Source organism: Cetobacterium sp., assembly GCF_051658645.1.
In the GTDB taxonomy this organism is placed as follows: domain Bacteria; phylum Fusobacteriota; class Fusobacteriia; order Fusobacteriales; family Fusobacteriaceae; genus Cetobacterium_A.
Window position 1 is genome coordinate 1 of the sequence record NZ_JBOFMZ010000023.1, and the last position, 57671, is coordinate 57671.

Genomic DNA, 57671 nt, shown 5'->3' on the forward strand with positions numbered 1-57671 from the left:
TTGATTGGCAACGATAGCTATGGAGGTACACCCAGTAACATTTCGAACCTGGAAGTTAAGCCCATAAACGCTGAAAGTACTTGGGGGGCAGCCCCCTGGGAGGATAGGAAGTTGCCAATCTTTTTTTTATTTTTTGTAAAAAAATGATAAAAACAATAAAGTGAGGTTTTTTTATGAGAAAAGTTATATTTTTAGATAGAGATGGAACAATAAATATAGAAAAATCTTATTTACACAAGTGGGAAGATTTTGAATTTGAGAAAAATGCTATTGAAGGACTTATTGAATTAAAAAATTTAGGATATGAATTTATAGTAGTGACAAATCAATCTGGAATTGCAAGAGGTTATTATACTGAAAATGATTTGAGAATCTTAAATAAAAAAATGGTTATAGAACTTCAAAAACATGGAGTAACAATATTAGAATGTTATTATTGCCCACATCATCCAGATAATGGAATAGGACACTATAAAGCTGTCTGTGAATGTAGAAAACCAAATCCAGGAATGTTATTAGAAGGAATAGAAAAATACAATGTTGATATAGAGAATTCATTTATGGTAGGAGATAAAAAAAGTGATTTAGATGCAGGTGAAAAAGCTGGATTAAAATCAATTCTAGTTTTAAGTGGATACGGAGAGAAAACAAAAATTGAAGTTGAAGGAAAATATTTAATTGCAAAAGATTTATTAGATATTTCTAAACTATTAAAATGTATAAAATAAAAAAAAACTGGATTTTCCAGTTTTTTTTTATTTTATAAGAAGATTTTTATTAAAGCAATAGCTATAACAATTTGTCCAAGTCCAACTAATAATCCGTATAAAGATGCTTTGGGACCTTGTTTTATTAATTCAGCAATATTAATTCTCATACCAATTCCAGCTAATGCTATAATTTCAAGTTTAGATGATATTAATTTAAATGTTGTTGAAATACCTTGAGGAATAAGTCCAAAACTGAAAAGGAAACAAAGTATGAAGAATCCAATTATATACCAAGGAACACCAAGTGATTTTTTCTTTTTAGGTTTAGCATAAGCTTCACTTTCAAGAGCAAATTCAGCATCATTTTCCATTTCTTTTTCAGTATCATTATCTTTAAACTCTCTTGAACACCACATAACAACCACAACTAAGAATACAATTCTTACTATTTTAAATATAGTTGACATCTCAAGAACATCATGATTAACCATACTACCTGCAGCAATAACTTGCCCAACAGATTGTAAAATACCACCTATTAAAGCAGATGTTTGCAGTGTACTATTAGAGTATAAGTAACTAGCAACAGGGATAAGTGCAAACATAAGTAAAGTACCAGTTAAGTTTACAATAGTTATAGATATACCTTTATCGTTATCATTAGCTTTTATAACAGGAGAAGTAGCTCCAATTGCAGATGAACCACAAACAGCATTTCCACTTGCCATAAGAGCACTGAAATGTTTAGAGAAACCAAGTTTTTTTCCAATATACATTGATAAAATTATAGTTAAAGCCATTTGTAGAACAATGAATAATATTCCAGAAAAACCAAGTTCTAAAATTGTGCTAAAACTTAAAGTACCACCAAGTAAAACGATTGAATATGATAATAAGTCGCCTTCTGAAAATTTAGAACCAGCAGCGAACACTTTAGATTTAGCAAATGTATTACTGGCGATTAAACCAAAACCAATAGCTAATGGCGCTCCACCAATGCTAGGGATAAATTTACCGAAAAATAGTCCTAATTGTGCAATCAAAATACACATTATTAAACCAGGAATTATTTTCTTTATAAAGTTCATTATAAAAACCTCCTAAGATATATTTAATTTCATAATATAATATACCATACTTTTCAAAAAAATAATAGCTTTTTTTGAATCACGAGTCAAAAAAGTGGAATGGTCTATAAATTGACTAATAAATCTAATTATGGTAATATATTTATAAGAAATGATCATAAAAAAGCTAGGAAGGATGTAGGGATGTTTGGAGATTTGTTAAAGAAGATTTTTGGTACAAGAAATGACAGAGAGATTAACAGAATTAAAAAATTGGTAGCAGCAATAAACTCATTAGAACCTGAAATTGAGAAGCTTTCAGATGAAGATTTAAAAGGTAAAACTTATGAATTTAGAGAGAGGTTAGAAAAAGGCGAGATATTAGATAACCTTTTAGTTGAAGCTTTTGCAGTTGTGAGAGAAGCTTCGAAAAGAGTTCATGGAATGAGACATTATGATGTTCAATTAGTTGGTGGAATTGTACTTCATGAAGGAAAAATAACAGAGATGAAAACAGGAGAAGGTAAAACACTTGTTGCAACAGCTCCAGTTTATTTAAATGCTTTAACTAGAAAAGGAGTTCATGTTATTACTGTAAATGATTACTTAGCTCAAAGAGATAGAGAGTTAATGGCAAGAGTTTATGAATTTTTAGGATTAACATCAGATGTAATTGTAAATGGAATGGAAAATAAAGATAGAAAAGCTGCTTATGAGGCAGATATAACTTATGGTACAAATTCTGAATTTGGATTTGATTATTTAAGAGATAATATGGTTAATAAGTTTGAAGATAAAGTTCAAAGACCATTAAATTTCTGTATAGTAGATGAAGTAGATTCTATATTAATAGACGAAGCAAGAACTCCATTAATAATATCAGGAGCAGCATCTGAAACAACAAAATGGTATTCAATTTTTTGTCAGGTTGCATTTAGATTGGATAGAAGTATAGAAACAGAGAAAATTAAAGATGCTAAAACAAAAAAAGAGATGAATATTCCTGATGAACAATGGGGAGACTATGAAGTAGATGAAAAAGCTAGAAATATAGTTTTAACTGATAAAGGAATTAAAAAAGTAGAACAACTATTAAATATTGAAAATCTATATTCACCAGAACATGTTGAGTTAACACACTACTTAAACCAAGCTTTAAAAGCGAAGGAACTATTTATAAAGGATAGAGATTATCTTATTAGAGAGGGAGAAGTAGTTATAATAGATGAGTTTACAGGAAGAGCTATGGATGGAAGAAGATATTCAGATGGTCTTCACCAAGCAATTGAAGCAAAAGAGGGAGTAAATGTAGCAGGAGAGAATCAAACTTTAGCTTCAATTACGCTTCAAAATTACTTTAGAATGTATGAAAAATTAGCGGGAATGACTGGAACTGCTGAAACAGAAGCTTCAGAGTTTATGCATACTTATGGATTAGAAGTAATAGTAATACCAACTAACAAACCTATTAGAAGAGTAGATTTCCCTGATTTGGTTTATAAAACAAAAAAAGAAAAAACAAATGCTATAATAACTAGAATAGAGGAACTTTATGCAAAAGGACAGCCAGTTTTAGTTGGAACAGTATCAATAAAAAGTTCAGAAGAGCTCTCAGAGCTATTAAAAGAGAAGAACATACCTCATAATGTACTTAATGCTAAGTTACATGAGAAAGAAGCTGAAATCATAGCTCAAGCTGGTAGGTATGCAGGAGTAACAATAGCTACGAATATGGCTGGTAGAGGAACAGATATAATGTTAGGAGGAAATCCTGAATTTAGAGCTATAGCTGAAATTGGAAGCAGAGATGCTGGAAGTTATCCAGTTATATTTGATAAATATAAAGCTGAATGTGAAGCTGAAAAAAGAAAAGTGATTGAAGCTGGAGGATTATTTATACTTGGAACTGAAAGACATGAGTCTAGAAGAATAGATAACCAGTTAAGAGGAAGAGCAGGAAGACAAGGAGATCCTGGAGCATCTGAGTTCTACCTATGCTTAGAAGACGACTTGATGAGATTATTTGGATCTGAAAGAATTCAAAGTGTTATGGAAAAATTAGGTTTACCAGAAGGAGAATCTATTCAGCATAGAATGATAAATAAAGCTATTGAAAATGCTCAGAAAAAAGTAGAATCTAGAAACTTTGGAATCAGAAAAAATCTACTTGAATTTGATGATGTAATGAATAAGCAAAGAGAAGCAATATATTCTAGCAGAAATGAAGCCCTGGAAAAAGAAGACCTAAAAGAAACAATTTTAGGAATGCTAAAATCTAGTATTTCTGATATAGTAGTAGAAAGATTTATAGGAGAATTTAAAGAAGAATGGGATATATCTGGAGTTAAAGATTCTATATTAGAAAAATACGCCTATGAAATAACTGATTTAGAAGAGTATAAAGCTTTAACTGTAGAAGAGTATGCTGAAAAGTTATATTTAATAATTTCAAAAGAATATGAAGATAAAGAAGTTGACTTAACTTCAGAAGTTATGAGAAAAGTTGAAAAATACGTTCTGTTTGAAGTTGTAGATGCAAGATGGAGAGAACATTTAAAAGCATTAGATGCACTTAGAGAAGGAATATACTTAAGATCATATGGTCAAAAAGATCCACTAGTAGAGTATAAAATAATATCTGGAGATATGTATTCAAGAATGCTTTCAACAATAAAAGCAGAAGCTACATCTTATATGTTTAAAGTTGTTATTAAGAATCCAGAAGAAGAGATATTAGAACCTGGTGAAGGTGAAGAGTTAAATTTTGATTCAAACTGTATTTGTGGAAGTGGAAAAATATACGGAAAATGTTGTGGAAGAGTTTAGGGAGGGAAAATGAAAAAGATTTTAGTTTTAGTTGCAACAGTAGCTCTATTAACAGCTTGTAGTTCAACAAATAAAAATGGTATTAGCTTACAAGAAAAATATAAAGTAGATATAGTAGCTATGAAAAATTGGGAAGAAACATTTACTAATGTAATAACTGGAGAAGCTGAATTAGAAGATTGGTATGGTGCTGATCAACCTATAAGTTTCTTAGCTAGAAATCAAAAATTAGATCAAAAACAAGTTAAGTTCTTAGATTCTTTAAAAACAAAAGGAGATATTACCGAAGCTGATCAAGATGAGTTTAATGCTATTTTAGCAAAGACAGTTAAAAAACTTCCAAGAGAGTATTATTTAAAAGATGAAAATTTAAAAGATCCTACAGGATTAGCAAAACATATGGTAGCACAGTCATACATTAGAATGATGAATCCATCAAATCATATATCAAATGAAGTAGCTACAAAAGAGGAATGGCAAGAGATTGTAGGATTCTCTAAAAAAGATAATTTAACAGAAAAAGAGATTAAAAGATTTAGAAAGATATTAAATAAATTTATAAAAAGAGGAGAATTCTTTGATTCTAAAACTTGGTATTTTGTAGAAGTTTCACCTAGAGTTATAGAAGTAAATAATATCTATAAAAAAACTGATAAAACAAAGTTAGAGAAAAATAATGTAAATGCAAAATCTTTATATTTAGCATATTCTGAATATTTCTCAAAATTAGAAAAGTGGGATGACTAAAAAATTATGGCGCCTTTAGAAATAAAGGTGCCATATTCAATTGTAGGAGGATTTTATGAAAGAGAGATATGATCTTCACACTCACACAACATATTCAGACGGAACGTTTTCAGTAGAAGAACTTTTAAAAAGAGCTAAATATGTTGGATTAACAGGAATTGCAATAACAGATCACGATACTATGGAAGGAATTCGAGAGGCACGAGAAATAGCAAAAGATTTAGGCTTGGATTTTATATCAGGAATAGAGTTTTCATGTTTTTATAATGGATATGAAATTCATATTTTAGGTTATCTTTTAAATGAAAAGTCAGAAAAATTAGCAACTAAATTATTAGATTTAAAAAAATCTCGTAGAGAAAGAAATGAAAAAATTATAAAAAGACTAAATAATTTAGGCTTAAAAATAACAATAGAAGAGATAGAAAATGAAGCAACTGGAAGTATTGTAAGCCGAGCTCATATATGTAATGTAATGATGAAAAAAGGCTTTGTATATACAAAAGGAGAAGCCTTTAGACAATATTTAGGAAATAAGGGAGCAGCTTACATAGAAAAAGGTGGCTCAAGTCCAATAGAAATAATAGAGTTAATAAAAGAGTGTGGAGGTGTATCAGCACTAGCTCATCCACATTTAATTTCAGATTCAAAAGAAGTAGTAGAAAAAATATTAAATATACTCATAAAAGCAGGATTGGATGGACTCGAAGTTGAGTATAGTTCATATTCAGTTCAAGATACTAAATATTATAAAAAAATAGCATCAGACAAAAATCTTTTGGCTGTAGGAGGATCTGATTTTCATGGTGAAAATAGAGTTGGAGTTGATTTAGCTCATACTTCAATATCTAAAGAGGATATAAAAGATTTATTAAAAAGAAAAGAGACGGAGGTTTAAAAGTGATTATAGTAACAGGAGCAGCAGGATTTATAGGAAGTGCTTATATTTGGAAATTAAACGAGATGGGAATAAATGACATATTAGCTGTAGATAAACTTAGAATGGAAGAAAAATGGCTTAATTTAAGAAAAAGAGATTACGCTGACTGGTGTGATAGAGATGAGTTGTTCAATTGGTTAAAAGTTGAAGAGAATGCATCAAAGGTAAAGGCAATTTTACATATGGGAGCTATCTCTGCAACGACAGAAAAAGATGGAGATCTTTTAATGAAAAACAACTATGAGTATTCTAAAAATTTATGGAATTTCTGTGCTGAAAGAGATATCACATATGTTTATGCATCTTCAGCAGCTACTTATGGTGGGGGAGAGCAAGGCTATAGTGATGAAGCTTCAGTAGAAGAGCTAAAAGAATTAATGCCTTTAAATAAATATGGATATTCTAAAAAATTCTTTGATGACTGGGCTTTTAAACAAGAGTCAGCACCAAAACAATGGATAGGAGCTAAATTCTTTAATGTTTATGGACCACAAGAGTATCATAAAGGAAGAATGGCTTCAATGGTATTTCATACATTTAATCAATACAATGCTGATGGTGGAGTAAAGCTATTTAAATCTCATAAAGATGGATATAAAGATGGAGAGCAATTAAGAGATTTTATTTATATAAAAGATGTTGTTGATATGTTATATTTCTGTATGTTTGAGAAAGTAGAATCAGGAGTTTATAACATTGGAACAGGAAAAGCAAGAAGTTTCTGTGATTTATCAATGGCAACAATGAAAAATACAAGTGAAAATTTTGAGTTAAAAACAGAAGAAGTAATAGAGTTTGTTCCTATGCCAGAAGATTTAAGAGGAAGATACCAATACTTTACAGAAGCTTCTATGAATAAATTAAAATTAGCAGGTTATACAAAAAAATTCTATGATTTAGAAGATGGAGTAGCAGATTATGTTAAGTATTTAAAAAAAGAGGATAGTTATTTATAGGGGGAATCATGAATTCGTTTTTATTAGTTATAATACTGGGGATAGTTGAGGGAATGACAGAGTTTGTTCCAGTTAGTAGTACAGGTCATATGATACTAGTTGAAAGATTTATAAATTCACCATTAGTGTCTAAAAATTTTATGGATAGTTTTTTAGTAATAATTCAATTTGGAGCTATATTATCAGTAGTAGCATATTTCTGGAAAGATTTATCACCATTTGTAAAAACAAAAGATGAATTCAAAGAAAAAATGACACTTTGGAGTAAAATTATAGTTGGAGTATTACCAGCCGGTGTTATAGGACTTTTAGCGGATGATTATATTTCTGAATTTTTTATGGACAGTACAACAATAGTTGCAAGTATGCTCATACTTTATGGAATTATATTTATACTTGTTGAGAGAAAAAAATTTACTGGAAATGTTGATTCAATAAAAAAAATGTCATATAAGTTAGCAATTGCAATTGGATTTTTCCAATGTTTAGCAATGATTCCAGGAACATCACGTTCTGGTGCAACAATAGTTGGAGCATTACTTTTAGGTGTTTCAAGAGCAGCAGCAGCAGAGTATTCATTTTTCTTAGCTATTCCAACAATGGCAGGAGCAACATTATTAAAATTAATGAAAAATGGACTTAATTTTACAACTTTAGAATGGCAACTTTTAGCAGTTGGTTCAGTTGTTTCTTTTATAGTAGCTTATATAGTTATAAATTGGTTTATGGGATATATTAAAAAGAGAACATTTAAAGTTTTTGGAATATATAGAATCATAATTGGAATATTAGTTTTATTATTAATGAGATAGAAAGTGGTGTGTTTGAGTGTCTATAGTTACTAACTTTCCTTTAAACGAGAAAAGTGTAGAAGAGTTTGTAAGAATTCTGTTGCCAGAAGCAATAGGAAAAGATATAAAAGGTGAGGTAATTTATTCTGAAAATAAAATACTGATTAAAGTAGAAATCGATGGAAAAAATGCTACAATAGAAGAAGAAAATTTTGAGAGCTTAATTCATGATCAAAGTATAATAATGTTAAAAGGCGCAATTTTGAAGGCTTTTAATAAAAATTATTCTTGGGGAAGTTTAGTGGGAGTAAGACCTACTAAAATGACAAGAAGATTTTTTCAAATGGGATTTACGAAAGAGAGAGTTGTAAAACTATTAAACAATATGTATTTAACAAGTTTTGAAAAGATAGATCTTTTGATGAGAGTAATAGAAACAGAAGAGAGATTATTAAATAAAAAAGCTATGAATATGTATATAGGAATTCCATTTTGTCCATCAAAATGCAGATATTGTTCTTTTGCATCATATGAAATCAATAGTAGTTTAGGAAGATTTTATCCAAAGTTTGTAGAAACTCTTTTAGATGAAATAAAGTTAGTAGGTGAGTTGTCAAAAGAGAAGAAATTTAATTATGAATCAATATATATTGGTGGAGGAACTCCAAGTATTTTAACTGCAAATGATACTGAAAGAGTATTAAAAGCGATTCATGAACATATAGATTTGTCAAATGTAAAAGAGTTTACTTTTGAAGCTGGAAGAGAGGATGCAATAACAAGAGAAAAATTAGAAATTTTAAAAAAATACTGTGTAGATAGAGTTAGTTTAAATCCACAAACGTTTAAAGAAGAAACTTTAAAAGATTTAAATAGAACTTTTAACAGAGAACATTTTGATGAAGTTTATAGAGATATAAAAGAGCTTCAATTTATATTAAATATGGATATAATTTTAGGTTTACCTGGAGAGAATGTATATGATATTTTAAATACTTTAGAAGAGTTAAAAAAATACGATATAGAAAACTTAACAGTGCACTCTTTAGCTAAGAAAAAAGGTTCAATTCTTTATCATGAGAATTTTGAAGAGTCAGAAGTAGAAAGATTAATTGTAGAAGGTGCTATAAATAACCTAGTTAAAGAAAAAGGCATGCAACCTTACTATATGTATCGTCAAAAAAATAGTTTAGAGTGGGGAGAGAATGTAGGCTATTCAATTCTTGGAGCAGAGTCTAGATTTAATATAGAGATGATAGAGGAAAATCAACAAACTATGGGATTGGGTGGTGGAGCAATAAGTAAATCTATACATAAAGACACAGAGTATAATGATCAGATTGAAAGATTGGTAAATCCAAAAGATCCTGCACTTTATATAGCAGAGATGAGATTAAGACATAATAAAAAAATAAAATTTTTCTCATAGAATAGATAAATGGAGAAATTATGAAAAAATGGATGATTTTAATTTTAACACTCTTTTTAAATATAGTTTCTTACTCTATAATAGAAAGTGAGTTTAAAGTTATTGAAAGTAAAAATACTTTATCAGCTCAAAATCTATTGCTAGATATAAACGAAGCGAGTAAAGCAGAGATGCTAAAAAATAGTATTTCGAAAAGTTATGTAGATAAAATAGTAGAATATCGTGAGATAACAGGCGGCTTCCAAGAGATTAGCAACATGAAAAGAATCTCTGGTATAGGAGCTAAAACTTATGAAAAGTTAAAGATTAAATTTAAAGAACCCAAAAATGTAAAATTAAAAAAGTTTAAAATTAATGAAGTAGATGACAAAATTTTAATTTATTACGGATTTGGTAAAAAAGAGATAGTGGTTATTAAAAAGTATAGAGAAACTAGTATTTTTAGAAATAATTTAGATTTAAAAAAGGTTATTTCAAGTAAAAAATATGAAGAGTTAAAAAATTATATAGAATATTAGAGGTGAAAAAATGAGTAAAATAATTAGAGGATTAAGTAAAAATGCAAGATTCGTTTTAGTAGATACAAAAGATATAGTACAAGAAGCTTTAGATATTCATAAATGTAGTCCAACTGCAATTTCAGCTTTTGGAAGACTATTATCAGCTTCAGTAATGATGGGCGCGACTTTAAAAGGTGATGATATACTAACACTTAGAACATCAACAAATGGGTTATTATCAACTATGGTTGCAACAGTAGATAAAGATGGGGTAAAAGGTTATCTTTCAAATGGAGACGCTGATTTACCATCGAAAGAGAATGGGCAACCAGATGTTCAGAACTTAGTAGGAACAGGTATGCTTCATGTAATAAAAGATTTAGGATTAAAGGAACCTTATGTTGGAATATCTACAATAACAAGTGGAGAGATTGCTTATGACATAGCTTATTACTACGTAACTTCAGAACAAACACCAACCGTAATAGCGTTAGGTGTAGATTTAGAAAATGAAACGACAGTTAGATCTTCTGGTGGATACATGATCCAACTTTTACCAGATGCAACTGAAGAGTTTATTGTAGAACTAGAAAAGAAAATTTCTGCAGTAAAAAGTGTAACAGAGTTGTTTAAAGGTGGAATGAGTTTAGAAAATATGTTGCATCTTTTATATGATGATATGAACGATGAAAATCCTGAAAAATTAATTGAAAATTATGAAATTTTAGAAACAAAAGAGATAAAATATAATTGCAATTGCAATAGAGATAAGTTTTATAGAGGAGTAATTACTCTTGGTAAAACTCAGTTAGAAGAGATTTTAGAAGAAAAAGGTGAAGTAGAAGCAGAGTGTCATTTCTGTGGAAAAAGATATTCTTTTAAAAAAGATGATTTGTCAGAAGTGCTATAATAGAAAGCTCCCCATTTTTGAGATGGGGAGCTTTCTATTATTCTTCAACTATACCTAAAATTTCATCTAGTTCTAAGAGTATCTTTTCTTTTGATAAATGGTTGATTATAATTCCTGATTTTTTAGAAAAAATAACTTTAGTATTAATTGAAAATTTAGAAGTAATACTATACTCGTCGCTTGTAGCAATAATATTACCAACTCTATAATTTTTTTCATCGTTGTTTTGAATAAGTATAATACCATTTGAAGTTGTTGATTCTAAATTGATAATTTCAACTAAAACTCTGTTGCCAATCGGTTTAATTTTCATAAAATCCTCCTAAAAAATTAAGATACTAGATTGTAGCTAAAAAAAATAAGAAAAGCAATAAAAAAAAGAAGAGATGACGGGTTCATCTCTTCTAACGGGTATTTCTAACCATAAACTGGAGGGTCTCTGGTTATATATAATAAGTTTAGCACCTTATTATTGTTTTATGTTATAATTAATTGAAAATATCAAATATTTTCAACATAGTAAAAAAATAAAGCTTGTTTACAGTTAAATTCTTTTACAAGGTAAAATATACAACAAAAAAAATGGTTTGTCAATAAAAAGTTTAAAGGAGTGGGGATGGATTTTAAAACTCAAAATAAAAATATTACTAATTTATTAAAATTTATTGATGGATGTGGTGGTTCAAATAAATTAGAAATAGCAGAAAACATAATGGTTTCTCCAGCAGCGGTGACAAAAATTTCTAAAAAGTTATTAGGGGACAATATACTTTTAGAAAAAAAATATGTAGATATAAATGGAAGAAAGAAAAACCTTTTAATTATAAATTACAATAGATTTTATTCAGTGGGAGTGTTGATTGAAGAAAATAGTACAAAAGTAGTTTTAACAAATTTAAAAAATGATATTATTTCTGAATTAGAATTTATAAATAACTACAATGGAAATTTTGAAAACTATTTAAAAGCATTGCTAGAGTTTATAGATAAACTTCAAAAAAAGAGTGAAGTAGAAGCAGATAAAATTATTGGTGTAGGCGTTGTAATGAGTAATGAGTTTATAGTAAAAAAATCTTTAGACTTATTTAAAGAAGATAGATTTTTAACGTTAAAAAAATCTATAATGGAAAAATTTGAAGCTTATGTTTTTGTAGAAACAGAAATAAGAGCAGAATCTCTTTATCAATCTTTTTTAGAGCCTGAACATAAAAACTTTTTCTTTATTAAGTATGAAGAAAAGAGAGGCAGTTCAATAATAATAGATAATAAACTATTAAATCCAGCAATATCACACTATAGATCAATGGGAACAAGACATTTTATAGTAGAACCAAATTCAGAGGTTTATTGTGAGGTCTGTAAGAAAAAAGGCTGTTTTGAAACAATGGTTTCACCAAAAAATATCATTAATGATATAATAAAAGAAAATAACTATTCTTCTATAAAAAAAGAACTGTATAAAAATATGAGTTTAAAAGAGTTTGTAAAAAGAGCGGAAGATGGAGAGCTAGATGAATGTAAGTCATTGAGAAAAATTGCAAAATATATAGCAATTTTAATGATAAATCACAACAATTTACTTCCACTAGATACTTTTCTACTTTCAGGAGAAACATTTAAAAGTACATTATTCTTAAGTTATCTAAAAATGTATTTACAAGAGTTTCAACTTGGAGAAGTAAATGAAAAACTAATAGTAGTAAATACAGAAATGAAAAAAGAAGAGTTGATAGCATCTTTTTTACCAATAAATTATATGTTTTATAATTACCATTTTGCAGAGAATCTACATCGTTAACAAGGTAAAATAAATTATAAATACTATTTAACTATAAAATCAATGTATTCAAGGTTTTGAAGCTGTTTCTCTATAAAAATAAAATTTACCTAGAAAAATTTTATTTACAAAAAATGGAAAATATTGTATAAAAGATATAGTGGAAAAAATAACACAATAAAAAATCGGAGGGGATTTTATGAAAAAATTAGCACTTTTATTAGGATCTTTACTGGTAGTAGCGACTGCAGTTCAAGCAAAAGAGATTGTAGCAGCACCAGTTGAAGTATCAAAAGAGATTATAGTTGTAGCTGAGCCTGTTGTTGAAGAGGTAGCAGTAGAAGTAGTAGTAGCACCAGAATTCAGACCGACTGGATATGTAGGAGTACAATATAAAGCATACGGAAACACAGAAAATGCAGGAGATAAGGTATCTTCTAACGATGAGTGGAACAATGGTTCAAACAACTACTCAAGACTTGAAACTACTTTTGGAGTTGCAGCAACTGAGAACTTCTCTTTAGAGGGAAGAATTAGAGATTACAACAACTTAGAAAGAAATGATGAGAAGTATAATAACACAAGAACAGGAACTGAAACTAGATTAAGAGCTTATTACAAGCATAATGATCTATTCACTTCAAGAGTAGAATATATGGATACAACATCTGACTCTCAAACAGTTGAATACCAAGCTAGATTCAATGTATACAAAAACGAAGGAGCTTTATTAAGCAACGTGGTAATAGCACCTAAGTTCAAGCATGAGTTTGCAGAAGATGGTGGAGGAAACCATACTAATACTGTAGGAGCTGACATAGAGTACGCTGGTAACTTACCATTAGGATTTACTTGGGATGGAACAGTTTACTTAAACCAAAACTTCTATGGAAAAGACATTCAAACTGGAGTTAATTTAAACGAAACTAAAGATGAAGAGTTTGTAGTTAGTTGGGAAATGTACCTATATAAAACTATAGGATTATACTCAAATGATAAATATGCACTTGATTTCAACTTCGAAGGTGGATATGATGCATATGACTTTAGACAATATGACAGATATTCTGCTGATTCAAAATTGAAAACAGAAGATAAAAATACATACAGCTTATACACTCTATTAACTTTAGATGCTGAATACAAAGTAACTGAAAACTTTGCATTAAACACTGGAGTAGGAGCAGAGTATAGAAACTGGGATAACAAAAGTGAAGGATCTGCATCTAACTGGAGATGGCAACCACTTGCATACGCTGGTATGAAAGTAACTTTCTAATAATATATAAAAACCCTTGGAAAAATCCAAGGGTTTTTTTTTGTTTTGTTGAATATATGATATAATTAGGGTAAAAATAAAAAATAAGGTGGTGTAAAACATTGAAGCTTTTTGAAACTATAGAAGAAAAAAATCCCCAAAACAAAATAGAAGAGCTAAGAAAAGAGATAGAGCGTTACAACTATTATTACTATACAAAAAACGAGTCAATTATATCAGATTTTGAGTTTGATAAACTTTTAAAAGAGTTAGAAAAATTAGAAAATGAAAATCCAGAATATTTAGAAAAAAAATCTCCTACGTACTCTGTAGGAGCGGTAAATTTAAAAGAATCAAAATTTAAAAAGGTAGTTCATAAAAAACCAATGCTTAGTTTAAATAATTCATATAGCATAGAAGATGTAATATCTTTTAATGAAAGAGTAAGAAAAAACTTAGATAACGATTATAAAGAGCTAGAGTATGTGTTAGAGTTGAAGCTGGATGGAGCTAGTATAAGTATCATATATGAAAACGGTCGGCTTTTAAGAGCTGTTACAAGAGGTGATGGGATAGAGGGTGAGGATGTTACAGAAAACATACTCGCTATCCAAAGTATTCCAAATTTTTTAAAAGAAAATATAAGTATAGAAGTTAGAGGAGAGATTGTATTACCACTAAGTAGATTTAAGACTTTAAATCTAGAAAGATTAGAAAATAGTGAAGAAATTTTTGCAAACCCAAGAAATGCAGCAAGTGGAACTTTAAGACAATTGGATTCTGAAATTGTTAAATCGAGAGGGTTAGATGCATATTTCTATTTTTTAGTAGATGCAGAAAAATATGGATTTAAAACTCATAGTGAAAGTTTAAATTATTTGGAAAAAGTAGGAATAAAAACAACTCGTGTAGCAGAACTTATAACTGACGTGAATTGTATGGAAAAAAGAATAGCTTTTTGGGAAAAAGAAAAAGAGAAGTTAGATTTTGAAACCGATGGATTGGTTATAAAATTAAACCTTATTAATCTTTGGGATGAGGTTGGATATACAACGAAAAGTCCAAGATGGGCTATAGCATACAAGTTTCCTGCAAAACAAATTACAACTGAGCTTTTAAATATAACTTGGCAAGTTGGAAGAACAGGAAAGGTAACACCAGTAGCAGAGTTAAAAGAGGTAGAGTTATCAGGTAGTAGAGTTAAAAGAGCAAGTTTACACAATATGGATGAAATTAAAAGAAAAGATATCAGAATTGGAGATAGAGTTTTTATAGAAAAAGCAGCAGAGATTATCCCACAAGTTATAAGCGCTATTAAAAATGTTAGAACAGGAGAGGAGAGAGAGGTTGTAGCACCAACTAATTGTCCTGTGTGCAATACACTTTTAGAAAAAGCTGAAGGGCTTGTAGATTTAAAATGTACAAACTCTTTATGTCGGGCTATAGTTAGAGGTGGAATAGAGTACTTCGTTTCACGTGATGCTATGAATATCAGTGGATTTGGAAGTAAAATAGTAGAAAAAATGTTGGAACTAGGATATATAAAAGATATAACTGACATATATAAACTATATGAACATAAAGACGAACTTATGAAGCTCGATAAAATGGGCGAAAAGAGTGTTCAAAAACTACTAGATTCAATAGAAAAAAGCAAGAATAGACCTTACTCAAAAACTTTGTACTCTTTAGGAATCCCTTTTGTAGGAAAATTCTTAGGAAATGTATTAGCTAAAAAAAGTAAAAATATTGTAGCTTTAAGCGTTATGAAAAAAGAGGAACTTTTAGAGATTGATGGTGTTGGAGAAAAAGTAGCAGAATCTGTATTCAGCTTTTTTAAAGACGAAAAATCTTTAGAAATTGTAGAAAAACTAAAAGATTTTGGAGTTAATTTTACAGAAGGTGAAAACTCTAAAGTAGATTTAACGGAAGTTGATGAAAGATTTATAGGAAAAACATTTTTATTTACAGGAAAGTTACAAAAGTTTAAAAGAGAAGAGATAAAAGAATTAATTCAAAATTTAGGTGGAAGTAATCTTTCAACAGTAAGTAAAAAATTAGATTATTTAATTGTTGGAGAAGATGCTGGAAGTAAGCTTAAAAAAGCAGAAGAGTTAGGAAATATAACGATCTTAACAGAGGATGAATTTTTAAAGTTAACAAAATAGAAAAGGGAAACACCCGAGTGAACTAGTTCACTCGGGTGTTTTTTATTTAAAATTAGCACTTTTAAATAACTTTTTGATTAGATTGTTGATCCTTCAGTTTCTTCTAATGACTTTTCATAAACTCTTAAGAATGGCATATAAAGGAAGAATGATATTGCAACGAGACCACAACTTAAGATGAAAGCAGTAACACTGAAGTTAGTACCTAATAAAGCTCCTATTGGTCCTGGAGTTGTCCAAGGAACAAGAGTTACTATTTTACCTACTAGACCAAACTTTGTAGCAAACCATGCTATAGAAGCATTTAACACTGGTATTCCAACAAATGGAATGAATAGTAAAGGATTCATTACGATTGGTGCTCCAAACATAATAGGTTCGTTTATGTTAAATACAGCTGGAATAACTGAAAGTTTTCCAATTGATTTAATATGTGCATTTTTACTCACAGTCATAGCAAGGGCAAGTCCTAAAGTAGCTCCAGCTCCTCCTATGTAAACATAAGCATCAAGGAATCCACCTGCAAATATTTTTGGTAAAGTATCACCAGCAACAACTGCAGCTTGGTTAACAGCAAGGTTAGATAAAGTTATTGAGTTAATAATAGCTATAACAATATTTGTTCCGTGTAATCCAGCAAACCATAAAAGGTGAGTTATTATGATAATAAAGATTACAGAGATTAATGAATCAGACATATTTAGTAATGGAGCAAAAGCTTTTAAGATAATTTCTGGAACCATGATACCTAAATTCTTTACTGCAAAGATATTAGCAGCGTGGAATATGATTGTTACGAAAACAATAGGAATCAGTAGTTCGAAAGATTTAGCAATTGCAGGTGGTACTGAATCAGGAAGTTTGATAACAAACTTCTTTTGTACAAGTAGTCTGAAAATTTCGATAGCAATTATTCCACCAAGAATAGCTGTAAATAAACCTTTTGCATCTAAGTATCTAGCATCCATAACAGGCATCCATCCACCGTTAGGGATTAAGAATAGTTTGCTAGCACCTTCTGCTTGACCAACAGGTAACCAATCGAGCTTAGCAGATGTCAGTAAAAATGCATATAGTGATAAGAATCCACCAGTTGTACTGTTTAAACCATAACTAGTAGATAAAGACATTCCAATTCCGTAAGAAACAAATAAAGACATAATTCCCATACTTACATAAAACGGTTGTACTAAATCTCCTTTGAAAGCTCCCATTAAATCAGCATACCATTGCATATAAAGTACATTGCTAGGATCAGTAAATGGTAGGTTTACCATTAAAAGGATAAATGAACCGATGATAAGAAACGGCATTGTGTAAACGAAACCGTCTTTGATTGCATTTAAATATCTGTTTTGTCCAACTTTTCCAGCAATTGGCATAAGTTTTTCTTCAATAATAGTCATAAATTTACTCATAATATTTCCTCCGTTTTTTTAATTTTGATTATTTCGAATTTTATAGAAAGGGGTGGAGGAAAATCTTCCCCTCCCCATAATTCTTTAATATTTTTTTAATTAGTTAAACTTGTAGTTTAAACCAACGTATGTCCACCACATGTCAAGGTCTTTTTTACCGTTTTCATTAGCTGTACCTAAGATATCTCCGTTACCATATTCTCTAACGCTATCCTCATAAGCAACTCCTACGAAAGTAGAGAATTGATCGTTGATTACATAGTTAGCCATTAACTCATATCTGATTCTATCTCCAGCAGCATATTCCCAATCTCTAACGTATGAACCAGAATTTTTTGTATCCATAGTTTTATCTAAAGTAAATCTAACTCTAGGCATAATAGTTAATTTTTCAGTAGCTTGATATGGCATCATAATTCTGATTTGAGTTTCAACCATTTCATAACTATCATACATTTCACCAGTTGTGTAAACAGTTGGATTGAATGATAACTTATCAGTTAACTTAAAGCTAGGACCGAAGTCGCCTTCCCAATACCAACCATTATCTCTGTCAGAAGATATTGTATAAGATCCAATACCATTATTGTTAGCATCTTTAACTTCTGTTAAACCAGTTGATTTATCTTTATCCATACCAACAACTAACCAACCAGCAAGAAGTCCATTAAAGTGATTAAAATCAGTTCCTAATTCATATCTATCTCTAGTCCAGTTACCTTGATAAGCGTTTCTAGAATAATCTCTAGTTCTTTCTTCATTTCTATATTTTAAATGGAATGCTTGGTTTTCAAATAATTGATATCTAATTTTCCAATCTGCTCTAGTAGCTTCCCATTCAGCATCAGCAGAAGAGAATCCAATATCTCCACCAAATCTTTTTTCAACTAATAAATCTAAAGTTAATTTTCCTTTTGTTGCAGATATTCCAGTTCCTATGAAAGTTCCATCTTCGTCATCCCCTATTGATGTTCCAGGTCCTTGCCATCTTAAAGCTGAACCATTATCAAAATCTTCTGTTTCTAAATATGCTCTTCCAGAGAACGACCAAGCTTCAACTGGAGCTTCTTCGATTATTACCACTGGTTCAACAATAACTTCTTTACTGCTTTCTACAGCAGGTGCTATAACCTCTTTAGCAAATACGTTTGTACCTAATAAAGATAAAGCAGCTAATAAATAAAGTGATTTTTTCATTTTGTTACCCTCCCGTGTTTTTAATAAAAGTGTTTTTATATTGTGTTATTTAATTAAGCTTAAAGCGTGATCTAAAATTTTCTTACCATTTAATGTACCATAAGACATTGTATCAATAACTTCTAAAGGTTTACCAGCAGCAGCAGCTAAAGCTCCTAATTCAGCTTTTTTAAATCTAACTTGTGGTCCTAAAAGAAATACATCATATTGAGGTAGTAATTCATGGAACTGTTCTAAACCAACAGCAGCAATTTGTACCTCTATATTATCAATGGCAGCAGCAGCTTCCATTTTCTTAACAACCATACTTGTTGACATTCCTGCAGAACAAAGTAATAATATTCTTTTCATAATTTTTCTCCCTTTTGATTCGATGTTTTGAATTTTTAATTTATAATCTTCTAAATTTGTCATGAACATTCTTCACTTGACAAATTTATTATATATTATGTTTTGAAAAAAGTCAAATAAGACTTATTTAAAGCTTTTTTCGTCAAATGAAAATCATTTTTATCTTAAAAAACTTGAAAAGCAACGAAAAATGTTGTATTATCTATATGTAACGAAAAAAAAACAAAAATAAAACGTCTAATTTTGGGTTAGAAGTGTAAAAAAAAAACAAAAAAACTTTAAAAAATCTAGTTATTTTTAAAAAAAAATCAAAAAAGGTGGTGTTATTATTAATAAAATGGCTTTTGATTTTTCTAAAAATGATCTTTTTATAGATACAGATAAAAAATTAAACAAAAAAGAAAGAGATTTTTTAGAGGTAATTAGAGAAAAATATAAAAATAAAAATGAAAAATACGTAATTTTTACAGAAAAAGAACTCCTAAACATTGTAAAAGATAAAACGTCAATCCAAGATTTTTTGGATAAATTTTCTAAAAGAAGAATTCATTTAAAATTAGTTGAAAAAGATGAAGAGATATTTTTTTCATCATTTCCAATTTTTGATTTTTATTTAAGAAATAGAGAAGAGTATCGATTGTATGTTTCAAGATCTTTAAAGTCTTTAAAAGAAAGTGGAATATTTGATGATATTGATTTGTTACTTATTTTATTGTTTAGAGATAAAAAAAGTTTTCAACTATACTTGGCGATGATAAAAAATAGAAATCATAATGGATTCTTAATAAGCAGAGATAATTTAAAAGAACTTCTAGGAGTTGGACAAGAAAACTATGAACGATTCTATGATTTTGAAAAAACAATACTAAAACCAGCATTAGAAGACATAAATCAACTTACAAAATACAATATAGAGTATAGTAAAATAAAAAGTAGTGAAGGATTCACAAGTAAGATAATGGAGATAGAATTTAAATTCTCACATAAACTTTCATCTATAGTAGCAGAAGAGGTTGATAGATTATTATTGCCATTAAGGGATAGAGTTCAGTCAATATCAAAGGTAAGTAAAGTAATAGAAGAGGTTTTGTTAAAAGAGGGCGTAGATTTTGTTCGAAATAATTTATATCATTTAGATAAAGGAATGTCAGGTTTTTTAGATTCAGCTATATGTTTAGCTTTAAAAGAAAATCCAAACACAGAGTATGAAGAAAAATATATATTGGTAAGTAAAACATCGGATGTATTTAGCAATAAATTTATATTTGAATCAAGGTTGTATAAAGAGTTATTAAAATGTAAATTCTATTATAACTATAATTTTTTAAAAATTTTAAGAGGTATGACTTTAGGAGAAACTTTAGAATATAAAGATGAAAGACATAAAATAAATATTTTATACTTAGATAAGGGTAGAGAAAGCAGTATAGAGATATATAAAATAGCTGAAGAAGCTACTGGAGAAAAAAAATAATTTAAAGCGTTAACAGAAAAAAAAACGAATAAAAGTATTGTTATTGCTGTAACTGTTAAACGAAAAAAAGATAAAAACTTTTCCCCAAATTTTAAGACTTGACTTATAAGCAAAAATAAAGTAAAACCTAAGTAAAACAAGGTTTTTAGTAGGAGGATTACAGCTATGAAGCAATTAGGTATTTCAATCTATCCATTTCACGCTACTTTAGAAGAAAATAAAAATTACATTGAGTTAGCTGCTAAATATGGATACAAAAGAGTTTTCACTTGCTTGTTATCAGTAGATGGGGATAAGGAAGTAATATTAAAAGAATTTAAAGATACAATTGAGCATGCGAATAGTTTTGGAATGGAAGTTATGGTAGATGTAGCTCCATCAATATTTAGTAAACTAGATATAAGTTATGATGATTTATCTTTCTTTAAAGAGATTGGTGCTGTTGGAGTAAGATTAGACTTAGGATTCTCTGGAAACGAAGAAAGCATAATGACTTTCAATGAGCATGGATTATTAGTAGAGATAAATATGAGTCAAGATACAAATTATGTAAATACAATTATGGATTATATGCCGAATGCTGAAAAATTAGTAGGATGTCATAACTTCTATCCACATAGATATACAGGGCTATCAAGAGAACATTTTAGAAGTTGTAACGAAAGATTTAAAGGGTTTTCTTTAACAAAAGCCGCATTTGTTACTTCACAAACAGGAACATTTGGACCATGGCCAGTAAATGATGGACTTTGTACTTTAGAAGAACATAGAGACTTACCAATTGAGGTTCAAGGTAGAGAGTTATTTAATGAAGGAATAGATGTAGTAATAATTTCAAATTGTTTCCCTACAGAAGAGGAACTGAAAAGATTAGCAGATATAAATAAAGAGATGCTCGAGTTAGAGTGTGAAGTTTATGAAGGTGTTGGAAAGATTGAAAAAGATATAATAGAAAAAGAGTTGCATTTCCATAGAGGAGATATAGGAGAATATGTTGTAAGATCAACTCAATCAAGAGTAAAATATAAAGGAACTCATTTTGAATTATTTAATGCAGTAGATATAAAAAAAGGAGACTTACTTATAGAGTCATCACTTTATGGTCAATATGCAGGTGAGTTACATATAGCTAAAAAAGATATGAAAAATACTGGAAAAACAAGTATAGTAGGAAAACTAGATCAAAACTACATTGGACTACTAGATAATATAAAGCCTTGGCAAAAATTTAAAATTAAAATAAAAAAATAAAAAAATCAGTTCGGGAGGATTACAATGGTAGATTTTACAGAAGATGAATTAGAAGAAATAATATTCACAATAGTAGCATATGCAGGAGAAGCAAAGGGAAACGCTCACCAAGCACTTGCTTATGCAGAAGAGGGTAAATTTGAACTAGCAGAAGAGTGCATGAAAGAGTGTAATGCGTCAGTACTAAAAGCTCACCATGTTCAAACAGATATGATTCAAAGAGAAGCTTCAGGACAAAAAATACCTTTATCAATTGTGTTTGTTCATGCTCAAGATCACCTAATGACAGCTTTATCTGAAAGAGAGCTAATTAAAAAAATGATCTTATTAAATAAAAGATTATATGCTTTAGAAAACAAATAAAAAAAACCCCCTTGTAAAAGGGGATTTTTTTTATTATGCTACCCAAGCTCCAAACATCCAGATGTGCTTTTGGTAAAGAGCACCAATTTCTGTCATCAAAGAAAGAGTTTCTCCATCACCATTTTTTTCAGCTATTTTCATTATTAGATTAATTTCAGTTAATAACAGTTTAAAATCATGAAGCATATAGTTAACAGCTTCTTTAGCTCCGTATGGCTTTGTTTCAGCTTCTGCTAAAACAGTATGCTGTAAGTAGACATGAAGAGAAGCGTGAGGTCTATGACCAACCATAAGAAGCCTCTCAGCTACAGAATCTATTTGAGTATCAATCTCTGCCATAATTCCATCTAACATTGGATGTATAACAAAGAAATGCTCTCCAACTAAATTCCAATGGAAGTTGTGAACCTTTGTTTTGAAAACATGTAGATCACCAACAAATTTATTCATTTGAAATGCTAAACTCATTTTATCCATAATTTTAATCCTCCTATAATAAAAGTTCATTTTATACATTAAATTTCACTCATATTATTCTCGAAAAAAAATAATTTCCTTTAATTATTTTGAGAAAAGCTACGATATATTTTTCCAAAATATTTTTGATAGATAGTTTTTTCAACGTTTCCATTCGGATATATTTTTTGAACAGTTACTTCAATTCCAGATTCAGCATCGATATAGTCAATTATTTCATATTCATTATTGTTAGACACCCAACTATTTCCAATTTTGAATGGAGTTTTTAAAATAGTTTCTTTTTTAGTCAAATTAATAGAATCAAAATTAAAACTAGACTCTTCTCCAACAAAAACTAAATCTACAGAAGTTTTATTTAAAAGATATACTCTTTCAACTCTAGTTGCAGTATCAACTGTTTCTTCTACTAGAAATTTCAAATTATCTTTTTTTACTATTTTGCTAGATGTTTTAATGCCGCCTTTTTCAAATCCACCACTATATACAAAATTTCCAGAAACAAAGAAATCAGATATATTATCATTTTGAACAGCACTACAACCAATAAGAACAAATAAAAATCCTAACATGAAAAAATATTTTTTCATAAATCCTCCTAGTCTAACCATATTCTTGATTAATTAACTCAATTATACTCTTAAAATGAAAAAAATTCTAGTTAATTTCATTTTCTGTAACATATGTTACAGAAAAATATAAACTATACTGATATAATAGAGATATATAATTTATAAATAGAGGAGAAAAAAATGGAAAAAGTACCAATGTTTTGTTTTCAATGTCAAGAAACAGCAGGAAATAAAGGCTGCTCAGTAGTTGGAGTTTGCGGAAAAAAACCAACAACTTCAAATCTTCAAGATTTACTTATTTATACAGCAAAAGGAATCTCTATTTTAAGAGAAGCTTTAACTTTAGAAACTAGATTAGAAAATGTAAAATTCAACTCAGAAGTTGATTATTATATAACAAATGCATTATTTATAACTATAACAAATGCAAACTTTGATGATAAAATGATTTCAGAAGAGATATTAAAGGGCTTAGAATTAAGAACTAAATTAGCATCTATAATGAAAGATTTAAATTTAGAGCCAAAAAGATTAAAAAATCATGATGCAATGACATTTGTAACTTCAACAATAGAAGAGATGAACAAAAAATCTCTAAGTATTGGAGTTTTATCAACAATTAATCAAGATGTAAGATCTTTAAGAGAACTTGTTATATATGGATTAAAAGGAATGGCAGCTTATTATGAACACTCTGTAAATTTAGGATATCAAAAATCAGAAATTGTTATGTTTATAGAAAAAGCTTTAGTTTCAACTTTGGATGATAGCTTAGAACTAGGAGATTTAGTAGCTTTAACTTTAGAAACTGGAAAGTTTGGAGTAGATGTAATGGCTTTATTAGATTCTGCTAATACAGGTAAATTTGGAAATCCAGAGATAACAGAAGTAAATATCGGAGTTAGAAACAATCCAGGAATTTTAATTTCAGGACATGATTTAAATGATATAGTTCAACTTTTAGAAGCAACAGATGGAACAGGAGTGGATGTTTATACTCACTCAGAGATGTTACCAGCTCATTACTATCCAGAGTTAAAAAAGTACTCTCACTTAGCTGGAAATTATGGAAATGCTTGGTGGAAACAAAAAGAAGAGTTCGAAACTTTCAACGGACCAATTATCTTTACAACAAATTGTATTGTTCCACCAAAATCAGGTGCTGCTTATGAAGGGAAAGTATTTACAACAAATGCAACTGGATTCCCAGGTTGGACTAGAATTGCTGAAAAAGATGGTAAAAAAGATTTCTCAGAAGTTATAGCATTAGCAAAAATTTCAAAATCACCAACTGAAATAGAAACAGGAAAAATTATAGGTGGATTTGCTCATAACCAAGTTTTTGCCTTAGCAGATAAAGTTGTAGATGCAGTTAAATCAGGTGCTATAAAAAGATTCTATGTAATGGCTGGTTGTGATGGAAGAATGAAGTCAAGAGATTATTATACAGAATTTGCAGCAAATCTACCAAAAGATACAGTTATCTTAACAGCTGGATGTGCAAAGTATAAGTATAACAAGTTAAACTTAGGAGATATCGGTGGAATCCCAAGAGTTTTAGATGCAGGACAATGTAATGATTCATATTCATTAGCATTAATTGCTTTAAAATTAAAAGAGGTATTTGGATTGGAAGATATAAATGAGTTACCAATTGCTTATAATATTGCTTGGTATGAGCAAAAAGCAGTAATCGTTTTACTAGCATTATTACACTTAGGAGTAAAAAATATAAACATCGGACCAACAATTCCTGCATTCTTATCTGGAAATGTTTTAAAAGTTTTAATTGAAAACTTTAATATAGGAAGTATTAGTACAGTAGAAGAGGATTTAAAAAAATTCTAAAAATAAAAAAAGACACTTTTAAAGGTGTCTTTTTTTTGAAGAAAAAATTAATATCTATATTCTAATTTATCTAATTTCTTTTTAGTTAAAACAATTTGCCATAAACCTAAATCTTTAGCTCTAAATGCTCCTGCACAAGAAAGTAAGTAGTATTCCCATACTCTTTTAAATTTCTCATCGTATTCATCTTTAATTTTATCCCAATTTTTGATAAAGTTTTCATGCCAACACATAAGAGTCTTATCATAATCTTGTCCAAAATCATGCCAATCTTCCATAAAGAAAGTACTTTCAATAGATTTTCCAATTGCTTCAATTGAAGGAATTGAACCATTTGGGAAGATGTATTTTTTGATCCAAGGATCAGCTTGAGGATTGCTTTTTAATCCACCAATTGTATGTAATAAGAAAACACCGTCATCTTTCAATAAAGTTGACATTTTATTCATAAAAGTAGTGTAGTTTTGATATCCAACATGTTCAAACATTCCAACTGAAACAACTCTATCAAATTGCTCACTTTCAAATTCTCTATAATCTTTATAAACAAAAGTAACTGGAAGTCCTTCACAAAGTTCTTCTCCTAATTTTATTTGTTCTTTAGAAAGAGTAATACCAGTACATATAGCACCATACTTTTCAGCTGCATATTTCATGAAAGGTCCCCAACCACAACCAACATCTAAAACTGTCATTCCAGGTTTTAAACCTATCTTTTTACAAATTAAATCTAATTTGTGCTCTTGAGCTTCATCTAAATTTTTTGCATTTTTCCAATATCCACAAGTATAAACCATTCTTTTGTCTAACATATTGTAGAATAGGTTGTTTCCAGTATCATAATGAAATGAAATATCTTTTTTAGAGTTAAAAATACTTTGTGGATTCATCATATCTTTAAATCTTTCTTTTACTGCATTAAGAGCTAATTGAGTATTATATTTATCCTCTAAGTTTCCTCTTAAAATTTTGAAAATGAATTGATCTACATGCTCAGATTCCCAAGTTTTATCTACGTATCCTTCTCCTAATCCAAGAGATCCGTTTACTAAAATCTTTTTATAAAAACTTTCATCATTAACAGTAATTAAACCAGAATTTTCATTATTAATATCAATACCTGCACCTTTTAATAAATTAGTAACAGTATCTTTCGAACTCATAATTTTTGAACTCATAATTGCACTCCTTATATATTCTCTATTTTTTATATTTATATTAGTAGCTATTATCAAAGATTAATACTTTGATATCTTTTGTCGTATATTTAAATGATTTATAATTAAAATCACTACTTGAATTATAAGTCAACTTTTGATAAAAAGCAAGCTTTTTTATTTTTTTATCACACAATTTATTTTTAAAAAACTAGAGAAAAATTGTAAAGTATAGTATAATATTCGAAATACTCTATATAATTGAAGGAGGAGAAAGATGCAAAATTACAATGATTTATTAAAAGAAAATTTAGACTGGGTTCAAAAAAAATTGGATTTAGATAAAGATTATTTTGAAAAACTATCTAAAGGACAAAATCCACCGTTTTTATATATTGGGTGTTCAGATAGTAGAATGCCAATTGATACTTTTACACAAAGTGAACCTGGAAGTTTTTTTATCCATAGAAATATAGCAAATCAAGTTTTTCCAAATGATATGAATTTTTTAGCTACTCTAGAGTATGCTGTAGAACAACTTGAGGTAAAACATATAATTGTTTCAGGACACTATGAGTGTGGTGGAATAAAAACTGCTCATGATAAATGTAGAGACTCGTCTATAATTTCGAGTTGGTTAATGCCGATAAAAAAAATTGAGGTTGAAAATAAAGAAGAGTTAGAAAACTTAAAAACCGAAGAAGAAAGATTAGATAGGCTAACAGAATTAAATGTGTTAGAGCAATTAAAGCATATATTTGAAATAGCTATTATAAGAAATAAAATAGAAAGTGGAAAATATCCAAAAATACATGGATGGATTTTAGATATCAGACATGGTAAAATAGCAGAGTTAGAAATTCCAATTCAAGATTGGAAAGAGAAGGGAATAATTCCAAAAGAATATGAAATCTAAATAGGAAAAAAGCCGAGCAGGGGGGGTGCTCGGCTTTTTTTTAGACACTTTTACTACTAAACAAAAGTGTCTTTAGTGGGGGGATTTTTATTGGGAAATCAGTAGATGAATCTATTGGAACGATTAGGGATTCATTCCAAAGATATATGTCAGTCGTAATATTATTACTAAACTGCCCGACTAATTCCTTTAAATTTAATTTAAAAAATTTAGATTTATAAGGGCTACGATTACTTATAACTCCAATAAAGTCATTTGTATTAGGTAGATACCTAATATATCCAAAAACATCAGGATGTGGAGAGAAGAATTTCACCTCACCTTTTTTTAAAATCTTAGAATTGTATCTTAAAGATGTAATTTTTTGATACCATTTTAAAAGATTGCTGTCTTCAGAACCCCAAGGATAAGTTCTTCTGTTGTCAGGGTCTTTACCTCCTTCTAATCCAACTTCATCTCCATAATATATTACAGGTACCCCTGGAAGTGTAAATTGAATTAAACTTAAAGATTTTAAAACTCTAGTTACAGCAGCACCCTGAAGTTGGGTATCAATATTAAAGCATTTCACAATATCTTTTACAGAAGTTTTAATCCGTTTTACATCATGACTGCTTAAAAGGTTATAATTTGAGAAATAGTTTTCTGCTGGATAATTTTCTCTTAAAGAGTTCATATATTTTAAAAGAGTTTCACTATCAATTGAACCATTATAAAAATTGAGTAAATAAGTTCTAAGAGGATAGTTCATAACAGAATCAAGTTGTTTTCCATTGAAATACTCTCTTCTTTGACCATAACTTATCTTATTACTAGCATCTTCCCAAACTTCTCCAATTATGATTGCATCAGAATCAATTTTTTTACATTTATACCTAAAGTTTTCAATAAAGAAACTTGGTAGCTCATCAGCAACATCTAACCTCCAACCTTTGATTCCAGTTTTCATCCAGTGATTAACAACACTATTTTCACCTTCAACAATATATTTAAAAAAACTAGGTTCTAATTCATTTACACAAGGCAGATCTTTAATTCCCCACCAAGAATCATAATCATAAGGATACTCTTTGAATCTATACCAAGAATAAAAAGGAGATTTTGTAGATCTAGAAGCATCTTTAAAGTAGATACTATCTTTACCAGTATGATTAAAGACACCATCTAATATTGTACAAATTCCACGTTGCTTACACTCTCTAACCATCTCTTTAAAATCTTTTAAAGTTCCAAGAATAGGATCGATATTATGATAGTTCGTTGTATCATATCTGTGATTACTAGTAGCTTCAAATATAGGATTAAGATAAAGAGTGCCTACATTTAAATCTTTTAAATAGCCTATATTTTGTGTAATTCCCTTTAAATTACCACCAAAAAAATCCCATCGAACAATCTCTCCTTTTGAGTTTTTGATATACATAGGTTTATCATTCCAACGACCATAAATAAAACTATTTTCTTTTGTGGCATTTAATTTACCATCACGATTAGCATTGCAGAATCTATCTGGAAATATTTGATATGCAATACTTTCTTTAAACCACTTTGGAGAGGGGTTGTTTTTATAAAAAAGAGTTATTTGATAATCAATTGGATGATTTTCATAGATACTACCAACGCCACCCAATCCTAAAGAGTTGTTTCCGTAATAAAAAATAGAGTTGCTATTTCCAATTAAAAATTTAAAGTGATAGAAAAGAGTTTTAGGAAGAGAAGGTGTCTTAAAATGAAGAGACCAGACTATATAGTCACGGTCTCTTATTTTTTTCTCTTTCTTTTTATACAACTTAAACTCTGATTCTTTACCATTTTTTAGTATTAATCTAACATCTAAACAGTTTATTGATACTTCTGTTAATATATTAAAAGTTATTTCTTCACCACAAGCTGTGGCACCAAACGGCATTTTAAAATCAATATCTTGAGAATTAAATAAGATAGAATCAGGCTGTAAAAAGTAAGAGATGCTATTCACCTTTTTTTACCTCCTTTATATGCCAAATATCTTCAGCATAATTTTTAATACTGTTATCAGAAGAGAATTTACCTGAATGAGCTATATTTGCTAAACACATTTGAAGCCAACCTTTTCTATTTTCATAGAGAGTGTTGATTTTAAATTGAGCATCAATATAAGCAGGGAAATCTTTTAAAACGAAGTAAGGATCACCTTCACCAAAAATATGGTTTAATATATCGTTAAATTCATCATGATTACTTGAGAAAGTACCATCTTTGAGTTGATGAATAATCTTTTGTAAATCAGGATTAGAATCTAAAAACTCTTTATAATTATAGCTACGATTTTTTTCAAGCTCCATAACTTCTTGAGAAGTCAAACCAAAGATAACAATATTATCATCTCCAACTTCATCATAAATTTCAACGTTAGCTCCATCAAGAGTAGCTAACGTTATAGCTCCATTCATCATCAACTTCATATTTCCTGTTCCAGAAGCTTCTTTTGATGCAGTAGAAATTTGCTCACTTACATCTCCAGCAGGGATTATTAATTCAGCTATAGAAACACCATAGTTTTCAAGAAAAACAACTTTGATTTTATTTCTAATACTAGCGTCGTTATTTACAACTTCAGCAACTGAAGTTATAAGTTTTATAATATTTTTAGCTAAATAATAAGATGGAGCTGCTTTTGCTCCAAAGAAGAAGGTTCTAGGAACAATATCAAGTTCTGGATTTTCTTTAAGTTGATTGTAAAGATACATAATATGAAAAACATTTAGAAGCTGTCGCTTATATGCATGCAATCTTTTTATTTGCACATCGAAAATAGAGAACGGATTGATATCAATGTTATAATTTCTTTTAACAAATCGAACAACCTTTTCTTTATTATTTAATTTAATTTTATCGAGTTTTTGTAAAACGTCTTCGTCATTTGTACATTTTAAGAAGTTAATAAATTTATTCGTATCTTCAATGCATTCATTACCACTATTTTCAATAACTAATTTATAGAGTTCAGGATTAGCATTTTTAAGCCATCTTCTATGAGTTATTCCATTTGTTTTATTATTAAACTTTTCAGGATAGAATAAATAAAAATCTTTTAATTCACGACTTTTTAAAATTTCAGTATGAATTTTAGCTACTCCATTTACTGAATGAGAACCGACAATAGCTAAATTAGCCATTCTAATTTCACCATTGTAAATTATTTTCATAGAGTTAATTTTGTAAATATCATTGTTATATTTTTTGTTGATTTCTTCACAGAATCTTCGATCGATTTCTTCTATAATCATAAGAATTCTAGGAATAGTTTTTCTAAACATATCATAAGGCCACTTTTCCATAGCTTCAGATAAGATAGTGTGATTTGTATAAGCAAGAGTTTTAACTGTTATATCCCAAGCTGTATCCCAATCTAATTTTTCTTCATCTAAAAGTAGTCTCATAAGTTCTCCAACAGCTATAGCTGGATGTGTATCGTTTATATGAATTCCAATAAAATCAGAAAATCTATGAATTGGTTCTTTTAATTTTCTATATTTTTTTAGAATTGTTTGAAGACCAGCACTAACAAAGAAATACTCTTGTTTTAGACGTAAAAGTTTACCTTGAAAACTAGAATCATCAGGATATAAAACTTGTGAAATTGCTTCGACAGCATATTTTTTATCTATATACTTTTGATAATCTCCTTTTTGCAAACCACCTAAATCAATTTCTTCATCAGGTAACTCAGCACTAAAAAGTCTTAGAGTATTTACAGTTTCTCTACTAGAACCTAAAATAGGAATATCATATGGAACCGCAACTATTTCTTCACATCCAGAGTACACTGGTTCTAAACCGTGATGTGTTTTAGTTAAAACAACATTACCACCAAATTTAATAACAACACTTTTTTCTGGTTTTTTTATCTCCCAAAGAAAATCCTCTTTCAACCAGTTGTTTAAAAGTTCTTTTTGATAACCATTTACAATTTTTTGATTGAAAAGACCATGTTTAAATCGAATACCACAACCATGTCCAGGTAAACCCAAAGAAGCAAGTGAATCCATAAAGCAAGCAGCAAGCCTTCCAAGTCCACCGTTACCAAGAGCAGGATCAGGCTCAACAGCAAGCAGCTCTTCTAAATCAATTCCTAAATCTTTTAATCCATCTTGAACAGTGTTTCTTATATTTAAATTTAAAAGATATGAATTTAATAGTCTTCCAATTAAAAACTCCATTGAAAAATAATATATCTGTTTTGATTGTTTTTTTACATAGGTATTATTTGTATCAGCCCACATCTCTGTTATATAATCTCTTACAAGTTTTCCTAGAGCTAAATATTTGTGCTCTAAAGAAGCTTCAGTAGGTGTTTGTGCAAAAGTTAGAGTAAGTCTTTTTATATAATCTTCTTTAAATTGATTTTTATTTAATTTCATAAAATTCCCCCGTAAAGTGATTTATATTTTTTTGCAGATTCTTTCCATTCGGAATTGTATTTCATAGCTGATCGAGTAAGTGCAGTCCAAGCTTTTTTATTTTTATAGAAGATTTCAGCAGCGGCTTCTAATTTAAATAACATATCATGTGCATTGTAGTTCTGAAAAACAAAACCAGTTCCTTTTAAAGTAGTTTTATCAAAATCAGAAACGGTATCTTTTAATCCACCAGTTTCTCGAACTAAAGGAATAGTTCCATATCTCATAGCTGTAAGTTGCCCAATACCACAAGGTTCAAAAAGAGATGGCATCAAAAATAAATCTGAAGCTCCGTAAATTTTTCTTGCTAATTCATCACTAAAAGTTATATTAGCAGATAGTTTATCTTCATGAGTATATGAGTAGTAATTAAATAGATCTTCATATTGAACATCTCCAGTTCCTAAAACGACAAACTGTAAATTTATATTTAAAATATCATCCATTACAGATTTTATAAGATCAAGACCTTTTTGACTAACTAGACGTGAGACTAATCCAACCATGAAAATATTTTCATCTACAGGCAATCCCAATCTTTTTTGAAGCTCGGTTTTATTGACAGCTTTTTTCTTTAAATTACTAAGCCCAAATTTAGTAAAAAGTTTATCATCTTTTCTAGGGTCATATAAATTATAGTCGATTCCATTTACAATACCGTGAACCTTATCTCCAAGCTCTATGATAAGCCCATCTAATTTCTCGCCATAGAAAGGATAAGTAATCTCTTTTGAATATGTTTCGCTTACAGTTGTAACAACATCAGAATAAATGAGTCCACCTTTCATAAATGAAACACCATCATAAAATTTTAGTTTGTCCTCTGAATAATATGAACCGTCTAAACCTAAAAGTTCTCCTAAAATATTAGGAGAAAAAACACCTTGATATTTTAAGTTGTGTATAGTGAAAACAGTTTTTATATTTTTAAAAAGGTTATCTTCTTTATAAAAAGCTTTTAAAAGAACAGGAATCATACCAGTATGCCAATCGTTACAATGAATAACATCTGGAATAAAGTTAGGAATAATTCGAACTGCCTCTAAAACAGCTCTACAGTAGAAAGAGAAAATTTCACCGTCATCATAATGTCCATAGGGAACATGTCTTTTAAAATAGTACTCATTATCTATAAAATAAAAATCAACACCATCATGTTCACAATGAAAAAGACCAGCATATTGATTTCTCCAACCGACAGGAACTGTAAAATCACCTATAAAATTCATTTTATCAACGAATTTTTGAGGTATATTTCCATTTTTAGGAAGAATAACTTTGGCGTTAACTCCAACTTTTTTTAAAGCTTTAGGAAGAGCAAGGGAAACATCCCCGAGCCCTCCTACTTTTAAAAATGGATCAGCTTCTGAAGTAGCAAAAAGTAGATTAATATTTTTCAATTTTTTTCCTCCTGTTCAGATTAAAACTTATATTTTTTTTGAATAACAAGAGGATAGAAAGGATTTCCTTCAAGCTCTGTGCTTTCTAAAACAACATTTTTATCAACAATAACGTTTTTTAAATTCGTACCAGATTTAATTATACAGTTTTGAAGAATAATACAGTTTTCTAAATAAGCTCCTTTTTCAACAGTAACATATCTAGAAAGAACACTGTTTTTAACAGTTCCATCAACTAAACATTCGTTTGAAATTATAGAGTTTTTAACAACTGCATTATTTAAATAATGAGTAGGAATTGAGTCTTTAACTTTACTAAATATTGGTCTATTTTCATTGAAAAATAGTTCTTTTAAGATTTTTGTTTCAATTAAATCCATATTGGTTTTAAAGAAATTAGATAGTGAATTTAAACAAGAAAGATACTCTTTATGCTCAAATCCCCCTATATTTAAATTATTTCTGCTTCTGTAAATAACGTCTTTTAAACTTAAATCACGAGTTGGCTTTGATAAAATTAAAGATATTAACAGTGATTTTTTCAATAAGAATATTTCAGTTGATATATTTTTATTTTTTTTAGGTAGATAGTTAGCAAAAATTCTATTTAGATGATTTTTTTCGTTGAATTCTAAGATGTCACATCCAACAAAATTTTCATTCAAATCGTCTATAGTTTTGTATATAACAGTGATATCGTTATCAGAAAGTTCATGGAACTGTATTGCTGCTTCTAAATCAATGTTAGCGATCATATATGTAGGAGCAATAACAACCATTCCTTCTTTGTTTTCTAATAGGTCATCAAAATTTTCAAGCAATAATTCAGTATCAGTATTAGAATTATCACTATGAAGAGTAAGTCCACCATTTTTTCTATTAAGACCCCAAGATTTTGATACATCAAGATGATTTTTTAATGAACGACAATTTTTGCTAGAAAGCACGTGTATATTATTAACTCCAGCATTTCTCATATATGAAAGTGGAAAGTCAATTGCACGATATTTCCCAGCAATAGGAACAGTTGCAACTCCTCTATTTTCTGTTAAAGCTTTTAAAAGTTCTTTGCTCTCAAAAGATGTTATAATTCCAGTGTAGTTTGATAGCATTATTTTTCCTCCCCAGTGATAAATAATATTTCATCTTTTTTTCCAAATTGTTGTCCTTCTTCGACAATAACATTTTCGCCTAAAATAATTCTATCAATATAGCTATCTTTTTTTATAACAGCTCCAGCTAAAACAACACTATTATAAACTCTAGCTCCCTCTTCAATAACAACTTCAGCAGAAATAACAGAGTTTATAACCTCGCCTTTAATAATACATCCTTCTGAAATTATAGAGTTTTTAATAGATGCTGTTTCTTCTAATAAATGCCCAGGTTTATTTGTTGCTTGAGAATAAATTCTCCACTTTTTATCAAATAAATCTATAGGATTTGAGCTATCTAGTAGATCCATATTAGAAGCCCATAAGCTTTCAATAGTTCCAACATCTTTCCAGTAGCCAGAGAAAGGATATGCCATTAATTTTTCACGTTGCTCTAATAAATTTGGAATTATATTTTTACCAAAATCTTTTTCAGAAGTTGTATCTGATTGATCTTCTCTTAAAGCTTTTTTAAGTACAGACCAGTTAAATATATATATACCCATGCTTGCTAGAGTACTTTTAGGTTTTAAAGGTTTTTCATCGAACTCATAAATTGCTCCATTTTCATCAGTATTCATAATTCCAAAACGAGATGCTTCATCTAATGGAACATCAATAACAGCAACAGTAGCAGCAGCTTTTTGAGCAATATGGAAATCTAACATTTTATCATAATCCATTTTATAAATATGATCTCCAGAAAGAATAAGAACATATTCAGGATTATACATATCAATGTAGTTTTCGTTTTGGTAGATAGCATCAGCGGTTCCTTTATACCAGCAATTGCCATTTTCTGTTGAGTATGGAGGTAGAATACTAACTCCAGCTCCTTCAATATCTAAATCCCAAGAACTTCCAATACCGATGTGTCTACTTAAAAGAAATGGTTTGTATTGAACTAAAACCCCAACAGTATCAATACCTGAGTTAACACAGTTGCTTAGTGGAAAATCTATAATTCTATATTTCCCTCCAAATGGAACAGCAGGTTTTGCAACATCTTTTGTCAATTTTTTTAATCGACTACCTTGCCCCCCAGCTAAAATCATAGCGATCATTTTCTTTTTCATTTTTTAATTCCCCCTTTTTTTGAATATTGGTTTTAAAAATAGTGTACAAAGTGGAGCTATATTAATTGAAATAGAGAATGGTTGATCATCAAATTCTCTATTTATTGGCTTAATCATTTTCTGATTTAATTCGTTACTTCCACCAAAAGTATCTTTATCACTATTAAAAACTTCAATGTATTCGGCCATTCTAGGCACACCGATTGTATGATTGAAATATTGATTGTTTGTAAAATTACAAACAACTAAAATAAAGTCTTCTGGGTTATCACCTTTTCGAATAAAGGTTACAAGTTTCTGAGTTTGATTTTTATGATTTATCCATTCAAATCCTTCTGAAGAAGAATCTTTTTCCCAAAGAGCGGGTTCTGATTTATAAAACTGGTTTAGTTTACCAATATAAGTTTTTAAAGCATCGTGTTGTGGATATTTTAAAAGTTTCCACTCGAGTTCTTCGTGGCATCTCCATTCTATGAATTGACCAATTTCACCACCCATAAAAATCAATTTTTTTCCAGGGTGCCCAATCATAAATCCATAGAACATACGAAGAGAATCGAATTTCTGGATATAATCTCCACTCATTCTATCTAAAAGAGACTTTTTTCCATGTACAACTTCATCGTGAGATAGTGCTAAAACATAGTTTTCACTAAAAGCATACATAAGAGAAAAAGTTAATAGATTTTGATGTTTTTGTCTTTCTTGAGGTGAGTAAGACATGTATTTTAACATATCATTCATCCAACCCATATTCCATTTATAGTTAAATCCAAGTCCGCCATTATAGCTTGGGGCGGTAACTAAAGGCCAAGAAGTAGCTTCTTCGGCAATCATTAGAGGGTTTTTATAGAGTTTGAAAATTGTTTCGTTTAGTGTTTTTAAAAAATCGATAGCTTCTAATTTAGCATCTCCACCAAGAGCGTTTTTTAATCCTGTTTTTTCACGGGCATACTCGAGATATAAAAGGTTTGAGATTGCATCTGCTCTAATTCCATCTATATGAAAATATTCAAATAAAAAAGTTGCGCTAGATAATAAAAAGTTTTTTACAAAGGGTTTTGTGAAATCAAAATTGGCAGTTCCCCATACTGGATTTTCCCCTAAAATCCCATGGTCGTATTCGAAAAGAGGTGTTCCGTCAAATCTATATAGTCCGTGAGCATCTTTACAAAAATGTCCAGGAACCCAGTCTAGAATTACCCCAATTCCAGATTTGTGACAAATGTTTACAAAGTGCTTGAAATCTTCAGGAGTTCCGAATCTACTTGTAATAGAAAAATATCCTACTCCTTGATAACCCCATGACTCATCTAAAGGATGTTCTGTAAGAGGTAAAATTTCAACGTGCGTAAAACCTGTTTCTAAAATATAAGGCACAAGTTGCTCGGCGATTTCTTTGTAGTTTAGAAATTCTCGACCATCTTCAGGGCCTTCACCACGATTATAGTTTCTTTTCCAAGAGCCTAAATGTAGTTCATAAATACTGATTGGTTTTTTATAGCTGTTTTCTGCTGCTTTTTTATCGAGCCATTCGCCGTCTTCCCATTCGAAAGCTTTAAAAGGATTATAAACAACTGAAGCAGTGTTAGGCCTTATTTCAGAATAAAATGCAAAAGGATCACTTTTTAAAAATGAGTTACCATTTTTATCTGTAATCATATATTTATATATCGTTCCTTCTTCCAAATCAGGAACGAATAGAGACCAGATATTTGTAGCGTTATCTTTTATCATACTGTTTTGTTGACCGTTCCAATCGTTAAAATCTCCGACAATTGAAATATTTATAGCATTAGGTGCGTACAAACTAAAAAAAACTCCAGTTTTCCCGTCGACTTTTTTTATATGAGCTCCAAATTTTTTATAAAGAGTATGATCCATAGAAATTTCCCCCTTCTATTTCTTAAATTTAAGTTATTATATTATATTATATTACAAAAAGATATAACTTTTCTTTTAAAATTAAAAAAATTTTTTTTAAAAAAAAGAAGAAAACTTATACAGGTTCAGTAATTACTTAAATTTGGCTATTTTTTATTTTGTTAGTTTGTAATTTAAATTATATAATTCATATATGAATATGATGACTCAAATTTAGACATAAAAAAAATATAAAAAATATAAAAAAGTTCTTAAAAACAAAAAAAATATTTACTTTTTTTTAGAAATATTGTATAATAATTCTAGAGTAATAATATAAGTTTTAAAATTTTTAGAAGAGAAACCATGATTAACTTGAGTTTGTTTAACCTCTGATTTAAAGATTAAGATTTGTAGAATTATAAAATTATAAAAATATTTATGGAGGTATCAAATGAAAGGTACAGTTAAATGGTTTAACGAAGAAAAAGGATTTGGATTTATTACTGGTGAAGACGGGAAAGATGTATTCGCACACTTCTCTCAAATCAAAAAAGACGGTTTCAAGAAGTTAGTAGAAGGAGAAGAAGTTACTTTTGAAGTAGTTCAAGGTGACAGAGGACCTCAAGCTTCAGATATCGTAACTGTAAAGTAATGATAACTATAAACCTTAGAACTATGTTCTAAGGTTTTTTTGTATTTTTTGTATTTTTTAAATAAAGGAAAAATAGAGATATCTTTGAAATAAAAAGATAGAAGAAATAAAACATTAGAATAAATGGAGGGGTTTATGAAAAAAATATTATTCTCTTTAACTTTACTTTTAAGCAGTTTTGCTTTTGCTCAAAATCAGCCTTTAATAATAGGAATGGAATTAGCTTATCCACCTTTTGAAATGTCCGATGAAAATGGAAAACCAACAGGAATAAGTGTGGATATGGCTTATGCGTTAGGCGAATTTATAGGAAGAGATGTTATAATAGAAGATATGGCTTATGGTGGTCTTATTCCAGCTTTAAAAACTAAAAAAATAGATGCAGTAATTTCATCTATGTCAATAACAGAAGAAAGAAAATTATCGGTTAATTTCTCAAAACCTTATGCTAAAAGTTATTTGGCAATGTTGGTAAATAATAAATCAGGAATAACAAAATCAAGTGATTTAAATGCTAAAGGTAAAAAAGTAGCGGTAAAAAAAGGAACTAGTGGTCATACAGTAGCAGAAAAATATTTTCCAAATGCTGAAATTTTAGTATTTGATAAAGAAAGTGCTATAATTCTTGAGGTTTCTCAAGGGAAAGTAGATGCATTTATATATGATCCATTAACAATATATAAAAATTGGAGTAAAAATTCTGAAGCTACAACGCCACTATTAGAGCAGTTTGAAACAGAGTCTCAACCTTGGGCTGTTGCTTATAGAAAAGGAGAAGATGATTTAGGTGCTCAAATAGATGACTTTATAGATGAATATAAAGCTAATGGTGGATTTAATAAATTAGCCGATAAATATTTAGGAGAGGAGAGAGCTTTCTTTAAAGAGAAAAATGTACCTTTCTTCTTTGATTAGGTTTTAAAATGGAGAGATTAAAATCTATATTTTTTAAACCAGAAAAAAAAGCTGAAAAATCTTTAATAAAATGGTTTAATATAACCTTAGTACTTATATTTGTTTTAGGAGTTTTTTATTTTGCTTTTAATACAATAGATTATCCATATAACTGGAAAGGGATAATAGGAAAATATAGATACAAATTTATCTTAGGATTTAGTATGACGTTAATAATTTCAATTTTTTCATTGTTTGCTAGTTTTTTAATTGGAACACTATTAATTTTAGGACAAAGAGGTAGATTTTTACCAACATATTATTTTTGTAAAGGTTTTACAGAAATGGTTCGTGGAACTCCACTAATAGTTCAAATATATTTATTCTTTTATGTTGTAGGAACAGCTTTTGGTATAAACAATCGTTATTTGATGGGAGTTATTATTATGGGAGTGTTCTCAGGAGCATATGTTTGTGAAATACTTCGTGGTGGAATAGAAAGTATTGATAAAAATCAACTCGAAACAGCAAAAGCTTTAGCTTTTACTAGATTTCAAACATATAGATATATAATATTACCGCAAGTAATAAAGAGAGTTATGCCACCATTGGCAGGACAATTTGCAAGTTTAATAAAGGATTCGTCATTACTATCTATAATTGCAGTAAATGAGTTTACTAAAAATGTTCAAGAAGTAGATTCATTAACATTTTCACCAATAGAGAATTACTGTATTTTAGCAATAGGTTATTTAATTTTGACATATCCAATATCTCATTTTTCTAAGTATTTAGAAAGGAGGTATAGTTATGGAAATTAAAATAGAAAATTTACATAAAGCTTTTGGAGAGCAAATTGTTTTAGATAATTTAAATTTAAGTTTGAAAGATGTTAATTCAGTAGTTATAATTGGTCCATCTGGTGGTGGAAAATCAACTCTATTAAGAATTCTAGCTGGTTTAGAGACTTTGGGTTCTGGAAAAGTAATTTTAAATGATGAAACTATTCCAGAAATAGAGAAAGAGTTGCATGAATATAGAAAAAAAATAGGTGTTGTTTTTCAAGCGTTTAATTTATTTCCACATTTAACAGCGCTAAAAAATATAATATTGCCTTTAGAAAAAGTTCATAAAATATCTTATGAAGAGTCTTTAAAACGAGCAGAAGAATTATTGAGTAGATTTCGATTATATGAACATAGAAAAAAATATCCACATCAACTTTCTGGTGGGCAACAACAAAGAGTTGCGATAGTAAGAGCGATGGCTTTAAAGCCAAAAGTTTTATTGTTGGATGAACCAACATCAGCTTTAGATCCAGCACTTACAAAAGAAATTTTAGAATCAATCAAAGAACTTAGAAAAGACAAAAAAGATATGATACTAGTAACTCATGAGATGCATTTTGCAGAAAAAGTTGCAGATTGTGTAATATTTGTAAGTGAGGGAAAGGTTTTAGAATTTGGATCTCCAGCAGAGATATTTCATAATCCACAAAGTATTGAATTAAAGAAATTTTTAAACAAATAATTGAAAAAAAGTATAGTTTAACTATGCTTTTTTCATATTTTTTTGGAGGGAAAAGTGAGACTTTACAGAAAAAAACAGATTCTAATTTTACTATATAATTCATACTTAACAGGGGTTATATCAATATTAGTTTCTTTAATCGCCTACATAATATTAAGAGAGCAGTTGAAACCTTCGGTTATATTTTTTACAGCTATAAAAATATTTTTTAGTGTTTTACCAATTGTATTTTTAAAAAGAAGAAATTTTTTATTTAAAGATGGTCCTTTAAAGTCAGTTATTTTAATTTTATATTATTTAATATTAGTTCCAATTGTTAATTTTTCTTTAGGATTGAATATAACAGATAATTTAAAGTATTTTTTTGATTTTTTATCAATAATAGATGTTATACTATTAATATCATCTCATATAATACTATTAAAATATGTTGTAAATGATTTTTTTAGACGAAAAAGAAAGATTGTCGCTTCAGATGTCACTGTTGTAATGACAACTTATATAACACTTGCAATAAGTTTTGGATTACTTTATACATTACTCAGCTTATTTAGTGTAGAACCAGTATTTCATGGAATAAATCGTGATATACCAGGATTTGAATTTTATTTTAAACATATTTATTTTAGTTTTATTACAATAACAACAATTGGTTATGGTGATATATATCCGTTGAAATCAATTGCACAGTTTTTTGTTGTACTTGAAATAATAACAGGGATTATACTTACAAATGTTATTCTAGGATTAGTTATAGGTTCTGGAATATTAAAATCGAAAGATCAATAAGGAGAAAAAATGAAGTTTACGAACAAAGTAATAATTTTTTTAATGTTAAGCATTTCTATTTTTGCAACTCATAATCCATCACCAACGCGTGTTAATTCAAAAGAGGATAAGGTTAGAGAGATTGAAAAGCAGTTAGAAGAGTTAGATTTAAAAAGAAAAAATCTTGAAAATTTGAAAACTATATTTTCAAAAACCGAAGAAAATTCAAGACCCAAAGTTGGGTTAGTATTGAGTGGTGGTGGAGCAAAAGGAGCTGCGCATATAGGAGTTTTAAAAACTCTTGAAAAATATAAAATACCAATTGACTATATTGTAGGAACAAGTGCTGGAAGTATTATAGCAGCTATGTATTCTGTGGGCTATACTCCAGAAGAGATTGAAAAAACTGTAACTGAATTACAATTTTTTGAACTGTTTAAAAATGCATCAAATAGAGATTTAGAGGGTATTGTTCAAAAAACTCAATCAAATAAATATCCTCTTACAATATCTTTAGATAAAGATTTCAATTTATCTTTACCGATGGGTGTTTTAAATGGAGAACATATATACTTAGAGTTAAAAAAAATATTCTCTAGAGCAGAGGGAGTGAAAGATTTTAAAGAGTTTCCAATTCCATTTAGAGCGATGACTACAAATTTACAAACAGGTGAATCTGTAGCTATAAACAGTGGTGATTTAGCGCTAGCAACACTAAAAAGTATGGCTATTCCAACATTTTTAGATCCAATTAGAGATGGAGATAACTATTATGTAGATGGTGGAGTTGCAGATAACTTTCCTATTTTACAAGCTATGAATATGGGTGCGGATATAGTTATTGGAGTAGATATAGCAGCAGATCCAGTAGTTATAAGTGACAATTCAAATATAGTTCAGATACTAGATAAGTTAGCAGCATATAATGGAGATAAAAATACAGAGATTCAATCACATTATCCAGATATATTAATAACTCCAGATGTAAAAAATCATAGTACTTTAAACTTTGACAATCTTTCTGGATTGGTAAAAGAGGGGGAAGTTGCAACTGAAAGTTTAGAATATGCTCTTTCGAAATTAGTAGATGAAAAAGAGTTTGAAGTTGTTAAAGATAAAAAATCTAAGTTTAAATCAAAAGAGTTCTTTATAAATAATATAAATATTTCTGGAAATAATCTTTTGACAAAAGAAGAAATTGAAAAGTTAAAGCCAACAGATGGAGATTTATCTGTTCAAGATTTAAATTTATGGGTAGAAAAAATTTATGCTAAAAATTATGTAGATAGAGTATTTTATAATATTGATAAAGATACATTAAATTTAACTGTAAAGGAAAAGATGGATACAAAGTTAAAAGCTGGAGTCTTTTATATATCGAATTATGGTGCTGGTTTAGAAGCAGTAGCTGAAGTTCCTGTTTTTAATAGAATGAATTTATCACAAAAAAATTATACTTTAAAAACAGAGTTCTCAAAATATCCTAAAATATCAATAACAGATATGACACAATATAATTTTTTGAAACATAATCTTTTAGTTTCTGTAGAGCTAGGTTATGGATTAAATCCATTGTTCTTATATAGAGATGGAGATAATGTTTCAACATATAGAAACAACATATTTTCAACAGAGTTATCAGTAGGAACAACAATATTCAATAATATAATAGCTGGGTATACTTTAGGATTTAAAAATATGGATACAGATTATGAGTCTGGTGATAGAATAGATAATTTCTCATTCTTTAAAAAAGATGGAAGCTATATATCAAATACATTTAGTTTTTATTTTGATACTATGAATACTGCAGAGTATGCTACTGAGGGTTCAAATGTACTTTTACAAGGATTCTCAGAAAGTAATACAAAATCTGGTGATAGTTATGAAGGGTATTCAATGTTAGCTACAAAATATACTTCAATTACTAAAAACTGGTCTTTAAATACAGGGATAAGTGGTGGACAGATGTATAACTCTGAAAATACACCTTTATCAGAGATGTTTAAATTAGGTGGATTGAGAAGTAATCCTATGAAAAGAAACTATTCGTTTACAGGATTACCAATTTCTGCAATTTATACAGATAATTTCTTTATGGGATCAGCAGAATTACAATATAAAATTGTTCAAAATTTATATTTAAATTTTAATTATAACATTGGAACATATAATTTTGGTTCTGGGTTTGAAAGTAAAAAAGATATTTGGGAGAGAGAGGAACATGGATATGGAGTTGGAATTGGTTGGGATACATTCTTAGGTCCGATGGATTTCACGGTTTCAAATGATATATTAAATGATGGAGCGCTATTCCAGGTTCACATAGGATATGTATTTTAAGTAGAAAAATATAAAGAGTCAGAGAAATTTTTCTCTGACTTTTTTTTTAGAATAGATAAATCTTAATAATAGATTCATCATTATTTTTCCAATTTATGAAAATTTGAAATTCAGTGTTTTTAAAATTTAGAGCTTTGTCGTTGTTTAGCAAAAATAATTCTTGCAGAAATTTTTCAGAGAAAAATGAAGTGTCTAAAATTACACCAGGGCGAATTTTCTCTAACTCATTTAAAAAGCATTTTTTAAATTCTTTTGGAGTAGAAAATATTTTTTTGATATAAAGAGTCGGTTCAGTATCTTTTAAATCTAATTTTTTAAAACTAGCTTTTAGAACTTCATCAAAACTGAGGTAACTTTTTTTGTAAAGATGCTTTATCTTAAAACATGTTTTATATGCAACTTCATAGCCATGATTTTGTATTCCATTTTTTAAAATTGAGTAAACTTCACCTACATCTGAAATATCAGTTTTGATCATAAAAAGAATACTTTTTAACTTCATATCTTCATCAGCTTCTGAAATTTCATCCTGGAAAAAGAACTCTACTTCAATAACTTTATTATTTAAATTAGATCCTGATTTAATTTTATTATAACCAATTTCATAAGAATTTTCTAAATCTTTCAATAGAGGTTTTAAGACAAATTTTTCAAAATCGAAAAAACGTTCATACTTATTATCCGTATTTAGAATATCTTTAAAATCCTCAATTTTAACCTTAAAACTTTTCTTTAAAACAAAATTGTTGATAAAATAACTATAAAATTTAAAACTAGCTTTGTTTGAAAAGCTATACAAAACTTTTATATGCTTTGAATACTTAACTTCTTTTGGCAGCTCAATAAATAAAGTATTATTTTTTACTAAAAAAGCATTAATTAAATTAAAAGATCCAGAAAGATTATCATCCATATCACTAAAATAGTATGAAATTGATTTTTTAGAAAGTCGATCTAAAAATCCTGTAATTTCTTCTATATGAAACTTAAATAGTGAGATTATCTCTTTATTATTAATTTCAACTTTTAAATTGTCGGTTTTTAAAAATTTTCCGAGAAGAAAATTTAGAAAATTACGCTCACATTTATTTAAATTAGATGTTAAATTAAAGCTGAATTCTGCATTACCCATTCTTTTCTTAAAATTTTCTAATTCATAAAACATAAAAACCCCCCTATTTTAAATATTTTTTTAAATAAAAGTATAAAAACAAACGAAAAATGTATAAAAATAAATAAAACCTAAAAATATTATAAGCTAAAACAGACGAAAAAAGAAGATTTTTTTCATAAATTTGACAAGTTTTGTTTTTAAGTGGTATATTATTATCAACAACAGAACAAAAAAATAAAAAATATAGAAATTCGGAGGTTGTATATTATGATAAAAATTTTATTAGCATGTAACGCAGGTATGTCAACAAGCTTATTGGTAAACAAGATGAAAAAAATTGCAGCTGAACACAAATTTGAAGCAGAGATAAAGGCGGTTCCAGAAATTGCAGCTCCTGATCATTTTGATGATATAAACATACTATTATTAGGACCACAAATAAAATTTTTAGAATCTAAAATGAAAGAATTAGCAAACGGTAGATTTCCAGTCGTTACTATAAACACTCAAAAATATGGAATGATGGACGGACTAGGAGTTTTAAAGGATGCAATTCTAGCAATAAAAGAGTTCAAAAAATAGAATGTGGGGGGTTTTTATGAATATATTTGAAAAATTTAATAATTTTTTAAATAAATACTTTGTGCCAACAGCAAATAAAGTAGCAGCACAAAGACACGTTGTAGCAATAAAAGATGGAGTTGTGGCAACAATGCCATTAACTATAGTAGGATCATTGTTTTTAATTTTAAACTTTTTACCAATTCCAGGTTATAGTGAATTTATAACAGAGAGTGGAATGGGACGTTATTTTTCATATATATCAACAGCTTGTTTTGGAATTATAGGTTTAATAGCAACATTATCAGTTGCATATAGAATGACAATTGGTTATGGAATGTCAGATATGGCATTATCAAATGCGATAATAGCAGTATCAAGTTTTATAGTAACAATGATACCTACAGTTGTAGACGGAAAAATGGATATGGGATACTTTGGAGCAAAAAGTCTTTTTGCTGGAGTTATTATAGCATTAATAAGTGTAGAGATAATTGTGAAAATAGTAAAAAAAGGATTTGTAATAACTTTACCTGAAAGTGTTCCACCAGCAATTTCAAAGACATTTATGTCGCTCATTCCAGGTGTAGCAGTAATAACTTTCTGGGGATTAGTTACAGCAATAATAGTAAATACAAGTTTTGTTAATTTCCATGATATGATAAATATTTTAGTAGGAACACCATTAAGATTTGCAAGCACATCTTTACCTGGACAGATTGTTGTAGTACTAGTAACAACTATACTATGGTGTGCAGGAATTCATGGAGCTACAATAGTAGGTGGAATTATGGATCCAATTTGGCTTGAAAATACAATGCATAATGCTGCTTTAGCAGCTCAAGGAGTAGACAATCTTTATAGTAACGGTTATATAATATCAAGTGCAGCTTTTGGAGATATGACAATGAAACTTGGAGGAAGTGGCTCAACAATAGGATTTGTACTACTGATGGTATTTAGAGCGCGTTCTAGGCAATTAAAAGAAGTTGGAAAATTATCACTAACACCTTCACTTTTTAACATAAATGAACCTGTAATATTTGGAACTCCTATAGTTATGAATCCATTACTTATGATACCATTTATAATAAATCCATTATTAATAACAGTTATAAGCTGGTTTTTAATGAAATGGGACATCGTAAAAATACCATTCTCTATGGTACCTTGGACAACACCTCCTGTAATAGCAGGATTCTTATCAGCGGGATTCGCACCATCAACAGCAATTTTAGGAATAGGTAGTATTATATTATCAATAGTAATCTTCTATCCGTTTTTCAGATTATATGATGCACAATTAGAAGCTACGGAAAATGAAGTTCAAAAAGAAGAAAGTTTAGAATCTTTACTAAGTGATTTTTAAAATAGATAAAATCTAAAAATTAAAAATTAAAAAATTGGGAGGAATAGGTAATGAAAAATTCAGTTAAAATAGTAACAATTGGAGGGGGATCATCATATACTCCAGAAATAGTTGAAGGTTTTATAAAGAGATACAACGAGCTTCCAATAAAAGAACTTTGGTTAGTTGATATAAAAGATGGACAAGAAAAGTTAGAAATAGTAGGAAACTTAGCTAAAAGAATGGTAAAAGCCGCTGGTTTAGAGGATAAGATGTCTATACATCTAACTTTAGATAGAAGAGAAGCTTTAAAAGACGCTGACTTTGTAACAACACAATTTAGAGTAGGATTGTTAGAAGCTAGAATAAGAGATGAAAAAATACCTTTAAGATATGGAATGATAGGACAAGAAACAAATGGAGCTGGAGGATTTGCAAAAGCTTTGAGAACAATTCCAGTTATACTAGATATTTGTGAAGATATGACAGAGTTATGTCCTGATGCATGGCTTGTAAACTTTACAAATCCAAGCGGAATGGTAACAGAATCAGTATTAAAATATTATCCAAAAATAAAAGTTGCAGGTTTATGTAATGTTCCTATTGGAGTTAGAAAATCAGTAACTGATGCTTTAAATGTTCCTGATGAAGAAGTTGAACTAATCTGTGGAGGATTAAACCATTTTTTCTGGGGAAGACAAGTTTTACACAATGGAGTAGACAGAACAAAAGAAGCTTTGGAAAAAATTCTTTTAGATATAGAAAATATGCCAGCTAACTTAAGACATGGAAAACCTTGGATAAAAGAGCAGATTATGGATTTAGGAATGATTCCATGTGCTTATCATAAATACTACTACTTAACAGATGAAATGCTAGCTGACCAATTAGAAGAGGTTAGAAGCGGTAAGGGAACTAGAGGAGAGCAAGTTAAGATTGTTGAAAATGAACTGTTCGAATTATACAAAGATCCAGATTTAAAAGTAAAACCAAAACAGTTAGAGCAAAGAGGTGGACAATACTATTCTGATGCTGCTTGTGAATTAATCAATTCTATTTACAATGACAAAGGAACTGTTATAGTTGTATCAACTAAAAATGAAAATGGATTAATAGATTGTTTACCAGAAGGATGTGCTGTTGAAGTTTCAGCTAGAGTATATAAAGATGGGGTAAAACCATTCGCTCAAGAACCGATGCCTTTAGAAGCTAGAGGAATTTTACAACTTATGAAAAACTTTGAGCAATTAACAATAGAAGCTGCAGTAACAGGAAACTATGGAAAAGCATTGCAAGCATTAACAATCAATCCATTGGTTCAGAGTGGAGCGGTTGCTAGAACAATTTTAGATGAAATAATAAGAGAAAACTGGGATTATTTACCAAAATTCCATAACTCAATAGAAAGATATAAATACTAAGAAGAAAGAGAGGTTTGACCTCTCTTTTTTTGTATATACTATTATCAAAGATAAAGGATGTGATTCGTGAAAAGTTTAAAATTGATAAGATTAATATATAAAATACATAGAAATAACCCGCCGTCTTTAGAAGAGATAGAAGGTATGGGGTTATTAGCTGTTAAAATTGCGCAATATTATGCTCTGAGAGCTGACTTTATAGATGAGAAAACTTGTGTTTATTTAGCAAAACTTTATGAATATAGTTATTTAGCTCAAAAACGAGAAATTGAAGAGATAATTGGCGATGACAAGTGGATATTGGATGGATTAAAACTTTATGAAAAAGCTCCATTTTCCTCTGCTTCAATAGGGCAAGTTCATATTGGATATTTAAGAGATGGAAAGAAGGTAGCAATAAAAATTCGGAAAATGGATTTTAAAAATAATTTTTTTAAGGATATCCAAAATGCTAAAAAAATAGCTAACACTTTACTTTATTTCTATCCAAAGTTAAAAAAGGTATTTAATCCATTAGAGGTTTTAAACAATATCGAAGAGGGAACTCTGAGAGAACTTAATTTTAAAACAGAAATAGAAGGTGCAAAGTATTTCAGAACTTTAAAAGAGGAAAATACAGAAAAATTCGATTTAAAAGATCTATATTTTTCAGAATTTATAGAGAGTTTGTCTTCAGAAAAAGTAGCGGTTTCTAAATTTATTGAAGGAGAAAGTTTTAATACACTTTTAAAAGAAAATAAGTTGAAATATATAGAATTATTGAAGTTATTTAAATATCATACTTTTTTTATGTTTAAGTTAGGAGTATTTCATGGTGATTTACATCCAGGTAATATTATTTTAGGTAAAAATGGAGAAATAAATTTGATAGATTGCTCTACAATTGGTAGAATGAAGTGTAAGTTAAGAAAGGGATTATTCGGATTTTTCTATTATCTATCAAGATATGATTATGATAAAGCTGCTAGTTATTTAAACGAGATGTCAGAAAAAACTTTGTCAGAAAAAGAGTTTCAAAGTTTTAATTTAAAGTTTAAAGAGCTATACCGAGATTTTAAAAATAGTAGTGTTTCAAATGTAAGTTTAACAAAACGTATGATGGAAACAATAAAACTCGCTGTTAATTCTGGTATGGAGTTTGAAGAGGGAATGTTTCATGTTATTAAAAGTTTGATGTATTTAGATGGCATGGTGCTTAAGTGTAATCCAACAGTAAACTTGATGGAAGATATCCGTGAGTTCACAGAGCTTTTGAAGCTGGAGTTAAGTTAAAAGAAATATAAAAGAAGTGATGATTGAATTGAGAGATGATGTAATAATTAATAAGATAGAAACAATAAAAAGATGTATAAAAAAAATAGAATTTAATTCTGATACAAAGTACCAAAAATATAATACAAATGTTTTTTTGATATTAAAGTTCTTTTACAACAGACAAAAGTACTTAAAAAGAGTAAAATAACACTTGTATTTTGATTATTAACATGTTATTATTATCCAAATTGAAAAATATTTTTCAAAAGGACGGTGATAATTATGAGTAGTGAAAGAGGTAATTGGGGATCGAACGTTGGATTTGTATTAGCAGCTGCAGGGTCAGCTATTGGACTTGGTAATTTATGGAAATTTCCATATTTAGCAGGAAAAAATGGTGGTGGAGCATTTGTAGTCGTTTATTTAGGATTGATAGTAATATTAGGATTCTCGTTAATGCTAGGTGAAATGGTAATAGGTAGAAGAGGAAAATCAGATGCCTTTGGTGCTTACAACAACATTAAAAAAGGTTGGGGATTTATAGGCATGTTAGGAATTTTATGCTGTTTTATCGTTTATTCTTACTATGTAGTTATCGCTGGATGGATTGTAAAATATATAGGAATGTTTATAAGAGGTGGCTTAACAGAAGATCCAGTTTTAACTTTTGGAAACTTTATAGCATCTGGAACTTCACCAATACTTTATAGCTTTATAGTTGTAGTTGTAACAGCAGCTATAGTTTTAAAAGGTGTATCAGGTGGAATTGAAAAAGCAAGTAAAATAATGATGCCAATACTATTCGTATTTATGATAGTTATTGTGATAAGATCGGTAACTTTACCAAACGCTATAGAGGGTATTAAGTATTTTTTAAAACCAGATTTTTCTTTGATAACACCAGCGGTTATAATAGCAGCTTTAGGTCAAGTTTTCTTTTCTTTAAGTTTAGGAATGGGAGCGATGATAACTTATGGAAGTTACTTGCCGAAAGATAGTAATTTAATAAAAAGTGCACTATACATCCCAATATTAGATACTGTAATAGCATTATTAGCAGGATTAGCTATATTACCAGCGGTGTTTTCATTTGGATTAGAACCAACAGCAGGACCAGGACTAATCTTTATAACTTTACCAAGAGTTTTTGCTGCAATGCCATTTGGAAACGTATTTGGAATTATGTTCTTTTTACTAGTTCTGTTTGCTGCATTAACATCAACAATTTCTTTGTTAGAAGTTGTTGTATCATTTGTTGTAGATCAACTAAAATTAGATAGAAAAAAAGCTACAATTTTAGTGAGTATAATTATTGCAGCTATTGCAATTCCAAACTCACATTCATTTGGACCTATGGCAGATTTTAAAGTATTTTTCGGATTAAACTTTTTTGATTTTTTAGGATACTTAACAGATAATATTTTACTTCCAGTTGGAGGATTGATGTTATGCTTATTTGTTGGATATGTTTGGGATAAAGAGGATTTGAAAAATGAACTTACTAACGATGGAGATATTGCATTTCCTCTCTTTTCAGCTTGGATGATTGGAATAAAATATTTAGGTATTCAGCTATTATCACTTATTCTACTTCAGGCAGTTGGAATAACTGGAAAAAAAATGAGTTATTCTTTAGTTATAATATTCATGATACAAATATTATTTCACGTATTAGAAAACAAAAGAAAAGTATCAGCAGTATAGGCATAAATTATAAAAGAGCGTAAAGATGTTGAATCTTTATGCTCTTTTTTTAGTTGATTTTCATTGTGATTATGGATATAATATAGTTTAAAATAGAGAAATTGAAGGAGAAAAATGTGAATGAGTTAGAAAAAAAAATAATACAGACAATATATAAAATTGGACCAACTTTTATATCAAAATTAGCAAATAGAATTTTAGAAAATCAGAATAGTGTAACCGATATTGTTAAAAAATTAGTTTCAGAAAAAATTCTTCAAAGAGTTCAAAATGTGATGGTAAACTATAAAACAAAAGAAAACAATGTTGTAATAAAACATAGAAACCACACTTATTACGAGTTGACAAAATCAGGAGAAAAAAAAGCTAAAGAGTTAGAATTACCCGTAGATTTAGAGCTAAGAGAAGCTTTTAAAACATATAATAAATCACTTCAAAATACTATTGATAACAGATTACTTCAAACTGAAAAAAAGATATATTGTGTAATAGATTTTCCATATTCTCAAGAATCAGCGGTAAAAAATATATTAGAAGATAATTTTGATTTTTTAGAAAAAGAATACAGTTCGACAATAACTCTTCGTGGAGAAATTTTAGAAACAACAAAAGATGCACTTTTAAATTTAATTAATGTCATAATAATATAAAAAAATTGAGGTGATAAATAGTAAAAATAGCAAAGAATTTATATGCTTTTTTTACTATTTATAAAATTATATGCTGCTCCAATTAAATTTGCATCATTTTCAAAAAATGCTTTTTGAATAAATGGTTTCTCAACTTTTATTTCTAGTGAATCATAGAATTCATCTAAAACTTTTAAAATATTTTCAAGAAAAATATTATTAGAACTAATTCCACCACCAATAATAAATGTATCAGTATCAAAAGAGCACTGCAAATTGTATATTCCTTTAACTAAATTTATGTAATAAATTTCTAAAAGTTTTCTTACTTCCAAGTTTTCTTTTAAATCCAAATCAAGAAGAGTTTTTCCGTTTAAATTTGGATTATTAGTTATCTTTCTAGCTGATTCTACTAAAGAGGTTGTAGAACAAAGGGAACTCCAAGTTTTATTTTCTTTTAGAAGAATATATCCAAATTCCCCACTCTGAAAATTTTTACCTTTTATTAAAGTTCCGTTTTGAATAACAGCACCTCCTATACCAGAACCTAAAACTAAAGAAACTATATTTTGAAATTCTTTTCCATTTCCCTTCCATAATTCAGCTAAAATCAAACAATTACCATCGTTTTCAATAGAAACAGGAAGATTGAAAGCTTTTTCAAATTTTTTTATTATCTCAAAGTTATGAATATAGTTTATAGAACTAATGCCTTTAATAATACCTTTACTTGAATCCACAGCTCCTGGAGCACTAATAGCTACACCAACAGGGGAAAAGGAAGATAAAGATTTTATAGTCGTAACCATTAGATTCAAAAGTGTAGAAAAAGAGTCTTTTGGCGTAGGAAAAGAATCTTTTAAAATAAGATCTCCTAAAAAATTGACGATTCCATATTTAACACTAGAACCTCCTAAATCAAAAACGACAAGATTTTGCATAAAGCCTCCTTAAAATAATTTTAAAATACGTAAACGTTTACGTACAAAATAAAAAAATAAATAATATTTTTTTATTTTGTAGATTCTCTTTTTATCAATTTTGGTTTAAAAACCATATTGATAGATTTTTCTTTATTTACAATCATAGAAAACAAAATCTCAACAGCTTTTTCTCCCATACTTTTGAAATCTTGAAGTACGGTAGTTAAAGAAGGAGATAAAAAAGAACCTATATCAAAACCATCATATCCAACTAAAGATATATCTTCTGGAATTTTTAATCCTTTTTCTTTTATTGCCTTCATAGCTCCAATAGCCATAAGATCACTTGATGCAATTATAGCTGTTGGAATATCTTTAGAATTTAAAAGGTCTTTAGTAGATTCGTATCCACTTTCGAGACGAAAATTTCCACTTTTAACAAATTTTTCTTTATATAGATTTAAGCTATTCATTCGTTTGTAGAATGTATTAAAACGATCTTTTGAACACTCTATAAAATCAGGGCCTTTAATAAAGCCAATATTTTCATGACCGAGTTCTAAAAGATAATCTAAAATAGAGTTGATACCATATTCATTATCAGATCCAATATATGATATATTTTTTCCAGAAACTCTTTTTTCTAAAATAACAGTTGGAATATCTATATTTCGAAGCAGCTCAGTATTTTCATCAGTATCTTCAAGACCTATGAAAATAGCTCCTTCAACTTGTCTTTCAGAACAAATATCAATATATTTTTTTTTATCTTTTAAATTACTATCAATTGAAAAAATTATAAGATCGTAATTTTTATCTTTAATTTTATCTAAAATAATTTCAACATATTTAAACCCAGTGTTTTCTTCGTTATTAATATTTTGTCTAGAAAGAAAAAACAAACCAATAGTATTACTTTTTTGATTTACTAATCTAGCAGCAATTGAGTTTTTTTTATAACCAATTTCTTTTGCAATAGTATTAACTTTATCTTTAAGGGTTTGACTAATGTCATGTTTATCATTTAAAGCACGAGAAACAGTTGATGGAGCTACATTTAATTTTTTTGCGATTTCTTTTATACTTGGTTTCATAAATCACCTCTATACTTAAAGTTATAATATGAAATTGATTTATTGTCAATTATTTTTTTAAACATTCCTAAACAGAACAAATAAAACTTAAAATATATATTTTGTATTGACTTTAAGAAAAAAAGATAGTAATATAAATTACGCAAACGTTTACGTAATAGTAAAAAAAATTAGGATGGTGATTTTATTGAAAAATTTAATGGGAAGTTTTGAAAAAATTATGATGCCTTTAGCAAGTAAGTTGGGTTCGAATAGATATTTAAATGTCATTAGAGATGCTTTTATGCTATCGTTTCCACTTACAATATTTGGTTCGATGTTTGTTGTATTAGCAAATTTACCATTTCTAGACAAAATTTTATCTGAAAAAAATTTAAATTTCTTTAGAGCTGCAATAACACCAGCAATGGAAGGAACACTTTTGATTGCAACACTATTTGTAGTTATTGGTCTTGGTTATTATTTGTCAAAATCTTATAAAGTTGATGCTTTATTTGGTGGTGCATTAGCATTAGCAGCATTTTTAATTTTGACACCATTTTCACTAGAAGGAGCAGATGGAATTATTTATGGAGTTATACCAATTGAAAGATTGGGAGCAAAAGGAATGTTTGTAGGAATGTTTACAGGTATATTTGCAACAGAAATATATAGAAAAATAATTCAAAAGGGATGGACTATAAAAATGCCAGATGGAGTTCCACCAGCTGTTTCAAAATCATTTTCAGCTTTAATTCCTGTGTTTTTAACGTTAACAATATTTCTTTTAATTAGAATTTGGTTTACTTATACAACATTTGGAAATATACATGATTTTATATATAATGTTGTTCAAAAACCTTTAGTAGCTTTAGGAAGTGGTTTGCCAACAACTTTGATAGCAGTTCTTTTTATTCAAGGATTATGGTTCTTTGGATTACACGGACAAATTATAGTAAACAGTGTTTTAGATCCAATTTGGAATACTCTTTCTTTAGAAAATTTAGAGGCTTTCCAAAAAGGAGCTCAATTACCTCATATAGTTACAAAACAATTTATTGAAACATTTACTGTTGGAATTGGTGGAACAGGAATGACTTTAGGAATTATAGTTTGTATTTTTATGTTTACAAAGAGTAGACAATTAAAAGAGATTGGCAAATTAGCGGGTCCTGCAGGAATCTTCAATGTAAATGAACCTATGATATTTGGATTACCAATAGTTATGAACCCTATAATACTAATACCTTGGATAATTTCTCCAATTATAGTTGTAGCATTTAGCTATTTTGTTATGAAATTTGGAATAGTTCCACCACCAACAGGAGTTGCTGTTCCTTGGACTGTCCCAATATTTTTTAGTGGAATGCTAGCAACTAATTCAATGTTAGGAGGAATTCTACAGCTTGTAAATTTAGCTATAGTTACAGTTATTTGGCTTCCGTTTGTAAAAATATTGGATAAGCAGTATTGTTCAACTGAAAATATAGTATTAGAAGATTTAGATGTAGATGTAGATTTAAAAACTGAGTTTGATAGTTTATAAATAGAATTAAGTTGTTAGGAGGAATTAGAATGTATAATTTTCCAAAAGGATTTTTTTTTGGAGCAGCAACTTCAGGAGTTCAAAGTGAAGGTAGTAAAAATCAAATCAATAAATCTATTTGGAATCATTGGTTTCAAATAGAACCAGAAAAATTTATTGATGAAATAGGACCAGAGATTGTATGTGACACTTATAATAAATTTAAAGAAGATGTTTCACTTATGAAAGAGGTGAATTTCAACTCTTTTAGGACGTCAATACAGTGGGCTAGACTTATAAAAGATTTTGAAACAGGCGAAGTTTGTGAAGATGCTGTGAGATTTTATAGTGAATATATAGATGAGCTTATAAAAAATGGTATCGAACCAATAATAAACCTATATCATTTTGATATGCCTATATATCTACAAGATAAATATGGTGGCTTTGAGAATAAAAAAGTGGTTCAACTCTTTGTATTATTTGCTCAAAAAGCTTTTGAACTATTCGGAGATCGAGTAAAATATTGGACAACTTTTAACGAACCAATAGTTCCAGTTGAGGGTGGTTATTTGTACAATTTCCATTATCCAAATAAAAAAGATCCAAAACTAGCAGTTCAAGTAGCTTATAATATTATATTGGCTCATAGTAAGGTAGTAAATCTTTATAAAGAGTTAGGATTTACAAAACAAATAGGTGTTATTTTAAACTTGACACCATCTTATCCAAGAAGTCAAAATGAAAAAGATTTATCAGCAGCATATATGGCAGATCTATTTTTTAATAGAAGTTTTCTAGATCCAATGCTAAAAGGAGAATTTCCAAAAGATTTATGTGAAGTTTTAAAAGAGCATAATTTAAGTCCAGAAATAGAAAAAACTGAATTAGAAGAAATAAAAAAATCAAAAGTTGATTTTTTAGGAGTTAATTATTATGTACCAAGAAGAGTTAAAGCAAAAGAGATTAAAGATGAAAAATTTGAAAATCCAGAATATTATTTTGATTATTATATAAATCCAGAAGGGAGATTTAATCCATATAGAGATAATAATGAAATTCATCCAGTGGCTCTTTACGACATAGCAAAAAATATTCAAGAAAATTATAATAATATACCTTGGTATTTAGCTGAAATAGGAATTGCGATGGACTTAGAATCAGAAGGATCAATTTCAGAAGATGGGTTTATAGATGATACGTTTAGAACAGAACTTATGAGAGAACATTTTATTCAGATTCATAAAGCTATTGAAGAGGGAAGTAGTTGTTTTGGAATTCATCAATGGACTTTTATAGATTGTTGGTCTTGGATGAATTCTTTTAAAAGAAGATATGGGTTTTATAGGCTAGATTTAGTTACAGGAAAAAGAATAAAAAAGAAACATTCAATTTGGTTTGCAGAAGTAGCTAAAAAAAATTATTTCAAATAGAAAAAAAGTATAGTTTAACTATACTTTTTTTCTATTTTTTGCTTTTTGTATTTTAAAAATGATATACTAAAAGTATAAAAAAATTGAGGTGCAAGACGTGAAGAAACTAGTATTTTTATTTAAAGTATTTATGATCTTATTAATTTTACTAGAAACTCTGCATGCTAAAGATATAAATCCTTTAGAAGATTTTGAGTATAATATTTTAATTACAAACAACAGCAGCAATAAAAAAAATAATTTAAGAGTATTTGATGATTTTTCAAAAATTTTAGGTGAATTGGCAAATAATGGTGAAAATTATCTAGATTTAGTAGCACCAGCTTTTTTATCTTGGGACATCTATAGAGATGGTAAAAAGATAAATGTTGGTGAAAAAGAAGATTTAAATGATAAAATTCTAGAGCTAGAAAGCGGAGAGAGTGTAAAATATACTGTAGTTCTAAAACCTAATAAAAAGCTATTAAAACAAAAAATAAAAAACAGTGTATATATATATGAAAATGAGCAACTATTAGAAAAACAAAGTTATGAAAATGAGGTTTTAAGCTCAAAATTAAAGATTAAAAGAGAAGTAGATTCAGAATTTTATACTTTAGGAGGCTATCTAAATTATAAAGTAGAGGTATTAGCCGATGGGCCTGGATACTTAAACAACTATAAAATAGATGAAGATATTCAGAATGTTTTAGTTCAAACATTAAGTGGAGAAAAAGAGCCATTTTTAAAAGATGTTGAAATTAAAACAAATGAAAGTTCTGCTTTAAATAAAATAGATATACCGAGTGGAAAAGTATTGACGTATGAAATTAAGGGGCGAGTAAATGAAAACATTTTAGGCCATGTTCAATATAAAGGTTTAACTATTAAAAGTCCACCTTCAAAAATAGTTGCTAAAATTTTGAACGTAGAAAAGTATTCTCCTGGAAAATTATACACATACCGAGTAGAAGTAGAAAACGTTGGAGAGGGAAATGCTAGTGAAGTAGAGATAGATATACCGTTTCAAAAAAGTTTCACAAAAGATTGGACAGAAGAGTTAACAGAGTCGTTTTTTAAAACTCAGAATATTAAAGAAACTATAAGTTTAAAAAAACATGATAAAAAAGTAAAAAAATATTCTGTTAATATATCAAATTTTGTAGTTGGAGATATAGATTTAGATATAAAAGTCGGAGATACAGTATATAAAAATAGAATTAGCTCAGAACCACCAAAAATAGAAATTACTAATAAAATATTAGGCTATTTTGATAAAAACAAAAATAAAATAAACGATGGTTATACATCAGAAGGATATATAGATTATATTTTTAAAGTTCAAAACAAAGGCGCGGGGATTTTAAAAGACTATGATTTTAATCCAAATTTAGATTATGTAAAAACAGATTCTGTCGAAGCAGAAAAAATAGAGGCTTTTACATCAACAGAAATTAATACAAAAGCTGAAAAAAACGA

At 28.8% G+C, this 57671-nt stretch carries 50 protein-coding genes and 1 rRNA gene (1 of these 51 running past the window's edge); 34 read left to right on the top strand and 17 right to left on the bottom strand.

The window, feature by feature from the left end:
* Window positions 1-3: 3 nt before the first annotated feature.
* The 3 genes from rrf (at window position 4) to ACRCZX_RS01530 (ending at window position 766) form a co-directional block, all read left to right on the top strand.
* Window positions 4-120 (top strand): 5S ribosomal RNA (gene rrf, locus ACRCZX_RS01520).
* Between the two features lie 53 nt (window positions 121-173).
* Window positions 174-728 (top strand): D-glycero-beta-D-manno-heptose 1,7-bisphosphate 7-phosphatase, encoded by a 555-nt coding sequence (gene gmhB, locus ACRCZX_RS01525; RefSeq protein WP_438581180.1) that lies wholly within the window; start codon window positions 174-176, stop codon window positions 726-728.
* Window positions 716-766, top strand: coding sequence for a hypothetical protein (locus tag ACRCZX_RS01530; protein ID WP_438581231.1), 51 nt, complete (start codon window positions 716-718; stop codon window positions 764-766). Before gmhB ends, ACRCZX_RS01530 begins: the two co-directional genes overlap by 13 nt.
* Here ACRCZX_RS01530 and ACRCZX_RS01535 read toward each other — a convergent pair.
* A complete protein-coding gene (locus ACRCZX_RS01535) occupies window positions 761-1798 on the bottom strand; it encodes a YeiH family protein (protein WP_438581181.1) in 1038 nt (345 codons plus the stop codon). The two genes, ACRCZX_RS01530 and ACRCZX_RS01535, sit on opposite strands and share 6 nt — an antisense overlap.
* A 183-nt stretch (window positions 1799-1981) precedes the next feature.
* Here ACRCZX_RS01535 and secA point away from each other — a divergent pair, with 183 nt between their 5' ends.
* Genes secA through hslO form a run of 8 tightly spaced genes read left to right on the top strand, consistent with a single transcriptional unit; the run spans window position 1982 to window position 10876 of the window.
* The gene (gene secA / locus ACRCZX_RS01540; protein ID WP_438581182.1) at window positions 1982-4603 is read left to right on the top strand and encodes a preprotein translocase subunit SecA; all 2622 of its coding nucleotides are present in this window, start codon (window positions 1982-1984) and stop codon (window positions 4601-4603) included.
* Between the two features lie 9 nt (window positions 4604-4612).
* Window positions 4613-5350, top strand: a complete 738-nt coding sequence (locus ACRCZX_RS01545; RefSeq protein ID WP_438581183.1) for a hypothetical protein — start codon at window positions 4613-4615, stop codon at window positions 5348-5350.
* Between the two features lie 55 nt (window positions 5351-5405).
* Window positions 5406-6248 (top strand): PHP domain-containing protein, encoded by an 843-nt coding sequence (locus tag ACRCZX_RS01550; RefSeq protein ID WP_438581184.1) that lies wholly within the window; start codon window positions 5406-5408, stop codon window positions 6246-6248.
* Window positions 6249-6250: 2 nt separating this feature from the next.
* Window positions 6251-7246: an ADP-glyceromanno-heptose 6-epimerase gene (gene rfaD / locus ACRCZX_RS01555; RefSeq protein ID WP_438581185.1), complete on the top strand. Its 996-nt coding sequence runs from the start codon at window positions 6251-6253 to the stop codon at window positions 7244-7246.
* A gap of 8 nt (window positions 7247-7254) precedes the next feature.
* Window positions 7255-8058, top strand: a complete 804-nt coding sequence (locus ACRCZX_RS01560) for an undecaprenyl-diphosphate phosphatase (protein WP_438581186.1) — start codon at window positions 7255-7257, stop codon at window positions 8056-8058.
* Window positions 8059-8074: 16 nt separating this feature from the next.
* Window positions 8075-9466, top strand: a complete 1392-nt coding sequence (locus tag ACRCZX_RS01565) for a coproporphyrinogen III oxidase (protein ID WP_438581187.1) — start codon at window positions 8075-8077, stop codon at window positions 9464-9466.
* A 20-nt stretch (window positions 9467-9486) separates the two neighbouring features.
* Window positions 9487-9984 carry a ComEA family DNA-binding protein gene (locus tag ACRCZX_RS01570; RefSeq protein ID WP_438581188.1) on the top strand — a complete coding sequence of 166 codons (498 nt, stop codon included), beginning with the start codon at window positions 9487-9489 and terminating at the stop codon, window positions 9982-9984.
* 10 nt (window positions 9985-9994) lie between these two features.
* The gene (hslO, locus tag ACRCZX_RS01575; protein WP_438581189.1) at window positions 9995-10876 is read left to right on the top strand and encodes an Hsp33 family molecular chaperone HslO; all 882 of its coding nucleotides are present in this window, start codon (window positions 9995-9997) and stop codon (window positions 10874-10876) included.
* Window positions 10877-10913: 37 nt separating this feature from the next.
* Here the strand turns inward: hslO and ACRCZX_RS01580 are convergent, their stop codons facing one another.
* Complete coding sequence (locus ACRCZX_RS01580) at window positions 10914-11189, bottom strand: hypothetical protein (protein ID WP_438581190.1); 276 nt, start codon at window positions 11187-11189, stop codon at window positions 10914-10916.
* 303 nt (window positions 11190-11492) lie between these two features.
* Here ACRCZX_RS01580 and ACRCZX_RS01585 point away from each other — a divergent pair, with 303 nt between their 5' ends.
* From ACRCZX_RS01585 to ligA, 3 genes are all read left to right on the top strand, one after another.
* Window positions 11493-12674, top strand: a complete 1182-nt coding sequence (locus ACRCZX_RS01585) for an ROK family protein (RefSeq protein WP_438581191.1) — start codon at window positions 11493-11495, stop codon at window positions 12672-12674.
* A 178-nt stretch (window positions 12675-12852) separates the two neighbouring features.
* On the top strand, window positions 12853-13932 hold the full coding sequence (locus ACRCZX_RS01590) for a FomA family porin-like outer membrane protein (protein WP_438581192.1): 1080 nt from the start codon (window positions 12853-12855) through the stop codon (window positions 13930-13932).
* 101 nt (window positions 13933-14033) lie between these two features.
* Entirely contained in the window at window positions 14034-16079 is a 2046-nt protein-coding gene (gene ligA / locus ACRCZX_RS01595) for an NAD-dependent DNA ligase LigA (protein ID WP_438581193.1), read from the top strand.
* 77 nt (window positions 16080-16156) lie between these two features.
* Here the strand turns inward: ligA and celB (ACRCZX_RS01600) are convergent, their stop codons facing one another.
* The 3 genes from celB (ACRCZX_RS01600) to ACRCZX_RS01610 all read right to left on the bottom strand — a co-directional run bounded on the left by celB (ACRCZX_RS01600) (window position 16157) and on the right by ACRCZX_RS01610 (window position 19045).
* Window positions 16157-17497: a PTS cellobiose transporter subunit IIC gene (celB, locus tag ACRCZX_RS01600; protein WP_438581194.1), complete on the bottom strand. Its 1341-nt coding sequence runs from the start codon at window positions 17495-17497 to the stop codon at window positions 16157-16159.
* 99 nt (window positions 17498-17596) lie between these two features.
* Window positions 17597-18694, bottom strand: a complete 1098-nt coding sequence (locus tag ACRCZX_RS01605; protein ID WP_438581195.1) for a hypothetical protein — start codon at window positions 18692-18694, stop codon at window positions 17597-17599.
* 45 nt (window positions 18695-18739) lie between these two features.
* A complete protein-coding gene (locus ACRCZX_RS01610) occupies window positions 18740-19045 on the bottom strand; it encodes a PTS sugar transporter subunit IIB (RefSeq protein ID WP_438581196.1) in 306 nt (101 codons plus the stop codon).
* Window positions 19046-19382: 337 nt separating this feature from the next.
* Here ACRCZX_RS01610 and ACRCZX_RS01615 point away from each other — a divergent pair, with 337 nt between their 5' ends.
* From ACRCZX_RS01615 to ACRCZX_RS01625, 3 genes are all read left to right on the top strand, one after another.
* Complete coding sequence (locus ACRCZX_RS01615; protein ID WP_438581197.1) at window positions 19383-20519, top strand: hypothetical protein; 1137 nt, start codon at window positions 19383-19385, stop codon at window positions 20517-20519.
* Between the two features lie 165 nt (window positions 20520-20684).
* Complete coding sequence (locus ACRCZX_RS01620; RefSeq protein WP_438581198.1) at window positions 20685-21770, top strand: DUF871 domain-containing protein; 1086 nt, start codon at window positions 20685-20687, stop codon at window positions 21768-21770.
* A 24-nt stretch (window positions 21771-21794) separates the two neighbouring features.
* Window positions 21795-22133 (top strand): PTS lactose/cellobiose transporter subunit IIA, encoded by a 339-nt coding sequence (locus tag ACRCZX_RS01625; RefSeq protein WP_438581199.1) that lies wholly within the window; start codon window positions 21795-21797, stop codon window positions 22131-22133.
* 33 nt (window positions 22134-22166) lie between these two features.
* On the opposite strand, the gene ACRCZX_RS01630 is transcribed toward ACRCZX_RS01625, so the two are convergent.
* Window positions 22167-22610, bottom strand: coding sequence for a Dps family protein (locus ACRCZX_RS01630; RefSeq protein WP_438581200.1), 444 nt, complete (start codon window positions 22608-22610; stop codon window positions 22167-22169).
* 80 nt (window positions 22611-22690) lie between these two features.
* A complete protein-coding gene (locus ACRCZX_RS01635; RefSeq protein WP_438581201.1) occupies window positions 22691-23200 on the bottom strand; it encodes a hypothetical protein in 510 nt (169 codons plus the stop codon).
* A 162-nt stretch (window positions 23201-23362) separates the two neighbouring features.
* Between ACRCZX_RS01635 and hcp the strand changes: the two genes are divergently transcribed.
* Window positions 23363-25030, top strand: a complete 1668-nt coding sequence (gene hcp, locus ACRCZX_RS01640; protein ID WP_438581202.1) for a hydroxylamine reductase — start codon at window positions 23363-23365, stop codon at window positions 25028-25030.
* Between the two features lie 47 nt (window positions 25031-25077).
* Here the strand turns inward: hcp and cfa are convergent, their stop codons facing one another.
* A complete protein-coding gene (gene cfa, locus ACRCZX_RS01645) occupies window positions 25078-26208 on the bottom strand; it encodes a cyclopropane fatty acyl phospholipid synthase (protein WP_438581203.1) in 1131 nt (376 codons plus the stop codon).
* 256 nt (window positions 26209-26464) lie between these two features.
* Here cfa and ACRCZX_RS01650 point away from each other — a divergent pair, with 256 nt between their 5' ends.
* Window positions 26465-27103 carry a carbonic anhydrase gene (locus ACRCZX_RS01650; RefSeq protein WP_438581204.1) on the top strand — a complete coding sequence of 213 codons (639 nt, stop codon included), beginning with the start codon at window positions 26465-26467 and terminating at the stop codon, window positions 27101-27103.
* 40 nt (window positions 27104-27143) lie between these two features.
* On the opposite strand, the gene ACRCZX_RS01655 is transcribed toward ACRCZX_RS01650, so the two are convergent.
* Genes ACRCZX_RS01655 through glgB form a run of 6 tightly spaced genes read right to left on the bottom strand, consistent with a single transcriptional unit; the run spans window position 27144 to window position 37059 of the window.
* Window positions 27144-29081: a glycoside hydrolase family 13 protein gene (locus ACRCZX_RS01655; RefSeq protein ID WP_438581205.1), complete on the bottom strand. Its 1938-nt coding sequence runs from the start codon at window positions 29079-29081 to the stop codon at window positions 27144-27146.
* Window positions 29074-31506: a glycogen/starch/alpha-glucan phosphorylase gene (locus ACRCZX_RS01660; RefSeq protein ID WP_438581206.1), complete on the bottom strand. Its 2433-nt coding sequence runs from the start codon at window positions 31504-31506 to the stop codon at window positions 29074-29076. The genes ACRCZX_RS01655 and ACRCZX_RS01660 overlap by 8 nt, the downstream gene beginning before the upstream one ends.
* Window positions 31503-32945 carry a glycogen synthase GlgA gene (glgA, locus tag ACRCZX_RS01665; protein WP_438581207.1) on the bottom strand — a complete coding sequence of 481 codons (1443 nt, stop codon included), beginning with the start codon at window positions 32943-32945 and terminating at the stop codon, window positions 31503-31505. The genes ACRCZX_RS01660 and glgA overlap by 4 nt, the downstream gene beginning before the upstream one ends.
* Window positions 32946-32965: 20 nt before the next feature.
* The gene (glgD, locus tag ACRCZX_RS01670) at window positions 32966-34057 is read right to left on the bottom strand and encodes a glucose-1-phosphate adenylyltransferase subunit GlgD (protein ID WP_438581208.1); all 1092 of its coding nucleotides are present in this window, start codon (window positions 34055-34057) and stop codon (window positions 32966-32968) included.
* Window positions 34057-35175, bottom strand: coding sequence for a glucose-1-phosphate adenylyltransferase (locus ACRCZX_RS01675; protein WP_438581209.1), 1119 nt, complete (start codon window positions 35173-35175; stop codon window positions 34057-34059). The genes glgD and ACRCZX_RS01675 overlap by 1 nt, the downstream gene beginning before the upstream one ends.
* A 3-nt stretch (window positions 35176-35178) precedes the next feature.
* Entirely contained in the window at window positions 35179-37059 is a 1881-nt protein-coding gene (gene glgB / locus ACRCZX_RS01680; RefSeq protein ID WP_438581210.1) for a 1,4-alpha-glucan branching protein GlgB, read from the bottom strand.
* A gap of 433 nt (window positions 37060-37492) precedes the next feature.
* Between glgB and ACRCZX_RS01685 the strand changes: the two genes are divergently transcribed.
* The 6 genes from ACRCZX_RS01685 (at window position 37493) to ACRCZX_RS01710 (ending at window position 43228) form a co-directional block, all read left to right on the top strand.
* Window positions 37493-37693: a cold-shock protein gene (locus tag ACRCZX_RS01685; RefSeq protein ID WP_438581211.1), complete on the top strand. Its 201-nt coding sequence runs from the start codon at window positions 37493-37495 to the stop codon at window positions 37691-37693.
* Window positions 37694-37828: 135 nt separating this feature from the next.
* Complete coding sequence (locus ACRCZX_RS01690; protein WP_438581212.1) at window positions 37829-38608, top strand: transporter substrate-binding domain-containing protein; 780 nt, start codon at window positions 37829-37831, stop codon at window positions 38606-38608.
* 8 nt (window positions 38609-38616) lie between these two features.
* The gene (locus tag ACRCZX_RS01695; RefSeq protein WP_438581213.1) at window positions 38617-39408 is read left to right on the top strand and encodes an amino acid ABC transporter permease; all 792 of its coding nucleotides are present in this window, start codon (window positions 38617-38619) and stop codon (window positions 39406-39408) included.
* Complete coding sequence (locus tag ACRCZX_RS01700; protein ID WP_438581214.1) at window positions 39398-40117, top strand: amino acid ABC transporter ATP-binding protein; 720 nt, start codon at window positions 39398-39400, stop codon at window positions 40115-40117. The genes ACRCZX_RS01695 and ACRCZX_RS01700 overlap by 11 nt, the downstream gene beginning before the upstream one ends.
* Before the next feature lie 54 nt (window positions 40118-40171).
* The gene (locus tag ACRCZX_RS01705) at window positions 40172-40906 is read left to right on the top strand and encodes a potassium channel family protein (RefSeq protein ID WP_438581215.1); all 735 of its coding nucleotides are present in this window, start codon (window positions 40172-40174) and stop codon (window positions 40904-40906) included.
* 9 nt (window positions 40907-40915) lie between these two features.
* A complete protein-coding gene (locus tag ACRCZX_RS01710; protein ID WP_438581216.1) occupies window positions 40916-43228 on the top strand; it encodes a patatin-like phospholipase family protein in 2313 nt (770 codons plus the stop codon).
* Window positions 43229-43274: 46 nt separating this feature from the next.
* On the opposite strand, the gene ACRCZX_RS01715 is transcribed toward ACRCZX_RS01710, so the two are convergent.
* On the bottom strand, window positions 43275-44393 hold the full coding sequence (locus tag ACRCZX_RS01715) for a hypothetical protein (protein WP_438581217.1): 1119 nt from the start codon (window positions 44391-44393) through the stop codon (window positions 43275-43277).
* A gap of 216 nt (window positions 44394-44609) precedes the next feature.
* Between ACRCZX_RS01715 and ACRCZX_RS01720 the strand changes: the two genes are divergently transcribed.
* The 6 genes from ACRCZX_RS01720 to ACRCZX_RS01745 all read left to right on the top strand — a co-directional run bounded on the left by ACRCZX_RS01720 (window position 44610) and on the right by ACRCZX_RS01745 (window position 51280).
* Window positions 44610-44924 carry a PTS sugar transporter subunit IIB gene (locus ACRCZX_RS01720; RefSeq protein WP_438581218.1) on the top strand — a complete coding sequence of 105 codons (315 nt, stop codon included), beginning with the start codon at window positions 44610-44612 and terminating at the stop codon, window positions 44922-44924.
* A gap of 16 nt (window positions 44925-44940) precedes the next feature.
* Window positions 44941-46272, top strand: coding sequence for a PTS sugar transporter subunit IIC (locus tag ACRCZX_RS01725; RefSeq protein WP_438581219.1), 1332 nt, complete (start codon window positions 44941-44943; stop codon window positions 46270-46272).
* Between the two features lie 50 nt (window positions 46273-46322).
* Window positions 46323-47672 (top strand): 6-phospho-beta-glucosidase, encoded by a 1350-nt coding sequence (locus tag ACRCZX_RS01730; RefSeq protein ID WP_438581220.1) that lies wholly within the window; start codon window positions 46323-46325, stop codon window positions 47670-47672.
* A gap of 66 nt (window positions 47673-47738) precedes the next feature.
* Complete coding sequence (locus ACRCZX_RS01735; RefSeq protein WP_438581221.1) at window positions 47739-48944, top strand: AarF/UbiB family protein; 1206 nt, start codon at window positions 47739-47741, stop codon at window positions 48942-48944.
* A gap of 264 nt (window positions 48945-49208) precedes the next feature.
* A complete protein-coding gene (locus ACRCZX_RS01740) occupies window positions 49209-50630 on the top strand; it encodes a sodium-dependent transporter (RefSeq protein WP_438581222.1) in 1422 nt (473 codons plus the stop codon).
* 116 nt (window positions 50631-50746) lie between these two features.
* Window positions 50747-51280 (top strand): hypothetical protein, encoded by a 534-nt coding sequence (locus ACRCZX_RS01745; RefSeq protein ID WP_438581223.1) that lies wholly within the window; start codon window positions 50747-50749, stop codon window positions 51278-51280.
* A gap of 38 nt (window positions 51281-51318) precedes the next feature.
* Here the strand turns inward: ACRCZX_RS01745 and ACRCZX_RS01750 are convergent, their stop codons facing one another.
* Both ACRCZX_RS01750 and ACRCZX_RS01755 read right to left on the bottom strand, forming a co-directional pair.
* A complete protein-coding gene (locus ACRCZX_RS01750; RefSeq protein WP_438581224.1) occupies window positions 51319-52200 on the bottom strand; it encodes an ROK family protein in 882 nt (293 codons plus the stop codon).
* A gap of 71 nt (window positions 52201-52271) precedes the next feature.
* Window positions 52272-53276, bottom strand: a complete 1005-nt coding sequence (locus ACRCZX_RS01755) for a LacI family DNA-binding transcriptional regulator (protein ID WP_438581225.1) — start codon at window positions 53274-53276, stop codon at window positions 52272-52274.
* A gap of 187 nt (window positions 53277-53463) precedes the next feature.
* Here ACRCZX_RS01755 and celB (ACRCZX_RS01760) point away from each other — a divergent pair, with 187 nt between their 5' ends.
* The 3 genes from celB (ACRCZX_RS01760) to ACRCZX_RS01770 all read left to right on the top strand — a co-directional run.
* Complete coding sequence (gene celB, locus ACRCZX_RS01760; RefSeq protein WP_438581226.1) at window positions 53464-54801, top strand: PTS cellobiose transporter subunit IIC; 1338 nt, start codon at window positions 53464-53466, stop codon at window positions 54799-54801.
* A 29-nt stretch (window positions 54802-54830) separates the two neighbouring features.
* On the top strand, window positions 54831-56213 hold the full coding sequence (locus ACRCZX_RS01765; protein WP_438581227.1) for a glycoside hydrolase family 1 protein: 1383 nt from the start codon (window positions 54831-54833) through the stop codon (window positions 56211-56213).
* A gap of 97 nt (window positions 56214-56310) precedes the next feature.
* Window positions 56311-57671, top strand: partial view of a hypothetical protein gene (locus ACRCZX_RS01770; RefSeq protein ID WP_438581228.1) — the start only. Its footprint extends 4300 nt past the window's final position; only the first 1361 of its 5661 coding nucleotides appear in the window; the start codon lies at window positions 56311-56313; the stop codon falls past the right edge of the window.

Bases quoted from the DNA above. Each gene is read 5' to 3' on its own strand.
- ACRCZX_RS01740 (WP_438581222.1), top strand. From the start codon at position 49,209: ATGAGTAGTGAAAGAGGTAATTGGGGATCGAACGTTGGATTTGTATTA.
- ACRCZX_RS01755 (WP_438581225.1), bottom strand. From the start codon at position 53,276: ATGAAACCAAGTATAAAAGAAATCGCAAAAAAATTAAATGTAGCTCCA.
- ACRCZX_RS01765 (WP_438581227.1), top strand. From the start codon at position 54,831: ATGTATAATTTTCCAAAAGGATTTTTTTTTGGAGCAGCAACTTCAGGA.
- ACRCZX_RS01585 (WP_438581191.1), top strand. From the start codon at position 11,493: ATGGATTTTAAAACTCAAAATAAAAATATTACTAATTTATTAAAATTT.
- ACRCZX_RS01545 (WP_438581183.1), top strand. From the start codon at position 4,613: ATGAAAAAGATTTTAGTTTTAGTTGCAACAGTAGCTCTATTAACAGCT.
- ACRCZX_RS01695 (WP_438581213.1), top strand. From the start codon at position 38,617: ATGGAGAGATTAAAATCTATATTTTTTAAACCAGAAAAAAAAGCTGAA.
- ACRCZX_RS01730 (WP_438581220.1), top strand. From the start codon at position 46,323: ATGAAAAATTCAGTTAAAATAGTAACAATTGGAGGGGGATCATCATAT.
- ACRCZX_RS01650 (WP_438581204.1), top strand. From the start codon at position 26,465: ATGCAAAATTACAATGATTTATTAAAAGAAAATTTAGACTGGGTTCAA.
- ACRCZX_RS01615 (WP_438581197.1), top strand. From the start codon at position 19,383: ATGGCTTTTGATTTTTCTAAAAATGATCTTTTTATAGATACAGATAAA.
- ACRCZX_RS01715 (WP_438581217.1), bottom strand. From the start codon at position 44,393: ATGTTTTATGAATTAGAAAATTTTAAGAAAAGAATGGGTAATGCAGAA.
- ACRCZX_RS01660 (WP_438581206.1), bottom strand. From the start codon at position 31,506: ATGAAATTAAATAAAAATCAATTTAAAGAAGATTATATAAAAAGACTT.
- ACRCZX_RS01720 (WP_438581218.1), top strand. From the start codon at position 44,610: ATGATAAAAATTTTATTAGCATGTAACGCAGGTATGTCAACAAGCTTA.
- ACRCZX_RS01630 (WP_438581200.1), bottom strand. From the start codon at position 22,610: ATGGATAAAATGAGTTTAGCATTTCAAATGAATAAATTTGTTGGTGAT.
- ACRCZX_RS01710 (WP_438581216.1), top strand. From the start codon at position 40,916: ATGAAGTTTACGAACAAAGTAATAATTTTTTTAATGTTAAGCATTTCT.
- ACRCZX_RS01570 (WP_438581188.1), top strand. From the start codon at position 9,487: ATGAAAAAATGGATGATTTTAATTTTAACACTCTTTTTAAATATAGTT.
- hslO (WP_438581189.1), top strand. From the start codon at position 9,995: ATGAGTAAAATAATTAGAGGATTAAGTAAAAATGCAAGATTCGTTTTA.
- celB (WP_438581194.1), bottom strand. From the start codon at position 17,497: ATGAGTAAATTTATGACTATTATTGAAGAAAAACTTATGCCAATTGCT.
- ACRCZX_RS01685 (WP_438581211.1), top strand. From the start codon at position 37,493: ATGAAAGGTACAGTTAAATGGTTTAACGAAGAAAAAGGATTTGGATTT.
- gmhB (WP_438581180.1), top strand. From the start codon at position 174: ATGAGAAAAGTTATATTTTTAGATAGAGATGGAACAATAAATATAGAA.
- ACRCZX_RS01560 (WP_438581186.1), top strand. From the start codon at position 7,255: ATGAATTCGTTTTTATTAGTTATAATACTGGGGATAGTTGAGGGAATG.
- ACRCZX_RS01625 (WP_438581199.1), top strand. From the start codon at position 21,795: ATGGTAGATTTTACAGAAGATGAATTAGAAGAAATAATATTCACAATA.
- glgB (WP_438581210.1), bottom strand. From the start codon at position 37,059: ATGGATCATACTCTTTATAAAAAATTTGGAGCTCATATAAAAAAAGTC.
- ACRCZX_RS01635 (WP_438581201.1), bottom strand. From the start codon at position 23,200: ATGAAAAAATATTTTTTCATGTTAGGATTTTTATTTGTTCTTATTGGT.
- ACRCZX_RS01675 (WP_438581209.1), bottom strand. From the start codon at position 35,175: ATGAAAAAGAAAATGATCGCTATGATTTTAGCTGGGGGGCAAGGTAGT.
- ACRCZX_RS01690 (WP_438581212.1), top strand. From the start codon at position 37,829: ATGAAAAAAATATTATTCTCTTTAACTTTACTTTTAAGCAGTTTTGCT.
- ACRCZX_RS01750 (WP_438581224.1), bottom strand. From the start codon at position 52,200: ATGCAAAATCTTGTCGTTTTTGATTTAGGAGGTTCTAGTGTTAAATAT.
- ACRCZX_RS01725 (WP_438581219.1), top strand. From the start codon at position 44,941: ATGAATATATTTGAAAAATTTAATAATTTTTTAAATAAATACTTTGTG.
- ACRCZX_RS01605 (WP_438581195.1), bottom strand. From the start codon at position 18,694: ATGAAAAAATCACTTTATTTATTAGCTGCTTTATCTTTATTAGGTACA.
- ACRCZX_RS01620 (WP_438581198.1), top strand. From the start codon at position 20,685: ATGAAGCAATTAGGTATTTCAATCTATCCATTTCACGCTACTTTAGAA.
- ACRCZX_RS01580 (WP_438581190.1), bottom strand. From the start codon at position 11,189: ATGAAAATTAAACCGATTGGCAACAGAGTTTTAGTTGAAATTATCAAT.
- ACRCZX_RS01550 (WP_438581184.1), top strand. From the start codon at position 5,406: ATGAAAGAGAGATATGATCTTCACACTCACACAACATATTCAGACGGA.
- ACRCZX_RS01610 (WP_438581196.1), bottom strand. From the start codon at position 19,045: ATGAAAAGAATATTATTACTTTGTTCTGCAGGAATGTCAACAAGTATG.
- hcp (WP_438581202.1), top strand. From the start codon at position 23,363: ATGGAAAAAGTACCAATGTTTTGTTTTCAATGTCAAGAAACAGCAGGA.
- cfa (WP_438581203.1), bottom strand. From the start codon at position 26,208: ATGAGTTCAAAAATTATGAGTTCGAAAGATACTGTTACTAATTTATTA.
- ACRCZX_RS01535 (WP_438581181.1), bottom strand. From the start codon at position 1,798: ATGAACTTTATAAAGAAAATAATTCCTGGTTTAATAATGTGTATTTTG.
- secA (WP_438581182.1), top strand. From the start codon at position 1,982: ATGTTTGGAGATTTGTTAAAGAAGATTTTTGGTACAAGAAATGACAGA.
- ACRCZX_RS01590 (WP_438581192.1), top strand. From the start codon at position 12,853: ATGAAAAAATTAGCACTTTTATTAGGATCTTTACTGGTAGTAGCGACT.
- glgD (WP_438581208.1), bottom strand. From the start codon at position 34,057: ATGCTATCAAACTACACTGGAATTATAACATCTTTTGAGAGCAAAGAA.
- ACRCZX_RS01700 (WP_438581214.1), top strand. From the start codon at position 39,398: ATGGAAATTAAAATAGAAAATTTACATAAAGCTTTTGGAGAGCAAATT.